The following is a 45,176-nucleotide window of genomic DNA, read 5'->3' on the forward strand; positions in this document are numbered from 1 at the left end:
GTAAACAAGCAGATTCTAAAAAAGATTCCCAACCAGCAACAGAAGAAATCAAAGATCAAGGTCAAGCTAATGTTGCAGTGACTGAAGGTGAAGATCCAAATGCATTGCAGGTTGCCAAATCGCTAGACGATTTTTCTACATTAGTTGTAGCCATAGAAACCGCAGGAGTACAAAACTCTGTGGTAAACGCAGGTCCACTTACCATTTTTGCTCCAATGAATACTGCTTTTGCGAAGTTGCCAGAAGGTACCGTAGAAGAGTTGTTAAAACCTGAAAGTAAACCAACCTTAGCCTACATTTTAACAAATCATGTTGCCCCTGCAAATTATCCGATGAAGCAGTTAAAAAAAGAGGCTAAAAAAGGTAGAAAACTATACATGGCTTCTGGTCAATATTTAGTCGTTGAAGACAAAGAAGATGGAATATATGTAGGAGGAACGAAAGTATTAAAATCTGTAAAAGTAAGTAATGGATGGATTCATGTAATTGATGATGTAATCGTTCCAGAAAAATAAATAGCAAACACATGAAAATTAAATTAGCAATAGTAGCCATTTTAGCACTTGTTGTAACAAGTTGCGGTGGAGATAAGAAGAAGGTAGAATACCCTGTTAAGAGTAAAACTAAAACTGAAGCTGCGGCTCCTGCCAAAAAGGTAGACCCAATGACCGATAAAGGAATCGGGCCTGTTACAAGTATAACACTTGGAGAATTGGATCAAGCCATGGTTACTGAAGGAGAACAAATTTTTAAAGCTAAATGTTCTGCTTGTCATAAAATCAGCAAACGATTTATTGGTCCTGGAATGAAAGGGGTTACAGAAAGAAGAACTCCAGAGTGGATCATGAACATGATCTTGAATCCAGAAGAAATGGTTCAGAAAAACCAAATCGCAATGGATTTATTAAAAGAATACAATGCTCCAATGGCAAACCAAAGTTTAACTGAAGATGAAGCAAGAAAAATTTTAGAATACTTCAGAACAAAAAATTAAACCATAACAAAAATTAAACATAGAACTTATGAAAACACTATTTAAATCGGTTTTAGCATTGCTAACAATATCCTTAATGGTTGTTAGTTGTGTTCAGAACTCAAATGATTCTAGCGGAGCACTTAGCAGTAGCAAAGCAGAAAAAGTATATGTGGCTCCAGGTGAGCACGATGATTTTTACGCCTTTGTTTCGGGTGGATTTAGCGGACAATTAGCCGTTTACGGATTGCCGTCAGGTAGATTGTTCAAAGTTATTCCTGTTTTCTCTGTAGATGCAGAAAAAGCTTACGGATTTAACGAAGAAACAAAGCCAATGTTAAATACATCTCATGGATTTATTCCTTGGGATGACGCCCATCACCCAGATATCTCTCAAACAAATGGAGTTGTTGATGGTCGTTATGTGTATATCAATGGTAACAATACCCCTCGTATTGCAAAGATTGATTTAACAACTTTTGAAACTACAGAAATTATTGAAATTCCAAATTCTGCAGGTAACCACAGTTCATCGTATGTTACTGAAAATACAGAATACGTTGTAGCCGGTACACGATTTGGTGTTCCAGTTCCGCAAAGAGACATGCCAATTGCTGAATATAAAGGAAATTTTAAAGGAGCATTATCTTTCTTAAAAGTAGATCCAGAAGATGGAGGAATGGACATTAAATTTCAAATCTTAATGCCAGGATTCGATTATGATAAAGCACACCCAGGTAGAGGTGATTCACATGGATGGTTCTTCTTTACAACATATAATTCTGAAGAAGCACATTCATTATTAGAGGTGAATGCATCTCAAAACGATAAAGACTTTATTGCAGCAGTTAACTGGAAAAAAATTGAAGAGTATGTCAACAATGGTGGAGGTAAAAAAATGCCTGCGAACTATGCGCATAACGTATATGATGAGCATACACATACTGCAACTTCGACTATGAAAAAAGAAGTATTGACAGTTGACCCAACAGAGGTGCCTGGCGCTATTTATTTCTTGCCAACACCAAAATCTCCACATGGTTGTGATGTAAGTCCAACAGGAGAGTATATTGTAGGTTCTGGTAAATTATCTGCTGATGTAACGGTGCACTCGTTTACTAAAATGATGGATGCAATTAACAATAAAAAGTTTGACGGTGATGCGTATGGTATTCCAATTTTAAACTACGAAGATATTTTAGCAGGATCTGTTAAGAGTGGTGGATTAGGTCCATTACATACAGAGTTTGATGGTAAAGGAAATGCATATACTACGTTCTTTATTTCTTCTGAAGTTGTAAAATGGAAACTTGGGACTTGGGAAGTAATTGATAGAAAACCAACATACTACTCCGTAGGTCACTTAATGATTCCAGGTGGTAACTCTGGTCAACCTTTCGGCAAGTATGTATTAGCAATGAACAAGATTACAAAAGACCGTTATTTACCGACAGGCCCAGAGGTAACGCAGTCGGCGCAGTTATACGATATTACGGGAGAGAAAATGGAATTACTATTAGATTTTCCAACAGTTGGTGAACCTCACTATGCTGCAGGAATCCCAGCAGATATCGTTGCGAAAAATTCTAGAAAAATATTTAGACTAGAAGAAAACCAGCACCCATACGCTGCTAAAACTGAAGCGGAAGCAAAAGTGGTACGTAAAGGAAACGAAGTGCATATTAACATGACCATGATTCGTTCACACTTTGCACCAGATAATATTGAAGGAATACAGGTTGGAGACAAAGTTTATTTCCACGTTACCAACTTAGAACAAGATTATGATGTGCCTCATGGTATCTCAATGATTGGAGCAAATACATCTGAATTGTTAATTATGCCAGGGCAAACCGAAACATTTGTTTGGGAACCTAAGCAAGTAGGCGTATGGCCATTCTACTGTACAGATTTCTGTTCGGCTTTACACCAAGAAATGCAAGGATATGTAAGAGTGTCTCCAAAAGGATCTAGTGTACCAATTAGTTTTACGCTAGATGATGATGCAGTAGACGCCGAATAATAATAGTGTTAGTTAGGATTTTTGAAAACGGGTAGGTTTTAAAGGAGTCTATCCGTTTTCTAAATTAAAACCAGAACAATTATGAAAAAGTCCAAGATTTTAATGATAGTAGGATCCTTGTTGTTGCTAGGACTATTCGCTTTTCCGTTATGGAATATAACACTTGAAGCACCTCAATATCCAACACCATTGGGTATGGAGATTTACATAAATAAATTCGCAGATACGCATGAGTTCGATATCAAGAACATCAATCTAATGAACCATTATGTGGGTATGCAATACATTCCGGAAACCATTCCAGAATTTAAAATATTCCCAATTGTGATTGCGGCCATGGCACTATTAGGTGTGTTGTTCGGATTCGTTGGTAAATATAAATTATACTTATTCTGGTTTATTTTAATGACGGCACTAGGGATTGCAGGAATGTATGATTTTTACCTATGGGAATATGACTATGGGCACAATTTAGACCCAAAAGCCATTATGAAATTTACAAATGAAGATGGTTCAGCCATGGGCTTTCAACCACCATTATTTGGAACAAAGCATATTCTAAATTTTGTGGCACACTCATACCCTAGAACAGGAGCCTACTTTATGTTTGTAGGAATGATACTAACTTTAATAGCATTTTTTAAAGGAAAGAAAGAAGCAAAAAGATAACCAAAGATTCATTTACAATTAGTTCGTTTGAGTGTGAGCATTTGACAAGCACACTCAAACTGAACTAAACTTAAACCATAAACAAATGAAACGAATAAATTTAATACTTCTCGCAGTGTCCATATTGATTTTAGGTGCATGTTCAAAAGCACCAGAAAAGATCAACTTTGGATCAGATATGTGTCACTTTTGTAAAATGACCATAGTAGATACACAGCACGCAGCCCAATACGTAACCAAAAAAGGAAAGCAATTTAAATACGATGCCATAGAATGTGTATTGAATGAATTGTCGGAAACAGGGATCGATAAAGTGGGAACAATTTTGGTGTCAGATTATTCCAATCCAGGAGTTATGACTGATGCAACCTTAGCAACGTATTTAATCAGTAAAAATATTCAAAGCCCAATGGGAGCCAATCTTTCGGCATTTTCAAAAGATGAATTCGCACAGGGATTTGTTAAAGTTGAAAGCGATCAAGTATTCACCTGGAAAACCATTAATGAAAAGTTTGAGGTGAATTAGGATTGTCATTCTGAACGTATGTGAAGAATCTTTGAGATATTTCGGCTTCGCTCAATATGACAACTAAATAAAAACCATAAATATGAAAAACCTACTACTAACCATATTAGCGTTATTCTTTTGTTCTTCCTTACTAGCAAGTCAGATTGAAGTATGCAATACCTGCGAAGTAAAAACCATTAAGCAAGCCTTAAGTCTTGCCAAAGATGGCGATGAAATTCTAATAAAAGAGGGTGTTTACAAAGAACATGGAATTGCTGTAGATAAATCGGTTAAGATTATTGGTGTTGGCTTACCCACTGTAGATGGTGAACATAAAGAAACCATCTTTACAGTAAAAGCGAATAACTTTTCTATAGAAGGGCTCAGAATCATAAATGTTGGACACAGTTACACCAAAGATTTTGCTGCTATTTTGGTTTCCAAGTCCAAAAACTTTACACTTCAAAACAATGTGTTGGAAAAAGTGTTTTTTGGTTTGCTCATCGAAAAATCTCGTTATGGGATAATCAAAAACAACAAATTAATTAGTGACGCTGTGGATCAGGCGGGTTCCGGAAATGGAATTCATTTGTGGCATAGTGAAGACATGCAAATTGAAAACAATGAATTAACAGGTTTGCGAGATGGTATCTATTTTGAATTTGTAAAAAATAGCATTGTTCGTAATAATAAAAGTTATGGAAACCTACGTTATGGGCTGCATTTTATGTTCTCTAATAATAACGAATACCACGACAATGTGTTTACAAACAATGGTGCCGGAGTTGCAGTAATGTTCTCTAAGTTTGTTAAGATGACGAACAATCAATTTAATCAGAATTGGGGTTCTGCTTCCTACGGATTGCTACTCAAAGAAATCTACGATGCAGAAATTGAAAACAACACTTTTTCTAAAAACACGATCGGAATTAGTGTGGATGGTTCTACAAGAATCAACTATAAAAACAATACCTTTACTAGAAATGGATGGGCCATAAAAGTAGTGGGTGCGTGTTATGAAAACCATTTTAATCAGAATAATTTTTTACACAATGCCATTGATTTATCATACAACAGTAAAATAAATTCGAACACTTTTGATAGCAATTATTGGAGTGAATACACAGGTTACGATTTAGATAAAAACGGTGTAGGCGATGTGCCTTATAGACCCGTAAAGCTGTTTTCATATATCGCTCATAGAACTCCGGAGTCTATCGTGCTATTGAGAAGTTTATTTGTTGATATTATCAACTTTTCAGAAAAAGTGTCCCCGGTTTTTACACCAGATAATTTATTAGACAACTCACCTTTAATGCAAAAAATATAATGATACAAATTAGTCAATTACATAAAAAGTTTGGCAAATTGGTCGTTTTAGACGGCTTGGACTTAGACATTGAGGCAGGTGGAATATTTGCAGTATTAGGTCCAAATGGTTCTGGAAAAACCACTTTGATTAAAAGTATTTTAGGAATGGTAATTCCGAATAGTGGTGCTATTCAAATTGATGGAAAATCGGTTTTGAAAAAATGGGAGTATCGCAATCAGATTAATTACTTACCACAAATTGCCAACTTTCCAGCAAACCTTTCTGTAAAGGAGTTGATTGCCATGGTTAAGAACTTACGACCAAAGGAATCTAATGAAAAAGACCTAATAGAATTATTTGGATTAACACCTTTTATAGATAAAAAACTGGGGAATCTATCTGGTGGCACCAAGCAAAAAGTAAACATCGTTTTAACCTTTATGTTCGACAGTGATATCATCATTTTAGATGAGCCAACAACAGGCTTAGATCCGATTGCTTTAATTCATTTAAAGAAAATTATTCAGCAGGAAAAAGCGAAAGGAAAGACCATTTTAATTACGACTCATATCATGAGTTTTGTTGATGAAATAGCCGATGAGATTGTCTTTTTGTTAGACGGGAACATCTACTTTAAAGGTAGTATCGAAAATCTAAAAACAAAGACGGAGCAAACAGATTTAGAACATGCCATTGCGCACTTAATTTCGAAGCAATATGTTTAAAATATTAAAATATAGTTTTTACGATTTAATGCGTAGCCGTTGGAGTTACGTGTATTTTGCCTTTTATTTAGCCTTGGGATTTGTCCTGTTGTTTTTAAATAATGATGTGGATAAAGCCATTATTACATTACTTAATATCATCATCGTTTTAACACCATTAATCGGAACTATTTTCGGGGTGATGTACTATTACAATTCCAAGGAGTTTACCGAACTCCTTTTGGCACAACCTATGAAACGAAATACTATTTTCTTAGGGCAATACTTGGGAATTTCCATCTCTTTAACGCTTAGTTTAATTCTAGGCTTGGGAATTCCTTTTCTACTATATGGCATCTTTATGTCCTCTGCTATTTTCGATTTTGGATTGCTACTTGTAGTCGGTTCTTTCCTCAACTTTATTTTTGTAGCCTTGGCATACAATATAGCTTTATCTAATACCAATAAAATTAAAGGGTTTGGATATGCAATTTTAATGTGGCTATTCTTGGCAGTCATTTATGACGGGCTATTTTTAATATCATTAATGGTGTTTAACGAATATCCATTGGATAATTTTTCGTTGCTAGCAACCATGTTTAACCCGATTGATTTATCACGTATTTTAATATTATTAAAACTAGATATTTCTGCTTTGTTGGGTTATACGGGTGCTGTATTCAAAAAATTTTTCGGCACTAATTTTGGATTAATCATTTCATTATTTGTAATGAGTTTATGGGTGCTATTTCCTGTATGGCGTATTCAAAGAAAACTGCGGAAGAAAGATTTTTAATTTGAACATAAAAAAAACCGAAGATTTAGTCTTCGGTTTTTTTTATAGGTATTGTATAGAGTGTTTTACTACCCTACAATATTCACAATCTTACCAGGTACAACAATAACTTTCTTAGGTTCGCGACCTTGTAATTGCTCTTTAGTTTTTTCATGTGCTAGTACGGTTTTTTCTATATCGTCTTTGCTCATATCCAATGGTAATTCTAGCGTAAAACGCATTTTACCATTAAATGAAATAGGATAGTTCTTAGAACTCTCTACCAAATGACTTGCTTCAAAAACAGGGAATTCAGCGGTAGCAATAGAATCTTTATGACCCAGTTTACTCCAAAGTTCTTCTGCAATATGAGGTGCATATGGTGAGATTAAAACAATCAACCCTTCTAAGATTTCACGCTTATTACATTTTAAAGCCGTTAACTCATTTACAGCAATCATAAACGAACTGACAGATGTGTTGAAAGAGAAATTAGCGATATCTTCATCAACCTTTTTAATGGTCTTATGAAGTGTTTTTAATTCGTCTTTACTTGCTTTTTCATCTGAAACGAAGAACGCACCATCGGTACCACCATGGTACAATTTCCATAATTTCTTTAGGAATGAAAGCACACCAGAAATACCCGAAGTTTTCCAAGGTTTAGATTGCTCTAATGGTCCTAAAAACATTTCAAACAAACGCAAACTGTCCGCTCCGTATTCTTCACAAATAGCATCTGGACTTACTACATTGTATTTTGATTTCGACATTTTTTCAACCTCACGACTTACTTTAAATGTTCCATTTTCTTCCGTGATGAATTCGGCATTTTTATGCTCTTCTCGCCAGTTTTTAAATGCTTCAATATCTAATTCATCTGAGGTGTTTACAAATGAAACATCTGCATGTATAGGAGCTAGTATTTCTTGATGAAATTCAATTTGAATTTCTGAACTGTCTTTCTTTTTTAAACCTTCTATTAGTATTGCTTCTGCTTTTTCAAATAATCCATCAAGGTCATATGCATTTCCTGACTTTTTATTTAGAGTGCCTATTGATATAAAGAAATCGTCTTTTAATACTAAATTGACTTTTCTTCCGTCTTCAGCTTTGTATGAAACACTATAGTCTAAAGAATACCTGTAAGCAAAAGCACTAGTTCCAGTAATCATCCCTTGGTTGATCAGTTTCTTTGCAAACTCATCAACAGGAACGATGCCTTTATCGAACAAGAATTTTTGCCAAAAACGAGCATATAATAAATGTCCGGTAGCATGTTCAGAACCTCCAATATATAAATCAACATCTTGCCAATAGTCCAAGGCTTCTTTACTAGCGAACTCTTCTGAATTTTGCGAGTCCATATACCTGTTAAAATACCAAGAACTTCCTGCCCAACCTGGCATGGTGTTTAGTTCTAAGGCAAAAACAGACTTGTTATCAATTTTATCATTGCTAACAACTTTATTCGCTTTCGTATCCCAAGCCCAGTCTGTTGCATTTCCTAGAGGCGGTTTTCCATCTTCTGTAGGCAAGTATTTTTCAACTTCTGGTAAAGCAATAGGTAAATGCTTAGTATCTATCATTTGTGGCATTCCATCTTTGTAAAACACTGGGAAAGGTTCACCCCAATAACGTTGACGGCTAAATACAGCATCGCGCAATCGGTAGTTTATTTTACCATAACCAATTTTCTTTTTCTCTAGTTCATAGATAATAGTTTTCATGGCTTTCTTATATGGCAAGCCATTTAAGAAATCTGAATTTGCAATCTTCGTTCCGTTCTTATCTTCATGAGCTGCTTCAGAAATATCAACACCCTCAAAAATGTTCGGAATATCAATATCAAAGTGTTTGGCAAAGTCATAATCACGCTGATCGCCACAAGGAACTGCCATAACAGCACCTGTTCCATAACTAGCCAATACATAATCACCAATCCAAATTTGTACTTTTTCTCCTGTAAAAGGATGCTCTGCATAGGCTCCGGTAAATACGCCAGAAATGGTTTTTACATCAGCCATACGATCGCGTTCGCTACGTTTTGCTGTTGCTTCTACATAAGCAGTTACTGCTTTTTGTTGCTTTGCCGTTGTAATTTGAGACACCAACTCGTGCTCTGGTGCCAAAGTCATAAAACTCACGCCAAAAATTGTATCGGGTCTTGTTGTAAAGACATCGATTACTTTTGCTGCTTCTTTTTTGACTTTCTTTTTGGCAACTTTTTTAATTTCTGCAATCTTAGGGAATTGAATTCCGTTGTTGATTTTAGAAAGTACTTTATCTATATTTTCTAGTATTTCTTCTTCAGAAATGTAAACCACACTATAGCCTTCAGTTGCATAGAAATTTGCTCTAGCAACTTCATCCTCTTTACCAGAAAACTCTACAATTGTTTTTTTATTAAAACTCACAAAATCGGTAATAAAATCACCCAATATGTATTGCTGTCTAAATTTTACTGAACCTTTTTTCTTACGCAATACATCCCAAAGCATACTACTAGCTTTAGAGGTGTTTAATCGCAAGGCCTTAATTTCTTCAATTGTTTTAAAAGAAAGGGCTCCTTTTTCGTCAGTTGAATCGTTAGGTAACACTTTAAAAGAAACCATAGCACCTTGTGAGCGCCCAATCCAATTTGTTTGAGAATCTTTTAATGGTTGTGGCCAATCTATATGTTGTAATCCGTCTAATAAACGCTGAGAATATGCAGAAATTCGCATAGACCATTGGGTCATTTTTTTACGAACTACTGGGTGACCTCCACGCTCAGAAACACCGTTCACAATTTCGTCGTTTGCCAAAACGGTGCCTAGTGCCGGACACCAGTTTACTTCGGTATCAGATAAAAATGTCAATCGGTATTGTAATAGAATCTCTTGTTTTTTCTTTTTTGAAAACTTCTTCCAAGCAGCTGCTGTAAATGATGCAATTTCTTCATCGCAAACCGCGTTAACTTTTTTGTTTCCTTCTGCTTCAAAAATGGCTTCTAATGTAGAAATATCTTCTGCCTTGTCCGAATTTTTATTGTACCAAGAATTGAACAATTGAATGAAAATCCATTGTGTCCATTTATAATATTCTGGTGAAGACGTTCTCACCTCACGAGACCAATCAAAAGAAAAACCAATACGATCTAATTGACGACGATATGTTGCAATATTCTCCTCTGTTGTTTTTGCAGGATGCTGCCCAGTTTGAATTGCATATTGCTCCGCAGGTAAGCCAAAAGAATCGTAACCTTGAGGGTGTAAAACATTAAATCCTTTATGACGCTTGTAGCGTGCATAAATATCTGAGGCAATATAACCTAGTGGATGTCCAACATGCAGTCCTGCTCCAGATGGATAAGGGAACATATCCAGCACATAATATTTTGGTTTTTCAGAATTATTAGAGGCTTTAAATGTTTGGTTCTTTGCCCAATATTGTTGCCAGTCTTTTTCTATTCTTTTGTGATCGTAACTCATAACTCAACTTCCTGCTTTAACAGCGTTTCTTAAAGTTGGCAAAGTTACTGCTTCTGTTCGAAAGAATAAAGGATTATTTTATCCCTCTAGCAACTAATTCTTGCGGTAATAAACTGTTGTAAATAAATGCATTCACCGGAGTTTCAATCCCAAATTTTTCTCCTTGTTTTACAATATATCCGTTAAAATTTTCAAGTTCAGATGGGCGACCTTCTAAAATATCTCTTTGTGTAGAAGCGGTTGAATCGTATGGTTGATTGCTAATAAATGTCATCATCGTTTTATCAAAATCCTTCGGCAAATCAATGTTTTGAGCCATAGCAATGGCCAACATTTCTTTTATAGTACTTGCGAACATTTCTCTTGAATCTTTTAACTCATACATTTTACCAATGGAATAACCGGTATATCCGCCCAAGGCACTAACAGTATTTATAAAAATGAATTTTTTCCACAAATCGGATTTAATTGAAGTTGAAACTGTCGATTTAAAAAGTGCTTTTTCAAAAGTTTGTTTTATTTTTTGAACTCTCTCCGAATCAGTATGGTTTAATTCACCAAAAATCAATTCAGGTGGAAAGCCAAAATGATTGATAATTCCGGGTGCTTCAATCTTAGCATACAAACGACAAAACCCACCAAGCACATTTTTGCCACCAAGAATTTCCGTTAAATCATCGATATGCGCAACGCCATTCTGTAAAGGAATAATTGTGGTTTTTGTTTGAACTAAGGGCTTAATCAGTTTTGCAACGTATCTAACTTGCCAAGATTTAACTCCTAGAATTATAACATCAAAGTCAGGTTTTAATTTTTCTGGGTTGTCGGTTGCACAAACTTCATTAAGATGATAATCGCCATCAACGCTTTTTAATTGTAAGCCATGAGATTTAATGGCTTCCAAATGTTTCCCTCTTGCAATAAATGTGACTTCATGACCACATTGAGCCAATCGAATTCCAAAATAACCTCCAACGCCGCCAGTTCCATAAACCAGTATTTTCATCTGTTTGAATTTTTGAACAAGATAAGCAGATTTAAAACTTAATAAAACGCATTCCTAAATAAATTATTTTAGTTATGTTTGTAAAATATTTAAGTATGCTTAAATTTTAAATTAAGTTAACCATGTCAGTTGCTGTAGAAAACTTTGTAAAAACAATTTATCAATTGGATGTCTTACACCATGAAGACACCAAACCAGGTAATATTGCTAAGAAATTAAATATTACAAATGCCGCGGCTACCGATATGGCTCGGAAATTATCGACCAAAGATTTATTGATTTACGAAAAATATAAGCCATTAAAATTAACCGCTCTTGGAGAGAAAATGGCCCTAAATGTAATTCGAAAGCATCGCCTTTGGGAATCGTTACTGTTCAATTTATTTGACATGTCTTTACATGATATTCATAGAGAGGCTGAATTATTAGAGCACCAGACATCAGATTTACTGGCAAACAGAATTAGTGCCTATTTAGGTCATCCTAAATTCGACCCACATGGAGATCCAATTCCAAACGAAGATGGTGTTATTACAACAACAGATACTTCGGTGGTTATGTCTAAGGCTATAGAAGGTAGCACTTATGTTATCTCTAGATTGGTAAGTGATAACAAAGAATTCTTTGATTTTTGTTTGGAAAATGGGCTAATTAATGGTGCCGAAATTGAAATAAATAAACAGTTTAGCACAAGTAATATGACCCAAATTACCGTGGCTAAAAACACCCTATTACTTAACCAAGACTTTACGGATATTATTTATTTAAATGAGTTCAATTAAACCACAATTACTACTAATAGGATTTTTTCTGTTAACGGTAAGTGCATTCTCTCAATCAACTGTTAGGGGGAAAGTACGCTTTCAAGGAGATGTTTTGCCTTATGCAAACGTGTATTTAGAAGGGACCACATATGGAACAACTACTTCAGAAGAAGGAGTGTATGAATTAAAAAACATTCCGAATGGAGCTTACAAAATAACCATATCTTTTACTGGAATGGAACCAACTTCAAAAAAAATTAACCTTAAAGGAAGAGAGATTACGGTTCATTTCGAATTAAACGAAAGTTCATCTTTAGATGAGGTTGTTATTACTGGTACGTTAAAACCAGTATCTAGATCTTCTACTCCTGTACCGGTTGAAGTATACAAACCAACATTTTTTAAGAAAAACCCAACACCAAACATATTTGATGCCTTGCAAAATGTAAATGGCGTTCGGCCACAATTAAATTGTAATGTATGTAATACTGGCGATATTCATATCAATGGATTGGAAGGACCATATACACTTGTAATGATTGATGGAATGCCTATAGTTTCAGGTTTATCTACAGTTTATGGCTTGTCCGGAATTCCAAATGCCTTAATGGAACGCTTGGAAATTGTAAAAGGGCCGGCATCATCATTATATGGTAGTGAGGCCGTTGGAGGATTAATAAATATCATTACCAAAAATCCCGGGTCTGCACCTAAATTTTTTGCCGATGTAAATGTCACGTCTTGGTTAGAAACGAATATTGATGTGGGTATGAAAGCGAACATAAATAATAGTTCTGTACTAACAGGAGTTAACTATTATAATTACAGTAACCCAATAGATAACAACGACGATAATTTTACGGATGTTACTTTACAAGATAGAATATCGGTTTTCCAGAAATGGAACTTCAACAGGAAAAGTAACAAGTTATTTTCCGTAGCTGGGCGCTTTTTTTATGAAGACAGATGGGGAGGAGAAATGCAGTGGAATAAATCATATAGAGGTGGTGAAGAGGTTTATGGCGAATCTATTTATACCAAACGATGGGAAGTTTTGGGCTCTTATCAATTACCTGTTGAACCCAATATGTTATTTAATTTTTCTTATACAGATCATGATCAAAACTCTGTTTACGGAGATACGCCATATTTGGCAAAACAAAAAATAGGATTTGGACAGTTAACATATGATGTAACCAAGAACAAGCACGATTTACTATTTGGTACTGCAGTTCGCTATCAATATTATGATGATAATACGCCTGCAACTGAGACTGAAGACGAAGTTGTAATTCCTAGTTTATTTGTACAAGATGAAATTGATTTGGCAGAAAAACATACCTTATTGCTTGGTGCTAGATATGATTATGACAGTAGACATGGAAATATTTTTACCCCAAGATTGGCATACAAGTGGAGTGTAAGTGACAATAGTATTTTGCGTTTAAATGCGGGAACTGGATTTAGAGTGGTAAACTTATTTACTGAAGAACACGCTGCGTTAACTGGTTCTAGAGATGTGATAATTGCGGAAGAATTAGAACCTGAACAGTCGTATAACGTCAATTTGAATTTTTTAAGTAAAATTTATGCCAACAACGGAACTTTCATCGGGCTAGATGCCTCTGCTTGGTACACCTATTTTAACAATCTCATAATTCCAGATTACGATACCAATCCAAATCAAATCATTTACGATAATTTAGACGGGTACGCGGTTACAGCAGGTATTAGCGGTAATGTAGATATTATTTTTAGCAATGGAATTAAAGCCTTAATAGGTGCTACTTATATGAATGTATCCAATACAGAAGACGGTATTACCAAAGACCAAATATTGACAGAGAAATTCTCGGGTACTTGGGCGGTTTCTTACAAAATACAAGATTGGGATTTAAATATTGATTATACCGGAAATGTATATGGTCCGATGCGATTACCACTGTTAGGAGATTTGGATCCTAGACAAGAATATTCTCCGTATTGGAGTATTCAAAACATTCAATTTACCTATGATGGCTGGAAAGGGTTTGAATTGTACGCAGGTGTAAAAAACTTATTAAATTGGACCCCGAATAAAGGAAACCCATTTATTATAGCCAGAGCGCATGATCCATTCGATAAGGATGTGGTATTCGATAATGATGGTAATGTAGTTCCAACTCCAGAGAATCCATATGCATTAACATTTGATCCGTCTTATGTGTATGCACCAAATCAAGGAATAAGAGGGTTTATAGGCTTGCGATATAATTTGAATTAAAATGAAACAGATAAGTGTTGTTTTACTGTTCTTTTTTTCTTCATTGACTTTTGGTCAATTAAAGACCTATTCTTTTGAAGAAGTAGACGTATTGCAAAAAAGTGATCCAAAACCTGTATTTATTTTTATTCATACCGATTGGTGTAAAGTGTGTCATTTAATGAAGAATACAACACTAAAGAACAAGCGAATTATTAAAAAGTTGAACAACGATTTTTACACCATAATGTTCAATGGAGAATCTAAAGAAGATATTATTTTTCATAACCAAAAATACGTTTATAAACCATCTGGACCTACGACTGGAACCCATGAATTGGCTTATGAAATAGGAATGCTAGATGGGCAGTTGGCATTCCCAACTACTTGCATTTTAGATAAAAATTACGACATTGTATTTCAATTCAATATGTCGCTTAGTAAAAATGAATTAATGATGATATTAAATAAAACTGATTAGTTATGATGGATCAAATAATTAACTATTTTGAAAGCATTGACCCCGTATTAGCGGCCTTTTATGCTACTTTATTTACTTGGGGTTTAACAGCCGCCGGAGCCGGACTTGTTTTTCTTTTCAAAGGGATGAACCGCGCTGTTTTTGATGGAATGCTAGGATTTACCGGAGGAGTAATGGTGGCAGCCAGTTTTTGGAGTTTATTAGCGCCAGGAATTGAAATGAGTCCAGGGGAAGGTTTTGTGAAAGTAATTCCTGCTGTAGTTGGATTTGGCTTGGGGGCTTTGTTTTTATTCGGTTTGGACAAAATAATGCCGCACTTACATGTAAATTTTAAAGAAACAGAAAAGGAAGGAGTAAAAACGCAATTGCATAAAACCACATTGTTGGTGCTTGCAATTACACTTCACAATATACCTGAAGGGTTGGCTATTGGAGTATTATTTGGAGGTGTAGCTGCAGGATTTGATGGTGCTACTATTGGAGGAGCTGTTGCCTTGGCGATAGGAATTGGATTGCAAAATTTCCCGGAAGGATTTGCAGTAGCAATGCCGTTAAGAAGAGAAGGATTTAGTAGGAGAAAAAGTTGGTGGTACGGTCAAATGTCAGCTATTGTAGAGCCAATTGCAGCAGTAATAGGAGCATGGGCTGTAATGACATTTCAACCTATTTTGCCATATGCATTAGCCTTTGCAGCAGGTGCTATGATTTTTGTTGTAGTAGAAGAAGTAATACCCGAAACGCAGCGAGATAAATATACAGATATCGCCACACTTGGTTTTATAGGAGGGTTTATTGTGATGATGACCTTGGATGTTGGATTAGGGTAGAGCAATTTTTAGAAAAATAAATTCATTGGATTTTCTTTGCATCTTTTTGCTTGTCCAAAAAGATACCCAAAAAGGACACCTTTTCCTATGTATTTTTCCAATTGGAAAACCGAAACAAGCATCTTAATTTCGTTCCAGGGTTTCACGAAATCTAAACAGATTCTTATTTCTATACTACGGATAAGGGAGGAAAGAAGTATGATTTATTGAAATTATTTGTCATTGGATTTGTAGTTGAGCGTCGAAAAGTTGAAATGTCCGCCAAAAAGAAATGCTGTTTGAGTTTTATAAAACGAGTTCATTTCTTTTAGGACATAAAACTCATTTCGACCATCGAAAATCCGGGACTTGATTTTTTGATTCGTTTTGCATCAAGGCAAAATGAATGGTGTCTTCTAAAATAACTGGTTTACTTATCTAATATCAAATATTTAATTTCATTAATGGGCTTTATTGTAATGATGACCTTAGATGTCGGGTTGGGATAGGCAGGTATCACTTATCTTTGTCTTCTCAATCAAATATTGATGGCAAAGGTAATTGGTCAAATAGAATCTCTTAAAAATTTGCGTTATGAATTGGATAATAGAAATATCGACTTATTCAATTCTGTAAATGATATCAATAAATTTAAGAGTGAATATCCTAAAAGAAAAAATGAAATAATTGAGTTTTATAAAAATGAGATTAGTTTCGAAATTCAAAACATTAATCTACGAATAAAAGAAAATTCAAATAAAATACCGGAATTAAAGGAACAAGGAATAGAAGAACTTGACCTTAGAATTGAAAATAAGAAGAAGCATAAATCAATCCTAGAAAATAAAAAAGTTCGCGCCAATTTTATTTATAAATGGTTTCTATATTTTAAGATTAGAAATGTTCAATTAAATCTTGATCACCTTATTGAGGATTATGATTTAATCGTTGAAAATTCATTCCGAATCTTATTACAAAAGATTCAGAAAGATTCTAAAAGAGTTGAATATCTTTCCAATAGTAGAGAGTTAGAATTAAAAATTCGATCTAATTCACAAATTCAAAAGTTGAAAAAAGTAAGATTGGCAATTGATGAATTGAAGCCAATTATAGCGGGTGCAATTGGAGAAAGTTTGGTCGAAAAGGAGATTAGAAAACTATCAGATGAATATATTCTCATAAACAATTTCAAAGAAACATTTAATCCTCCGATTTATAACAAAAGAACTAATGACAGAATTTATTCAATTCAAATTGACCATCTGTTAATTTCAAGATCAGGTATTTTTATATTAGAAACAAAGAATTGGAGTCAAAAATCAATAAACTCACTCAGTTTAAGATCTCCGGTTGATCAAATTCAAAGAACAAATTTTGCTATTTTTATTTTAGTTAATAATAGTCATAGTTTAAACTATCATCATTGGGGTGAAAAGCAAATTCCTATTAGAAACGTTATTGTAATGATTAATTCTAAACCCAACCAAGAATTTAAACATGTCAAAATAAAATTATTAAGGGAATTGAATAACTATATTGAATATTTTGACCCAATATTTTCGAATAAAGAAGTTGAAAATATAGCCAGTTCACTTAGTAATCATCAATACTAAGTCGCCCTAATTTCTTTTTGATACTTTTTCTGTTTTGTATCGATGTAAAAGGAAAAATATTTTCTAAAATTCGTACCTTCCAAACTTTAAATTTTCAAAAAATGAAACAGACCAGCTACTTACTTTTATTCTTGTTGACTTTCAATTTTTCAATTGCACAAGAAAAACTTCCTTTTCAATCTTTAGACGTATTTGAGCTAGAATTTGCTTCTGACCCACAAATTTCACCAGATGGAAGTCAGGTTGTTTATAAAAGAAACGGGTTTGACATTATGAAAGATAATTCAAAGGGTAATCTTTGGATACTTAATTCTGATGGTACAAATCATAGAAAATTAACCACTCGTGAAGTTAGCGAATCACAAGCGTCTTGGTCGCCATCTTCAGATAGAATTGCATTTACAAGCAGTACTTCTGAAGGCTCTGAAATTTATATGTATTGGTTGTCATCAGGGCAAATAGCAAAACTAACGCAGTTGACAGCATCACCTGGATCATTAACTTGGAGTCCTGACGGAAAATCACTGGCATTTACTATGAAAGTTAGTGCAAAATCTCCGGTAATTGCTAAAATGCCTAAAGCCCCTAAAGGTGCTAAATGGGCAGATGCAGCCAGAATAACCGATCGATTAAAACACGAAGCAGATGGAGCAGGATATTTAAAGCCTGGCTTTACACATATTTTTACAGTTCCAGCGCAAGGTGGAAGTGCTATGCAATTAACAAGCGGGAATTTTAATCATGGTGGCGGATTGTCATTTTCATCTGACGGAAATGAAATTTATTTCTCGGCAAATAGAAATGAAAACTGGGAATATGACTTTAGAAATAGCGAGGTATATAAGGTAAATACAATTTCTAAGAAAATAATTCAATTAACCACACAGCAAGGTCCAGACCGCAGTCCAATGGTTTCTCCTAAGAATGATTGGGTTGCGTTTTTAAGTTATGAAGATAAGGTACAAGCACATCAAACGACCTATTTAAATTTGATGAAAACGGATGGAAGCGCTAGAAAAGTGATTTCTTCGAAACTAGATAGAAACGTAAGTAATATTACTTGGGATGCTGAAGGTAAAGGATTGTATTTTACATATGATACAGAAGGGAATACGAAAATTGCCTATATAACAACAGGTGGAAAAATCAACAAGTTAGCCGAGAATGTTGGAGGGACTACCTTAGGTCGTCCCTATGCATCAGGTTCGTATTCGGTTTCTAATGCAGGAACCATTGTTTATACGCAATCTACTCCTGATTATCCAGCAGAATTAGCCGTAATTCAATCGAAAGGAGAAGCGAAATTAATCACAGATTTAAATAGTGATATTTTAGACCAACGTGAGTTGGGGCAAGTAGAAGAAGTTTGGTACACTTCATCATACGATCAGAGAAAAGTTCAAGGATGGATTGTAAAACCACCACAATATGATGCTTCTAAAAAATATCCGATTTTGGTAGAAAATCATGGTGGCCCTATCTTAAACTATGGTGATCGTTTCAGTGCCGAAATGCAATTATATGCCGCAGCAGGTTATGTGGTGTTTTATCCAAATCCTAGAGGTAGTACTAGTTACGGTGAAGAGTTTGCCAACTTATTATACAATAACTACCCTGGTCAAGATTATGACGATGTAATGGACGGTGTAGATTATCTAATTGAAAAAGGCATTGCCGATGAGAACGAATTGTATGTTACCGGTGGAAGTGCTGGTGGAATTATGACAGCATGGATTATTGGAAAGAACAACCGATTTAAAGCAGCAGTAGTGGCTAAACCAGTTATGAACTGGATTTCTAAAACATTGGTGGCCGATAATTATTATGGATATGCGAATTCTAGATATCCTGGTCAACCTTGGGAAAATTTTGAAATCTATTGGAAGTTTTCACCAATTTCTTTGGTTGGAAATATAGAAACACCGACCATGGTTATGGTGGGAATGAATGATTTAAGAACACCACCAAGTGAAGCCAAACAACTATATCATGCGCTAAAACTGCGTAAAATTGAAACTGTTTTGGTAGAGATTCCTGGTGCATCGCACGGTATTGCTCGCAGACCAAGTAATTTAATTAGTAAAATAGCGCACACCTTGGCTTGGTTTGAAAAGTATAGAGGGAAATAATTGATTCGATTGTCATTCTGAACAAGGAAACCGACTTCCTGTGTGAAGAATCTTAACGATTAAGAGATCCTTCGACTGCGCTCAGGATGACAGAAAAACATTTAATGACAACCACAAGAATCTTCACCACAAGATTTTGTGGTTTTCTTGCTTTTAAAGAAGTACTTTTTTACTAAAAAACCAACTGCTAAAGCAACGGTAATAAATACTAGTATTTGTTGAAATAATTCCATCTATGCATTCGTCGTTTTAAAATGCGAAAAATATCATGCAAAGATAATCATTATTATGGTGGCGTCCATTTTAATAAGTAATTTTGAGCTATGAACTTTCCGAATAGGATACATAAAAAACTTATACAACGCACTGAATCAAACTCACTGCGAAGTTTGAAAACCCAAAATGATTTGATAGATTTTTCATCTAATGATTATTTGGGATTTGCACAATCAAACGAGTTACATAAAAACGCTATTCAAATTTTAAATGAGAAGCAACATAAAAACGGAACTACAGGTTCTCGTTTGCTTTCAGGCAATAATAGTTTACATGAAGAGGTTGAGCAACAATTAGCAACTTTTTTTAATGCTGAATCTGGACTGCTTTTTAATTCAGGTTATGATGCCAATGTTGGTTTATTCTCATCTGTTTTGCAGAGAGGAGATCTTATTTTTTACGACGAACTCATTCATGCTTCGATTAGAGATGGGATACAAATGAGCAATGCTAAGGCTAGTAAGTTTGGACATAATGATTTAATTGATTTAGAAAAAAAGTTGTCTGTTCGAGCGGAGTCGAGAACTCAAGAAAACGAAATATATATTGTAACCGAATCAGTTTTCTCAATGGATGGAGATTCACCAGATTTGAAGGGTATTTCAGAATTATGTGAAAAATACAATGCACACTTGATTGTAGACGAGGCACATGCTACAGGTGTTTTTGGAAAAAATGGTGAAGGCTTACTTCAACAATACGATTTGGAGCATAATGTTTTTGCAAGAATCCACACCTTTGGTAAAGCAATAGGTTGTCATGGTGCTGTTGTTTTAGGTTCTAATGAGTTAAAAAACTATCTCATCAATTTTGCAAGAAGTTTTATCTATACTACGGCAATTCCATTGCATACCGTGGCGAGTATAAAAGTTGCGATTGAAGAACTTGTCATTTTAGGGAATGCGGAAGAATCTCCCTTGTTAAAACTTAGAACGAACATAAATTATTTCAATCAACAACTGAAGGACACCAATCACAAATTAAATTTTGTAGATAGCACTTCGGCTATTCATTGCTGCGTAATTTCGGGGAATGCTAAAGTAAAAACCATAGCCTCTCAGGTACAAGATAAAGGCTATGATGTAAAGCCAATTTTATCGCCAACAGTACCTTTGGGAGAAGAGCGCCTAAGAATTTGTTTGCATAGTTATAATTCTATCCAAGAAATAGATGAAATCTTAAATCTACTTGGTACTTTTGCAGGCTAAATGTCATGTTGAGCACAGTCGAAACATCACATAAATACATTGAATTAAAAATCAATTTTGAATAAGTAGGAAGGAATTATGTCGAAAAATTATTTCATAACTGGTATCTCTACAGAAGTTGGCAAAACGGTTGCATCAGCAATAGTAACAGAGGCCTTGCAAGCAGATTACTTTAAGCCAGTACAAGCGGGTGAATTGGATAATTGCGATACTAAAAAAGTGTCAGAATTGGTGTCTAATTCAACTTCAACATTTCATCCAAATTCATTTGCTTTAAACACGCCAATGAGTCCACATGCAGCTGCAGAAATTGACGGAATTGAAATTACGTTAGATAAAGTTAGCCGCCCAGAAACAACAAATAATCTAGTTATTGAAGGAGCTGGAGGTTTGTTAGTTCCCATTAATAATAATGACACAATTTTAGATTTAATTGAGTCTTCCGATAAAATAATTGTAGTGTCTAGACATTATTTAGGCAGTATCAATCACTCCTTGCTTACAATTAAATTATTGCAAGAAAAAGGGTTCGATGTTTCAGTGATTTTTAGTGGAGATGAGCATCCAACAACGGAGTCCATCATTCAAAAGATGACAGGAGTTTCAATTATTGGTAGAATAAATGAAGAGGAGTATTTTGATAAGACAGTGGTTAAAAAATACGCTGATTTATTTAGAGATAAATTAATTGAATTATAGTAGATATAACTGCGTAGCATTGATATCGAAACAGAATTGAAGAAGATGAGTTTACAAGAAAGAGATAAAAAACACCTGTGGCACCCGTTAACACAGCATAAAATTCACCCAAACCATTTGCCAATAGTTTCGGCCAAAGGTTGTATTCTTACGGATGATAAAGGAAATGAATATATCGACGCTATTGCATCTTGGTATACATGTATGTATGGGCATTGCAACGAGTTTATCACCTCTAAAGTTAAGGAAGGCCTAGATACCTTAGATCAGGTTGTTTTTAGCGGATATACACACAAACCAGCAATTGAATTGTCAGAAGCTCTGATGGATATTTTACCCAAGAATCAGCAAAAGATTTTCTTTTCTGATAATGGTTCTACGTCTGTAGATGTTGCCATAAAAATGGCATTGCAATATCATTTCAATCAAGGAGAAAAAAGAGGAAAGATTGTTGCATTAGAAGGGGGCTTTCATGGAGATACATTTGGAGCGATGTCCGTTTCTGGGTTGTCGGTTTATAATGGTCCATTTGAAGATTTCTTTATAGATGTAGCACGAATTCCCATTCCAAATAAAGACAATATTCAAGTTGTAATAGATCAATTTGAAACATTGGTTAAAAATGAAAATGTTGCGGCCTTTATTTTTGAGCCCTTGGTACAAGGTGCTTCTGCAATGTATATGTACGATGCACATTTATTAGATGAATTAATTGCTATTGCTCATGAAAACGGGGTGGTTACTATAGCTGATGAAGTAATGACCGGATTCGGAAAAACGGGAAAAAACTTTGCTTCTGAACATTTAAACAACAAACCTGAAATTATTTGTTTATCAAAATCTCTTACTGGAGGAATAGCCCCAATGGCTTTAACCACTTGTTCTCAGAAAATATATGATGCATTTTATGCAGATGAAATTGGCAAAGGCTTCTTTCATGGCCATACGTATTCGGCAAATCCGTTGGCATGTAATGCCGCTTTGGCAAGTATGAAATTATTGCAAACGGAAGAAATGCAAGAAAACATTCAACGTGTGATCCAATCGCATAAAGAATTTAATACAAAAGTTAAAGACCATCCTAAAGTAAAAAGCACACGCCAATTAGGAATTATCTTTGCCTTGGATTTAAATATTGAAATGGAACGTTACGGAAATCTGCGAGATAAATTGTTTCAGCATTTTATGAGAACAGGTGTTTTTCTACGACCGTTAGGCAATACGATTTACATTTTGGCGCCATTTACAATTTCGAAGAGTGAACTGCAAAAAGTGTATAAAAGCATTGAGCAGGCATTGGAAATAGTGTAGTTTTGTCTTAAATTTTTTATTGTCATTTCGAGCGGAGTCGAGAAATCTTTCCATCTAAAAATAAATGCCGAATTAATCAGTGAGACAGATCCATGATCCAACCAATTTCCATTACTGCATTATCATCTATTTCTCCATTAGGAATTTCTTCTAATAATGTTTGGACTAATTATTTAAAAGAGAATCATCATTTTTCTAAAAGAAAATTTAATGGTGTGAATACCTATGTTGCCGATTTATCAGAGGAGGTGGAACAGCAAATAGGAATTTTAAAAAAATCAGATAAACACTATAAAGATTTAGATAAATCTGTTTTGATGGCTATTATAGCTGCAAGAAATACCGTTGCACATTTAAATTGGAAAGAAGGAGATTTTGGAGTCAATATTGGTTCTTCTCGCGGGGCAACAGAATTGTTTGAAAAATACCATCAAGACTATTTGCAGAGAGGGAAAACAGAAACCTTAAGTTCTCCAACAACGACTTTAGGAAATATCTCTTCATGGATTGCTCATGATTTGCAATCTCAAGGACCAACAATCAGCCATTCAATTACCTGCTCAACAGCATTGCATTCCGTTTTAAATGGAGTAGCATGGATCAATTCGGGAATGTCAGAGAAGTTCTTGGTGGGTGGGAGTGAAGCCCCATTGACCGATTTTACAATTGCTCAAATGAAGGCGTTAAAAATTTACGCACCATGTCACACTGAGCTTGTCGAAGTGAAGTCAAGAGTACAGTATCCTTGTAAAACACTTGATTTTTCTAAAAAGAAAAACAGTATGATTTTAGGAGAAGGAGCTTGCGTGTTGGCCTTGGAAAAAGGAAAACAAAAGAATGCACTAGGTATTATAGAAGGGATCGGATATGCAACAGAAATACTAGAACATAATATTTCCATTTCAGACGATGCAATTTGTTTTCAAAAATCTATGAAAATGGCCATGAAAAACATAGATATAAATGAAGTTGACGCCATTGTTATGCATGCGCCAGGAACCTTAAAAGGAGATACTTCAGAGTATAAAGCCATTCAAAAAGTTTTTGGTAATGGCATGCCTGTACTTACTTCTAACAAATGGAAGATTGGGCATACTTTTGGAGCTTCTGGAGCCCTGAGTTTAGAATTGGCTATATTGATGCTCGAACATCAAGAATTTATTGGAATACCATTTTTAGAAAATCAAAAAGAGCCGAAAAAATTAAATAAGATTTTGGTAAACGCAGTCGGATTTGGAGGGAATGCGGTGAGTATTTTAGTTTCGAAGGAATAGTTAATTTAGCATTTATGAAAAAATTAAGTTTAATCATTATTCTAGCCCTTTTGGTTGTGTCGTGTATGGATTCTAAAAATCAGCATGAAAACTTCAATGGGATTTGGAGCGATTGTAATGGTGAAAATTTTGACAATTGTTATGCTGTATTTTCAACTATTGGAGATAGCATTCACATGGGACATTATATAGAATTTAAAGGAGAATCTTTTTTTGAATCCGGATCTGGAATTATTAAAGGAGATTCCATTATTTATCATGTAGATGTTATTAAGCCCATTGAGGCTTGGGGCCCCGATGGAGGGACACATTATTTAAAATTAAGCAAAGATAAAAACACCTTAGAGGGAATTTTTATAACAGATAGCGGTAATAAAGGACCACTGATTTTTAAAAGAAGATAATCATTTTCCTTATTTTTGACCCATCAAATCAAACGATATGAGTGTACAAAGACACGACTGGACGAAAGAAGAAATATTAGCCATTTATAACAAACCAATGATGGAGTTGTTATATGACGCGGCAACCGTACATAGAAAAAACCACGATCCAAATGTGGTACAAGTTTCAACGTTATTATCGATTAAAACAGGTGGTTGTTCGGAAGACTGTGGCTATTGCCCACAGGCTGCACGTTATCACACAGGTGTAAAAGGTAATGACTTAATGAGTGTTGAAGAGGTTAAGCAAAAAGCATTACAGGCAAAGGCTGGAGGAAGTTCTAGAGTTTGTATGGGTGCAGCTTGGAGAAATGTAAAAGACGGACCAGAATTTGACGAAGTTTTGGAAATGGTTCGTGGAATTAACAAACTAGACATGGAGGTTTGTTGTACCTTAGGTATGATAACTGAAAATCAAGCAAAACGTTTGGCCGAAGCCGGGTTGTATGCTTATAATCACAATTTAGATTCTTCTGAAGAATATTATAAGGAGGTAATTTCTACACGAGGATATCAAGACAGATTAGACACTATTGATAATGTGCGTAAAACAAATGTAACTGTTTGTTCTGGTGGAATTATTGGTATGGGAGAAAATATTGAGGATAGAGCGGGGATGCTAGTTGCATTGTCAACTTTAAATCCACAACCGGAATCTACTCCTATCAATGCATTGGTGGCAGTAGAAGGAACGCCTTTAGAAGAGGAAAAGCCAGTAGAGATTTGGGAAATGATTCGAATGGTAGCAACTACTAGAATTGTTATGCCAGAGACTCAAGTAAGATTATCGGCAGGTAGAACTCAGATGAGTAAAGAAGGGCAAGCGATGTGTTTCTTTGCAGGAGCAAATTCAATTTTCGCAGGAAATAAATTATTAACGACTCCTAATCCGGATGTAGATGAGGATATGAAATTATTTAATTTGTTAGGAATGAATCCTCAAAAGCCATTTACTAAAAAAGTGCAACCGCAATCGGTTGAGGCAAAGGATTCTGAATATCAATCTTTAGGTGAAAAGCCAAAATGGACAAGACCTGAGCATAAGATTGAAAGAAATGAAGCAGCAAAAGAAAAAGGGAAAGAACTAAGAAATGCTTAGTGCTTTACTATTATAAAACAAAAAACCCGAAGCAATGCTTCGGGTTTTTTGTTTGTTATTTTATTTTCTAACTCCCTGTAAAGAGTTTGTAGATATCGTTTCCGTTAGCTAAAATTAAAAGCCCCATTAAAAGAACGAACCCAGTAATTTGCGCATATTCTAAAAATTTATCACTTGGCTTCTTACCAGTAACCATTTCCCAAAGCGTAAACATTACATGGCCTCCATCTAAAGCAGGAATCGGTAATAAGTTCATAAAACCTAACATGATAGATAAGAATGCTGTAATGCCCCAAAAAGCTTTCCAACTCCAAGTAGAAGGGAAAATATTTCCAATAGCAATAAATCCACCTACGCTAGTTGCACCTTTTTTAGTGAAGACATATTTAAATTGAGTCATATAATCTTTTAAAGTCCAAAAAGCTTTAGAAGTTCCTAAACTTAAACTCTCACCAAAAGAAAAATCTCTTTGTGTTATTATTAAAACATCATCAACTTCTGCAAATGGGCCAACACCTAATTTGTTTTCTTCATTTGGAGTAGCAGCAATAGTTTTTTCTGTTCCATTTCTAGAAACGGTTACACTTAAATCTTCACCTTTATCTACAACTGAAGAAAATTCATCCCAATATTTTATTGGAGCCCCGTTAACAGCAACAATAACATCCCCTTTAAGTAATCCGACTTCAGCAGCAGGTTTTTCCGGAATAATAGTATCTATAATCGCAGCAAATCTTGGAGAAAAAGGAGTCATTACACCATTTTCCCACATAATTTGACCAATATCATTCGGAATACCAACGGTTTCTTTAGAGCCGTCTAAATGCTGAACATCTATAGTAGTAACATCGCGTAAAAACAAGTGCTTGTTTACAACCATTACATCTTCTAATGGCTCTCCATTCATTTTTAACAATTGATCTCCATCTTGAAATCCATATTGCTTAAATGTTTCGTGAACCGCAAATCCATTTTTCACATCACCAGGTTTCACTTGTTCTTCACCCCACACAGCAAAAACCATGATGTAGATTAAAAACCCTAAGATGAAGTTAACAACAACACCACCTAACATTATAATTAAACGTTGCCATGCTGGTTTAGAACGAAATTCCCATGGCTGAGCAGGTTGTTTCATTTGCTCAGTATCCATGCTTTCATCTATCATACCAGATATTTTAACATACCCTCCAAGTGGTAACCAACCAATTCCATATTCTGTGCCTCCTTTTTTAAAGGAGAATAATTTTTTACCCCAAGCATCGAAAAACAAGTAAAATTTTTCAACACGGGTTTTAAATAATTTCGCAGGAATAAAGTGTCCTAATTCGTGAAGCACTATCAAAAATGACAAGCTTAAAAGGAACTGCGATGCTTTTATCAATATTTCCATAAAGTCTCTTTCTTAATCTAAAAAACGCACAAATGTACTATTTTATATACAGCTATGAAACACTCTTTTATGCTTCTTAAAGTATTTAACAATTAATTAGTAGGAGTTAGACGAAATACGTTACGATTATTTTAAATTTGCAGTCACGATGAATCTATCTTTTTTTAAAAAATCGCTCCCTACTTTGGTTATCATGGCCGTGTTTTCAGTCTTTATGATTTGGGCTATTTATTCTATTTTAAATCCAGATAAACGTTTACCGGTTTTTAATCCTGCCGATGTAAACCCAAGATTGGTAGATGATGAGGTAAGGCATATAAGAAATGATCATACCATTGCCAATTTTTCATTAATCAATCAAAATGGAGAAAACATAACGCAAGAAGATTATAAGGATAAGATTTATGTCGCTGATTTTTTCTTTACACGGTGTCAGACTATTTGTCCGATTATGACCAATAATATGATAAAAGTGCAAGAGGCATTTAAAAATGATCCTGATATTATGTTACTGTCACATTCAGTTACTCCCGTTATGGATAGCATTCCGGTTTTACGAGACTATGCCGATATGAAAGGTGTTGACGATAAAAAATGGCATGTAACTACTGGAGAAAAAAAGCACATTTATAACTTGGCTCGGAAGAGTTATTTTGCTGTTGTAGATGAAGGAGATGGTGGCGTACAAGATTTTATTCACACAGAGAATTTTGTGCTGATAGATAAAAAAAGGCAGATTCGTGGATATTATGATGGAACAAGTTCTGAAGAAATGGAACTGTTAATTCAGGATATAAGAATACTTCAAGATCAATTTAAAAAGAAGTGATAATTGTCACACTTTAGAATGGTTCTAATTAGTATATTTGTCTCCTAATTTAGAGACGACTGCATGCATACAATTGCAACTTTGCGAAAAGGAGAAAAAGGAATAATTCAAGAATTTGAGATTGAGGCCATTCCTTTAAAATTAGTCGAAATGGGCTGTCTGCCAGGAAGCGTAGTTGAATTGGTACAATTTGCGCCATTTAACGACCCACTATACATTAATATTGATGGAAGTTATGTGTCGATTCGTAAAGAAACCGCAGTTCAAATTTCAATTCAAAAAATAGCCGAATCCAATTTATGAGTACTGAAGTTTTAAAAGTCGCATTAATTGGAAATCCAAATACAGGAAAAACATCGGTTTTTAATCACTTAACTGGTCTTAATCAGCAGGTAGGGAATTATCCTGGAATTACCGTTGAGAAGAAAGTAGGTTATTGTAAACTATCTCGCCATAAAAAGGCAAAAATCATTGATTTACCTGGAACATATAGTCTTAACGCTTCGTCGTTAGATGAAAGTGTGGTGATTGAATTGTTAATGAATAAGAACGATGAAAATTACCCCGACGTTGCAGTTGTTGTTACTGAAGTTGAGAACTTAAAACGTAATTTATTACTCTTTACACAGATAAAAGATTTAGAGATTCCGACAATCTTGGTTATAAACATGTCGGATAGAATGAAACGAAAGGGAATTTCTTTAGATATTCCACTACTTGAAAAAGAACTAAAAACAAAAATTGTTTTAGCAAGTTCTAGAAAGAATGAAGGGATTGAAGAATTAAAGAGCACATTGTTAGAGTATCGATCTTTAAACAATGATATATCTTTAGACACCGCCAATATAGATCCTGCCTATTTTAAAAGGTTGGCAACAACTTTTCCAAATCAATCATTGTACAAATTATGGTTGGTCATAACACAAGATGTCAACTTTGGAAAAATTGATAAGAACCGTATGAGTGGTGAGTTCTCATTTGAAACCAAATCAAATTCGGAACTCAAAAAATTACAACATAGAGAAACCATTTTACGGTATAAATTTATAAACGACATCCTTAAGAAAGGTTATACTGTAGATAAGGAAAAGGCGACAGATTTACGAAGTAGATTGGATAAAGTACTTACACATAAAGTATTTGGTTATGTCATTTTCTTTGCGATTCTATTGTTAATATTTCAAATGCTGTTCGATTGGAGTAGTATTCCAATGGACTTTATTGATGCATCTTTTGCTTCGATGGCCGATTGGGTAAAAGACAATTTACCAGCAGGTATGTTTACAGATTTATTGGCTGATGGGGTGATTTCCGGTTTAGGCGGAATCGTAATATTTGTTCCTCAAATTGCCTTTCTGTTTTTATTTATTTCGTTACTTGAGGAGAGTGGTTATATGAGTCGTGTGGTGTTTTTAATGGATAGAACCATGCGAAGATTTGGATTGAGCGGTAAAAGTGTAGTGCCATTAATTTCTGGTACAGCATGTGCGATTCCTGCAGTTATGGCTACAAGAAATATTGAGAGTTGGAAAGAACGTTTAATTACTATTTTGGTAACACCGTTTACTACATGTTCTGCAAGGTTGCCTGTCTATGCTATTTTAATCGCTTTGGTAATTCCAGATATTCCTGTTCTTGGAATATTTAATGCGCAAGGATTGACATTAATGTTTATGTATTTATTAGGGTTTGCATCTGCAATTACGGCGGCGTTTATTTTAAATAAAACACTTAAAATTAAAAGCAAGTCATATTTCGTAGTTGAAATGCCGAATTATAAGATGCCATTGTTTAAGAATGTTGCCATAAACGTAGTAGAAAAAACAAAAACCTTTTTAGTAGATGCCGGTAAAATAATTCTTTCAATTTCAATTATCCTTTGGTTCTTAGCCTCATTTGGACCTGGCGAAAAATTTAACAATGCTGAAGAAATTATTACTGAGAAAGTTGTAAATCAAAATCTTTCAGAATTAGAGTTAGAAGATAAAATAGCAGCATATAAATTAGAAAATTCTTATATAGGAATTGCAGGGAAGACTATTGAGCCTGTAATTCAACCTTTGGGATATGATTGGAAAATAGGAATTGCTTTGATTACTTCTTTTGCAGCCAGAGAGGTCTTTGTTGGAACACTTGCTACAATTTATAGTGTAGGAAGTGCAGATGAGGAAGATGGAACCATTAAAGAACGAATGGCGGCAGAAACGGACGAAAACGGACTCAAAATATTTAACTTAGCAAGTGGTATCTCTTTATTGTTGTTTTATGCTTTTGCAATGCAATGTATGGCAACCTTGGCAATTGTAAAACGAGAAACAAATAGTTGGAGATGGCCAATTGTACAATTGATTGGAATGAGTTCAATTGCTTATATAGCAGCCTTAATTGCTTTTCAATTATTGAATTAAAAGAGTATTGTAATTATGGAATTTAATATAGAAATAATAGGATTACTAGCCGCTGTTTTAACCACGTCTTCATTTGTGCCACAAGCCTTTAAAATATGGCATACTAAAGAAGTTAAGGATGTTTCTTTAACAATGTATATTGCTATGTTTATTGGTATTTGTTTGTGGTTTTATTATGGTGTGCATATTGATAGTTTATCTATAATTCTTGCAAATTTAGCCTCTGGAATTATTGTATTGAGTATTCTCTTTTTTAAGGTGCGCTACACTAAAAAATAATGAACTGATGTCCGAGATGGCTGCATCTCGACAAGCTCATTGTTTTTTGCAAATTGCTAAATGGCCTTGGTTAATTTTATTATTTTTACCTAAATGTTCGTTACATGTTAAAAAGAAGACTCTCTTTACAAAATCGTGTTTTTCTCGCTATGGTTGCCTTGGTTGTAATGGCGTCGGTTTTAATAGCATTGGTAACAATTTTTCAATATAACGAACAGGCACAAGAGTATAATACGGGTCGTTTTGAAAGGAAAGAAACCGCGATAAGAAAGCACATCAATTTTGAAATGCGCAATTCTTCATTTCCAATAAAAGGAGAATTTTTATTACCGATGTTTCAATCTAGTATAAAAGAAATTTCTGATGTACATAATTTAGAGGTTGAGATTTATGATTTACAAGGAAATTTTATCATTTCATCTAATGATGATATTAAAACAGGTACTATTTCAGAATATGTGTTTAATGAATTATCTACAACTATAGATCATCGCTTTGTTTCAAGAGCAGAGAAAGATGGTATTGAATTTCAATCGTCTTATACATACTTGTTAGATGATTCTTTAAAGAGAATTGGAATTTTGCATTTACCTTATCTAGAAGATAGTTCTGCTTTAAGTAGAGAGTTGAGAGAGTTTCTTTCAAGGTTGGCTGTTGGTTTCTTAATTATGTTTGCATTTGGTTTAGCCTTGGCCTATTTTATATCAAGTTATATAACACGTTCTATTAAAACGGTAAGTGATAAAATAAGTCAGACTGCTATTCACAAGCGGAATGAAAAAATTGTGTTGAATGATGCTAGCAAAGAGATTCATAATTTGGTTGATTCGTACAATAGAATGATTGATGATTTGGAGGAAAGTGCTGTAAAGTTGGCTCAAAATGAAAGAGAGGAAGCATGGCGCGAAATGGCGAAACAAGTGGCCCATGAAATTAAAAACCCTTTAACGCCGATGCGTTTAACAGTGCAGAGTTTTGAACGTAAGTTTGATCCTGCTGATCCTAATATTGATCAAAAATTAAAAGAATACAGCAATTCATTAATTCAGCAAATTGATGTGATGAGTAGTATTGCTTCTGCATTTTCGGATTTCGCAAAAATGCCAACTCAGAAAAGAGAAGAGATTAATCTTGTTGAAGTGATTAAGAATGCCATGGAGATTTTTCCAGAATCGTATATTTCATTTTCATGTGAAGAAAATAAGATTATGGCAAATTTGGATAAAATGCAAATAATTAGAGTTGTAACTAATTTGGTGAAAAATTCCATTCAGGCAACGGAAACCATTGAAAATCCAAAAATTGAAGTCGCGCTTTTAAATGAGGAGGGTGGAATTCAATTAAAGGTAACTGATAATGGAAAAGGAATTTCTACCGAAGTAAGCGAAATGGTATTTGAGCCTAAATTCACGACAAAGTCAAGTGGAATGGGGCTTGGGCTACCAATGATAAAAAATATTATCGAAGCGTATAATGGATCTATTTCATTTACGTCTAAAAAAGAAATTGGAACAGAATTTATAGTAACATTACCTAAAGAATAATGGAATACAAGAATATTATTTTAGAACAGAACGGAAAAGTTTTAACAATTTTAATAGACAGGCCAAAGCAACTAAATGCTTTAAACATACCTACAATTTTAGAATTACATAATGCTTTAGCAGATGCAAACATGGATAAAAATATTCGTGCAATTATAATTTCAGGTGGAGGTACACGTGCCTTTGTTGCTGGAGCGGACATCAAGGAATTTGCTCATTTTGATGGAGAGCAAGGCCAAACTTTAGCTAAAAACGGACATGATTTGTTATTCAATTTTGTGGAGAACTTAAGTACACCAGTAATTGCAGCGATAAATGGTTTTGCTTTGGGAGGTGGTCTAGAATTGGCCATGTCGGCTCATTTCAGAATTGCCAGTGATAACGCTAAAATGGGATTGCCAGAAGTATCTTTAGGTGTAATTCCAGGATATGGAGGAACACAACGTTTACCACAATTAATTGGTAAGGGTAGAGCCATGGAATTAATACTAACAGCGAACATGCTAACGGCCCAAGAAGCAAAAGAATGTGGCTTAGTAAATCATGTAGTACCTCAAGAAGAACTCTTGCCCTTAGCACAAAAATTGGCGTCTAAAATCGCATCTAATTCAGGTCAGGCCGTTGCTACTGCCATTGAAACAGTGAATGCACAGTCAGATAAAAAAACGAATGGATATAAAAAGGAGATTAAGAATTTTGGTAAGTGTTTTGATACCAAAGAATTTACCGAAGGTACTTCTGCGTTTCTAGAAAAACGAAAGCCGAATTTTTAATTATTTTAAACCATCCCACTCGGCATAAAACTGCTCCAGATACTGCTCCATAAAAACATGTCTCTCAGCGGCGATTCGCGACCCTGTTGAGGTGTTCATTTTATCTTTAAGTAACAGCAATTTTTCATAAAAATGGTTAATTGTTGGGGCATCGGATTTTTTGTATTCTTCCTTGCTCATGTTTAAATTAGGAGGAATACTTGGATCGTACATGCCTCTGTTTTTAAACCCGCCAAAATTAAAACAGCGAGCAATACCTACAGCACCAATGGCATCTAGTCTATCTGCGTCTTGAACAACCGCCAATTCAGAATTCATTTGCACCTTAAATGAAAGGTTCAATGAATTTTTATAGGAGATATTTTCAATGATAAAAACAACTTGGTCAATTACAGATGAAGCTACATTTTGAGTTTGTAAAAATTCAGTTGCAACGCTAGGGCCAACTGTTTCGTCCCCATCATAAAATTTAGCATCAGCAATATCATGAAGTAAAGCACCAAGTGCTACAATAAAACTATTGACATCTTCAGATTCAGAAATAAGTTTAGCATTATTGTATACCCTAAGAATATGAAACCAATCATGTCCGCCTTCCGCATTTTTCAAGGTTTTTTTTACGAAAGTAATGGTGTTTTCTATGATAGAATTTTGTTCTGAAGTCATCGTATAAAAATAAAAAATCCATTCAGAAATTGAATGGATTTTAAAAGTTTTTTGAAGTGTTGCTTAGCAGAATTCGTCAAAGGCTCCTACTAAATTTGCAGCAATCATTTGTGCAGAACGGCCTTCAATATGATGGCGCTCTAACATATGAACTAACGCACCATCTTTAAACAAGGCAATTGCCGGAGAAGATGGAGGAAAAGGAATCATATATTCTCTTGCTTTATTCGTTGCTTCACCATCTACACCTGCAAAAACAGTTGTTAAATGTTGAGGAAATTTATCGTTTCCTAAAGAAGCAATTGCTCCTGGACGGGCAGAACCTGCTGCACAGCCACAAACAGAATTAACCATAACTAAGGTTGTTCCTTCTTTTGCTATTGCCGCATCTACTTCTTCAGTGGTATGTAATGATGTAAAACCAGCATTTTCTAATTCTAACGCCATAGGTCTTACTAATTCTTCTGGATACATAAATTTAAATTTTAAATTGGTTACAAAGATACATTATTTTTCAGTTTCAATAGGGTCGTTAATTATCGGAATAACTTACCATTTTGTTAAATATATTTTAAATGAATTCTGTAAGTATTTACTTTATTTACGGTTGTGTATCTTTGCCGCTTATAATTTTAGAAATGGGAAATTTTACAAAATGGTTTGGTGCCACTTTAGGGTGGTCTTTTGGCGGACCAATTGGAGGGATTATTGGATTTGTTGTAGGTAGTTTTATAGATGGCTTTTCTAAAGAAGATGTAGAAAATGCAAAGCGTTTTAGTCAAACTAGTAGTTCTACGCAATCAGGAGATTTTGAAATGAGTTTACTGATTTTGTCTGCGGTTGTTATAAAAGCAGATGGAAAAGTAGATAAGCGAGAATTGAAATATGTACGCGATCATTTTATTCAAATGTATGGGAGAGAACGTGCAGACCATGCCTTTAAATTGTTTAATGGAATTATAAAGAACAATAATATTTCTACACGTCAAGTATGTATGCAAATTAGGCAGCATATGACACATGCTACGCGTTTACAATTGGTGCACTTTTTATTCGGAATTGCAAAGGCCGACGGGCATGTAAACGAGTCGGAAGTTGAAATGATTCATAAAATTGCCAATTATTTATATATCAATCATCACGATTTTGAATCTATTAAGGCGATGTTCTATTCGGGTGTTTCAAACGCGTATAAAGTGTTAGAAATTGAAAAGTCAGCGACCGATCAAGAGGTTAAAAAAGCCTATAGAAAATTGGTTAAAAAGCACCACCCAGACAAATTACAACACTTAGGAGAAGAGCATTTAAAAGGCGCACAGGAAAAGTTTCAGCAAATTCAAAAGGCGTACGAAACTATTCAAAATGAGCGTGGTATTTAGTCCTATATTAAGTTTAGATTAATTAATTGTTTGCTAAGCCTCTTACTTTAAGGGATATTTTTAATTTTTCATTATATTTGTTTTTGCGCTAATTACTTATTTAACTCTTTGGGTTAAATATACATGAAGAAGATTTGTCTATGTCGAAAAACTACTTTAAAAATATTCCTTTCCGTTTCATCTCCACATTTTTAAATAGTTGGAGAATATTGTTCATTTTTTTATTCTTTACTGGTTTACAAACCGTTCAGTCTCAAGAAATTATTGCTTCACAATATTTTAATGAAGATTTAGGGGTTATTTCTGTTAGTTATGATACCATTCCAGTAAGTTCTGGTTTTGTTGGGGTTAAGTCCGTTAATGATAATTGGGCATTTACTGGTGTGGCGGTAGATGGAGAAATTTCTACCTCTAACGAAAAGGTTGCTTCAGATCCTTATAGTCTTAAAATACAAAATTTTGGAAACAACGGGACGGATAATCATTTAGTTTATTTTAGAACTGTAGATATAAGTGAGTATGATAATGTTAGATTTTCTATTGGATTTGCATCTGATGGTGAGCAAAGGCAGCATGATGATTTAAGAATACTATACAATTATTATATTGATGCTGATGGAGAAGGAGTTGAAGACGGGGTTTTTGAGTGGGTGAGTTTTACCACTAGATTAGTTATTGGAACTAATAATACCCCCATAGATTTCGGACAAGAAGTCCCTACGGTAACGGAACCTAACCCTTACATAACGCCAATTGGAGCAATTCCAAATGGTGCAACTAAATTTAATGTTGCTTTAATATCCATTAATAGTTCTACCTCAGGAGGTAGTGGGAAACCAAAAGCGTATTATATTGATGATGTTGAATTAACAGGGAGTGCTCCTGAAATATCAGTTTTTGGAAATAACAACTTAATTGAAAACGGTCAAACAGAAACGAGCACTATAAATAATACAGATTTTGGAAACGCTATTGCGAATGAGGCAACCAAACTCTTTGAATATAGCATAAACAATTCTGGAGACTTGGATTTAGAATTAACAGGAGCTCCATTACCTGTTTCTATTACAGGAGATACTGATGATTTTCTCTTAACGGTTAATCCTGTTACTCCGGTATTACCAGATGATTCATCGACCTTTACAATTGCTTTTCAACCAAAATCTTTGGGAGAAAAATCGATAACTGTTACTATTGCAAATAGTGATTTAGACGAAAACCCCTATACATTTGTTGTAATTGGAACTGGAACAGATGCTGAATTTCAATATTGTGACCCAACAACACCTCCAATTCCAAATGACAATTCTAGTTTCTATTTGTCTAATGTTGCTGTTGGAGATATTGATAATACCTCTACATTTGAAGACCCCGATCGCTACTCATATTTCACACAGTTTACTACGAACCTAAATAGAGAGCAGTCTTACTTTACTAGTATTAAGAACTCTACATTGGACAATAGTGATTCTGGAGTTGGAATTTGGATTGATTACAATAGAGATGGTGATTTTGAAGATGCAAATGAAGAAGTTTATACGAATTTGTATAGTGCAGGTTCTGGAGAAACAGAGGTTGAGCGTACTTTAAGTATTTTAATACCAAAGTTTGCAAGCCCTGGTTTAACTAGAATGAGAATTACCGTTCAAGAGGGAGAAATACCAACTCCTTGTGGGCCATTTAATCAAACAGGTGAGGTAGAGGATTATGATGTTACAATTGTTGACCTCACGGATGCATCTCCAAATGCACTGCTTTTAGGTAATGGAATACCAATTGCAGATGGTTCTAATTCCACTGAATTAGAAAATAACACTAATTTTGGAAGAAAGGAAATTTTGGCTGATCCACAGACTAATGGATTTTTAATTGCCAATTTAGGCGGTCTAGATTTAACGTTGGATGACCCAAGCCCACATGTTGAAATTACTGGAGATATAGAAGACTTCATTATTTCTTTAGTTCCCAGTACACCTATTATTCCTGCTTCGGGATCTCGTTTTGAGATAACCTTTAATCCTCAATCAGAAGGAATTAAATCAGCGGTTGTTTCAATTGCCATGAACGATTCAGAAAAGGACCCATACACCTTCGCTATTGAGGGAGTAGGATTTATTCCTAAAGCAAGAATAATAACCTTAGGAGAGGGTATCTTTATTCAGAATGGAGATATAACTCCTAGAGAGGCCGATAATACAGATTTTAGAAATATTGAAGTAAATGGTACCGCACTTGAACATACATTTTCAATAGTTAATGAAGGGGAAATTGATTTATTATTATATGATGACCCAATAATTCAGTTAGCAAATGATGCAAATTTTATATTAACATCACCACCCGCCTCTTCGGTATCGCCTAGTGATGGAACAACTTTTAGTGTAGTTTTTGATCCTATTGAACCGGGCCAACATACTACTACGGTTTCAATAGCCAATAATGATGAAGATCAGCATCCGTATATATTTGATATTACCGGATTTGGAATAATAGACACTTATTGTGGAGTTTTAGATACTATAAATATTCCTCCTAGTTTGAGTTATTATATTTCAAATGTAACTACTGATGTAATTGACAACACAACTTTATTTGAACCAGGGAGGTACTCATATTATCCTGGAACTATTCCTGATTATACTCTAGGAAATACATATAACATGAGTTTAACTATTGAAACGGAGACAGATGAAGAAATTGGAACAGCAGTTTGGATAGATTATAATAATGATGGAGATTTTCTAGATTTTAATGAAAAAATATATACCGATTTAACCACTGGAAGTACGAACACTACTATAGAAAGAAGTTTTGATTTTACAATTCCTGAAGATGCTGTAGAGGTAATTACAAGAATGAGGATTGCGGTTGAAAAAGGAGAAATTCCACTTGCTTGTGGGCCATTTATAAGTTCTGGAGAAATAGAAGATTATTTAGTAAATATAGTTCCAATTACCGAGCCAAAAACTGAAATTGAACTTGTAGGAAATGGTGAAATTATTTTTAATGGAGATGCAACACCAAACACAAATGATGATACCTATTTTGGTAGTATTGATATAGACTTAGGAATAGAGTCTCACACATTTACGATTAATAATAAAGGAGATTTAGATTTATTGTTAAATGGAAATCCAATTGTTAGTTTAATTGGAGATACGGATAGTTTTTCACTTTCTTCTTTACCAGAAGAAGTTATATCTGGAGGTGGAAATACAACTTTTTCCATTGATTTTGATCCTTTTGAGGCACGTGAAAAGACAGTAATTGTAGAAATTTCAAATAATGATTTAAATGAAAACCCCTACCGTTTTGCAATTCAAGGTAATGGTAAAATATCGAATGATAATGACGGCGATTTGGTGCTAGATCAAATTGATTTGGATAATGATAATGATGGGATTCCTAATGTTGAAGAGAATTCAGATTGTTCCAACTTAGTGTTTAAGAACACTATAACCTTGTTAGAAGATTTTGGGACCCAAAGTTTAGATGTAGGAACTCCAAGTGTTTCGTCTCCCTATTTAGGTTCTTATGAATACTTACCGCTTGCTGTTGGGTCGGTTCCAGAAGATTCGGAAAACAGCCTCATTGGAGGTAAATATAGTGTGTTCAATAGTATTCAAGAAGCTTCAAGTTGGGCAGATAGAAGTTGGCATTCACTTGGTGATCATACCAATGGAGGAACTGCGCCTACGGGAGGAAGAATGTTGTTAATAAACACCAATCAAGTTCTAAATTCTGAGTATTATAGACGTGATATAGCCGCAGTTGAAATAGGAACTCCTGTTGATGTATCTTTCTGGGTGTTGAATTTGGATTTAGATATTCCTGATAATGAAGGTAGAATTTTACCTAATATGGAAGTTATTATTGAACAGGGAAATACTTCTTATACCATAATCAGTACAGGCGATGTTCCAAGAGAAAGTTTAGGTGATACCGCTGCATGGAAAAATTTTTCAGGATCGTTTATTCCTGAATCTTCAGAGCCCATAACAATTGTAATTGTGGATAGGGCAGCCTTGGGTAATGGAAATGAATTTGCCATAGATGATATTAGTGTAAGTCAAACACAGGGAATTTGTGATATTGATGGAGATGGGATTCCAAATGAGTTTGATTTAGATAGTGATAATGACGGTATTTACGATGTTATTGAGGCAGGGGGTGTAGATGCAAACAACAATGGATTGGCCGATGATGACGATGATAATTCTGATAACACTGCTACCGGAGGAATTCCTCTTTCGGCTGGAGAAGGTTTAGTTCCAACAACAACAGAAGGGGCGCATGCCGATTATATTGATTTTGATAGTGATGAAGACGGTTGTACAGATGCGAATGAGGCATATAATAGTATTACTACAGATCCTGATAATGATGGAATGTTTGGAGAAGGAATTCCAACCATTTTAGATAATGGAACTGTTGCTGACGCTTTTTACATTTCACCTGCTGATGGCGATGAAAATACTGTTCCTGATTTTGTACAATTAAGTGAAACAATAGTTGATATTGTAAGGTCACCTTTTGATGCAATTGTCTTAGAAGGGATAAATGTAATTTTTTCGGTAGAGGTTGATTTTCAAGGTGAAGGAGCAGGGGTTCGATATCAGTGGCAAGAAGATAAAGGAGATGGATTTGAAGATTTGGCAAATGATGGCAAGTACGAAGGGGTAAACTCACCTTTAATTCGTATTCTAAATGTAGATTATTCTATGTCGGGTTATAAATATAGGGTGTTAGTTGAATCCCCATCTTATGTTTGTGATGATGATTTAATTTCGGCTGAGGCAGAATTAATAATTAAATCTTCGAATCTTGTAACTGAAAAGATGGTAGACAATATCAACCCTTATGCTAACGAAGATCTTAATTATACCATAACGGTTTCCAATTTTGGTCCTCAAGATGCAACAAGTGTTTCCGTTGTAGATATTTTACCACCTGAAGTTACATTTATTTCAGATAACTCTAACGGGTCTTATAATCCAGTTGATGGTGTATGGAATATCGGAAATTTATCGGTAGGTAGCTCTACATCATTAATTATAACTGTAAATGTAAATACAAACGCAGTTGGAACTGTTCGAAATGAAATTGTACAGGTAAATTTGGCCGAATTGGATTTAATAACTGAAGGAGATGTGTTGTATGCAGATTTCATAGTTAATACTGTTCCAATGGCCTTTGATGATACTGCTACAGTTGCAGAAGATAGTGGTACTACTAGTATAGATGTAACGGCCAATGATAATTTTGGCGACGATGGTGCAAGCATTGGAACCATAGCAGTGGTAAGTGGATCTTCAGATGAAGGAGGGACTGTAATTGTAAATGACAACAAAACACCAACTGACCCAACAGATGATTTAATAGATTATACACCTGCCACTGATTTTAATGGAGAGGACCGTTTTGAATATAGGATAACTGATTCGAATGGTGATATTTCAAATGCAATAGTAAATGTGACGGTGACTTCAGTTGATGATTTTCCTGAAGCGACGGATGACACACTAGTAGAGATATTGGAAGATGCTATTGATGCCCAAATTACTGTATTAGTGAATGATGATTTTGGTGGTGATGGGCCGGGAACAATGATTTTAGAAACACCTCCTGCAAATGGTATAGCGGTAATTGATGATCAGGGTAATACCAATGTTTTAGATGATTTATTTTTATATACCCCATCTCCAGATTATAATGGTTCAGATAGTTTTACTTATACAATTACTGACAGTGATGGAGATGCATCCACTGCAACTGTAACCATAAAGGTAACTCCAGTAAATGACGAACCCGTGGCAACAGATGATACTGTTGAGGCTGATGAGGATACACCATTGAATATTGATGTTTTAGCAAATGATGATTTTGGAGGTGATGGCCCAAGTAGTGGTCCTATTGAGGTTTCGAGTCCTTCAACTTCAAGAGGTGGAACAGTTGTTGTAAATACCAATGGTACGGATACTGACCCAACAGATGATACCATAGATTATACGCCAGCTAAAGATTTTAATGGAACAGATAGTTTTGACTATAATATATTAGATGTTGATGGAAATATTTCACCAGCAACAGTTACTATTGTAGTGAATCCAATCAATGATTTACCTGTAGCTGAAGACGATGAAATAAAAATTTTAGAGGATGATCCTGCAACACTCATTCTTGTTGCATATAATGATGATTTTGGCGGTGATGGTCCAAGTGATACTCCAATTGTAATTTTTGAAGCACCAACCAACGGAACGGCTATAATATATCCAGGGACAACTCCAAATGATCCAACTGATGATAGTATTTTGTATACACCAGATGCTAACTATTTTGGCACAGATATGGTTGTATATACTATTGAAGATAGTAATGGTGATTCAAGTAACGCTACTTTAACAATTACTATTGAAAGTGTTGATGACGAACCAATGGCAGTAGATGATGAAACGACTGTTGCTGAAGATAGCGGAGTTACGAACATTGATGTAACGGACAATGACGACTTTGGAGGAGATGGTCCAAGTACTGGGACGATATCAGTAATAGAGGGCTCAACGCAAGAGGGAGGTACGGTAAGTGTAAATGATAATGGTTCTTCAGATGACCCAACAGATGATTTAATAAATTATGAACCTGCATTAGATTTTTATGGTACGGACACTTTTGATTATAAAATATTAGATTCAGATGGAGATGATTCTGTGGCAACTGTTACTGTTACAGTGACCTCTGTAAATGATGTTCCACGAGCAATGGACGATGTAAACGTTCTTATTGTGGAGGATAGAATAGAAGCAGAACTATTTATTTTAAATAACGATGAGTTTGGTGGAGACGGTCCTGGTACCTTTACGTTGACTAGTTTGCCAGCAAACGGTACAGCCACAATAGACGACAGAGGAACACCAGATGTTTTAGATGATGTTGCGGTGTATTCGCCAACACCTGATTATAATGGTCCGGATAGTTTTACCTATGCAATTACTGATAGTGATGGAGATCCATCTACAGCTTCTGTAAGCATTGAGGTTACACCTGTTGATGATTTTCCGTTAGCAGAAGATGATACTGTTGAGACCGATGAAGATACACCATTGAATATAGATGTTTTAGCAAATGACGATTTTGGAGGAGATGGACCAAGTATCGTCCCTATTGAGGTTTCTAGTCCTTCAACTTCAAAAGGAGGCACCGTTGTGGTAAATACTAATGGTACGGATGCTGACCCGACAGATGATACAATTGATTATGTTCCAGCATTAGATTTTAACGGTACAGATACGTTCGATTATAATATTTTGGATGATGATGGCGATGTTTCTCCAGCTACAGTTACGATAACAGTAAACTCAGTTAATGATTTACCAATTGCGAAGGATATTCCTTTTAGTATTTTGGAAGATGCAATTGAAACGACAATCCCTGTAACGTATAATGATGATTTCGGTGGAGACGGGCCAAGTAGCACACCTATTGTAATTGCTACAGCACCAACAAATGGGGTTGCTTCGGTCGATGATAATTTAACACCAACTGATCCAACTGATGACAATATAGTATATATGCCAAATGCAAATTATAATGGTATAGATACAGTTGTTTATACCATTGAAGATAGCAATGGAGACAAAAGTAATGCTACACTAACGATTACCATAGAGAGTGTAGATGATCTGCCAATTGCAAGTGACGATGCAGTAACAGTTGCAGAGGACAGTGGTGTTACAAGCATTGATGTAACGGCAAATGATGATTTTGGAGGTGATGGCCCTAGTGTTGGAACGATATCAGTTGTTAGTGGATCTACAGGAGAAGGAGGAGCGGTAGTTGTGAACGACAACGGTACACCGAATGATCCAACGGATGACTTGGTAGATTATGAGCCAAAATTAGATTTTTTTGGTACAGATACTTTTGACTATAAGATATTAGATGCAGATGGAGATGATTCAGTAGCCACTGTAACGGTAACGGTAACATCAGTAAACGATGTTCCAATGGCAGTTGACGATCCAAATGTGGTTATTGTAGAGGATAGAATAAATGCTGTATTGTATTTATTACCAAATGATGATTTCGGCGGTGATGGACCAGGTACGTTTACATTGACTAGTTTACCACCAAATGGAACAGCAACTATCGATGATCAAGGAAATACAAATGTATTAGATGATGTTGTTGTGTATTCACCTACTCCTGATTATAATGGTTCAGATAGTTTTACTTATACTATTACTGATAGTGATGGAGATGCATCCACGGCAACGGTAACCATAGAGTTAACCCCAGTAAATGACGAGCCATTAGCAGAGGATGATGCTACTACAACTGATGAGGATACAGCATTAAATATAGATGTATTACCAAACGATGATTTTGGTGGAGACGGTCCAAGTCTAGGACCAATTGAGGTAACCAGTGCATCTACAGCCATGGGAGGCACCGTAGTTGTAAATGAGAACGGAACCACAACTGATCCAACCGATGATACGATTGATTATGTTCCGGCATTAGATTTTAACGGTACAGATACATTTGATTACAATATTTTAGATGTTGATGGTGATATTTCATCAGCAAGAGTTACAATAACAGTAAATTCAGTTAACGATGTCCCAATTGCACAAGATGTTCCCTCAAGTATTTTAGAAGATGCATCAGCAACCACAATCCCTGTTACTTACAATGATGATTTCGGTGGGGACGGCCCAAGTAGCACGCCTATTGTAATTGCTACGGTACCAACAAATGGAGTTGCTACGGTAGATGATAATTTGACACCAACTGATCCAACCGATGACAGTATAGTGTATACACCAAATGCGAATTATAATGGTACAGATACAGTTGTTTATACCATTGAAGATAGCAATGGAGACACAAGTAATGCTACAGTAACTATTACCATAGAGAGTGTAAATGATTTACCGACCGCAAATGCTGATACAGTAACAGTTACAGAGGACAGTGGTGTAACAAGCATTGATGTAACGGCAAATGATGATTTTGGAGGTGATGGCCCAAGTGTTGGAACGATATCAGTTGTTAGTGGATCTACGGTAGAGGGCGGAACGGTAGTTGTAAATGACAATGGTACTCCGAATGATCCAACAGATGATTTGGTAGCTTATCAGCCAAAATTAGATTTTTATGGTTCAGACACATTTGACTATAAGATATTAGATGCAGATGGAGATGATTCAGTTGCCACGGTAACAGTAACGGTAACATCAGTAAACGATGTTCCAACGGCTGTTGGAGATATCGCAAGTGTAGCGGAGAATAGTTCAGGGACTCTAATCACCGTTCTTTCAAATGATGATTTTGGAGGAGATGGACCAAGTGCAAGTGCCATAACAATTGCGGCACCACCTGTAAATGGAGTTGCTGTTGTAAACGATAATGGTACTCCGAATGACCCAACCGATGACACATTATTTTATGCTCCTAATTCAAGTTATGATGGTGTAGATGTGATTCAATATACCATTGCAGATGCAGAAGGAGATACAGCTACCGCATCGGTAATAATAAGAATATTTCCAGTTGATGTGGACCCAGTTGCTTCAGATGACTTTGCCCAAGTCAATGAGGACAATTCGAATAATACAATTGATGTGTTACAAAATGATAGTTTTGGAGGGAATGGACCTGGTATTGGCCCGATAGAAATTACTTCTTCGGCACCAACCGCAATGGGGGCAACTATTTCAGTAAATGAAAACGGAACCCCAGATGACCCAACGGATGATTCTATTATTTATACACCTTCTCCAGATTTTAATGGAATAGATAGTTTTTCATATTCTATAAAAGATTCTGACAACGATACCGCCTCAGCAATTGTAACTGTAAATGTTTTACAAGTCAATGATTTACCAACAGCAAATGATGACAGTGCTACAGTTGCAGAGGATAGCGGAATGACTACAATTGATGTAACTACGAATGATGATTTTGGAGGCGATGGACCAAGTGCTGGGACAATTACTTTAGGAGTTGGAAAATCATTCAATGGTAATTTGGTAAGTGTCAATGACAACGGAACACCAGATGATCCAACGGACGATAAGATAGATTATACACCATCGGCAGACTTTAATGGAGT

Annotated in this window: 34 protein-coding genes (1 of these 34 cut by a window edge); 28 read left to right on the forward strand and 6 right to left on the reverse strand. The window is 35.1% G+C overall.

The features are described from left to right. The 8 genes from RM519_RS13325 to RM519_RS13360 form a co-directional block, all read left to right on the forward strand. Nucleotides 1–515, forward strand: the 3' portion of a protein-coding gene (locus RM519_RS13325) for a fasciclin domain-containing protein (protein ID WP_311594317.1). The gene continues 58 nt to the left of window position 1, outside the view; only the last 515 of its 573 coding nucleotides appear in the window; its start codon lies beyond the left edge, outside the window; its stop codon occupies nucleotides 513–515. A gap of 11 nt (nucleotides 516–526) precedes the next feature. Then, nucleotides 527–994, forward strand: a complete 468-nt coding sequence (locus RM519_RS13330) for a c-type cytochrome (RefSeq protein WP_311594318.1) — start codon at nucleotides 527–529, stop codon at nucleotides 992–994. Nucleotides 995–1,022: 28 nt separating this feature from the next. Next, complete coding sequence (gene nosZ, locus RM519_RS13335; protein WP_311594319.1) at nucleotides 1,023–2,996, forward strand: Sec-dependent nitrous-oxide reductase; 1,974 nt, start codon at nucleotides 1,023–1,025, stop codon at nucleotides 2,994–2,996. Between the two features lie 81 nt (nucleotides 2,997–3,077). Continuing rightward, on the forward strand, nucleotides 3,078–3,665 hold the full coding sequence (locus RM519_RS13340; protein ID WP_311594320.1) for a hypothetical protein: 588 nt from the start codon (nucleotides 3,078–3,080) through the stop codon (nucleotides 3,663–3,665). A gap of 85 nt (nucleotides 3,666–3,750) precedes the next feature. Beyond that, nucleotides 3,751–4,191: a nitrous oxide reductase accessory protein NosL gene (locus RM519_RS13345; RefSeq protein WP_311594321.1), complete on the forward strand. Its 441-nt coding sequence runs from the start codon at nucleotides 3,751–3,753 to the stop codon at nucleotides 4,189–4,191. 82 nt (nucleotides 4,192–4,273) lie between these two features. Next, nucleotides 4,274–5,503, forward strand: coding sequence for a nitrous oxide reductase family maturation protein NosD (locus RM519_RS13350; protein ID WP_311594322.1), 1,230 nt, complete (start codon nucleotides 4,274–4,276; stop codon nucleotides 5,501–5,503). Next, a complete protein-coding gene (locus tag RM519_RS13355) occupies nucleotides 5,503–6,210 on the forward strand; it encodes an ABC transporter ATP-binding protein (protein ID WP_311594323.1) in 708 nt (235 codons plus the stop codon). The genes RM519_RS13350 and RM519_RS13355 overlap by 1 nt, the downstream gene beginning before the upstream one ends. Next, nucleotides 6,203–6,985 (forward strand): ABC transporter permease, encoded by a 783-nt coding sequence (locus RM519_RS13360; protein WP_311594324.1) that lies wholly within the window; start codon nucleotides 6,203–6,205, stop codon nucleotides 6,983–6,985. The genes RM519_RS13355 and RM519_RS13360 overlap by 8 nt, the downstream gene beginning before the upstream one ends. 68 nt (nucleotides 6,986–7,053) lie before the next feature. Here the strand turns inward: RM519_RS13360 and RM519_RS13365 are convergent, their stop codons facing one another. Together RM519_RS13365 and RM519_RS13370 are read right to left on the reverse strand one after the other, a co-directional pair. Continuing rightward, nucleotides 7,054–10,437: a class I tRNA ligase family protein gene (locus RM519_RS13365; protein WP_311594325.1), complete on the reverse strand. Its 3,384-nt coding sequence runs from the start codon at nucleotides 10,435–10,437 to the stop codon at nucleotides 7,054–7,056. 73 nt (nucleotides 10,438–10,510) lie between these two features. Continuing rightward, nucleotides 10,511–11,443, reverse strand: coding sequence for a ketopantoate reductase family protein (locus tag RM519_RS13370; RefSeq protein WP_311594326.1), 933 nt, complete (start codon nucleotides 11,441–11,443; stop codon nucleotides 10,511–10,513). A gap of 122 nt (nucleotides 11,444–11,565) precedes the next feature. Here RM519_RS13370 and RM519_RS13375 point away from each other — a divergent pair, with 122 nt between their 5' ends. From RM519_RS13375 to RM519_RS13400, 6 genes are all read left to right on the forward strand, one after another. Beyond that, entirely contained in the window at nucleotides 11,566–12,225 is a 660-nt protein-coding gene (locus RM519_RS13375) for a metal-dependent transcriptional regulator (RefSeq protein WP_311594327.1), read from the forward strand. After that, nucleotides 12,212–14,470: a TonB-dependent receptor gene (locus tag RM519_RS13380; protein ID WP_311594328.1), complete on the forward strand. Its 2,259-nt coding sequence runs from the start codon at nucleotides 12,212–12,214 to the stop codon at nucleotides 14,468–14,470. The genes RM519_RS13375 and RM519_RS13380 overlap by 14 nt, the downstream gene beginning before the upstream one ends. 1 nt (nucleotide 14,471) lies before the next feature. Beyond that, a complete protein-coding gene (locus RM519_RS13385; protein ID WP_311594329.1) occupies nucleotides 14,472–14,930 on the forward strand; it encodes a thioredoxin family protein in 459 nt (152 codons plus the stop codon). 5 nt (nucleotides 14,931–14,935) lie between these two features. After that, nucleotides 14,936–15,757, forward strand: coding sequence for a ZIP family metal transporter (locus tag RM519_RS13390; RefSeq protein ID WP_311594353.1), 822 nt, complete (start codon nucleotides 14,936–14,938; stop codon nucleotides 15,755–15,757). Between the two features lie 527 nt (nucleotides 15,758–16,284). Then, the gene (locus RM519_RS13395; protein WP_311594330.1) at nucleotides 16,285–17,349 is read left to right on the forward strand and encodes a nuclease-related domain-containing protein; all 1,065 of its coding nucleotides are present in this window, start codon (nucleotides 16,285–16,287) and stop codon (nucleotides 17,347–17,349) included. Between the two features lie 101 nt (nucleotides 17,350–17,450). Further along, nucleotides 17,451–19,478, forward strand: coding sequence for a S9 family peptidase (locus RM519_RS13400; protein ID WP_311594331.1), 2,028 nt, complete (start codon nucleotides 17,451–17,453; stop codon nucleotides 19,476–19,478). 101 nt (nucleotides 19,479–19,579) lie between these two features. On the opposite strand, the gene RM519_RS13405 is transcribed toward RM519_RS13400, so the two are convergent. Continuing rightward, complete coding sequence (locus RM519_RS13405) at nucleotides 19,580–19,711, reverse strand: FeoB-associated Cys-rich membrane protein (RefSeq protein WP_311594332.1); 132 nt, start codon at nucleotides 19,709–19,711, stop codon at nucleotides 19,580–19,582. 156 nt (nucleotides 19,712–19,867) lie between these two features. Between RM519_RS13405 and RM519_RS13410 the strand changes: the two genes are divergently transcribed. The 6 genes from RM519_RS13410 to bioB all read left to right on the forward strand — a co-directional run bounded on the left by RM519_RS13410 (nucleotide 19,868) and on the right by bioB (nucleotide 25,788). After that, the gene (locus tag RM519_RS13410; protein WP_311594333.1) at nucleotides 19,868–20,962 is read left to right on the forward strand and encodes an aminotransferase class I/II-fold pyridoxal phosphate-dependent enzyme; all 1,095 of its coding nucleotides are present in this window, start codon (nucleotides 19,868–19,870) and stop codon (nucleotides 20,960–20,962) included. 78 nt (nucleotides 20,963–21,040) lie between these two features. Continuing rightward, nucleotides 21,041–21,661 (forward strand): dethiobiotin synthase, encoded by a 621-nt coding sequence (gene bioD, locus RM519_RS13415; RefSeq protein ID WP_311594334.1) that lies wholly within the window; start codon nucleotides 21,041–21,043, stop codon nucleotides 21,659–21,661. 45 nt (nucleotides 21,662–21,706) lie between these two features. Next, nucleotides 21,707–22,972, forward strand: coding sequence for an adenosylmethionine--8-amino-7-oxononanoate transaminase (bioA, locus tag RM519_RS13420; protein ID WP_311594335.1), 1,266 nt, complete (start codon nucleotides 21,707–21,709; stop codon nucleotides 22,970–22,972). 92 nt (nucleotides 22,973–23,064) lie between these two features. Next, nucleotides 23,065–24,246: a beta-ketoacyl synthase N-terminal-like domain-containing protein gene (locus tag RM519_RS13425; RefSeq protein ID WP_311594336.1), complete on the forward strand. Its 1,182-nt coding sequence runs from the start codon at nucleotides 23,065–23,067 to the stop codon at nucleotides 24,244–24,246. A 14-nt stretch (nucleotides 24,247–24,260) separates the two neighbouring features. After that, entirely contained in the window at nucleotides 24,261–24,650 is a 390-nt protein-coding gene (locus RM519_RS13430) for a hypothetical protein (RefSeq protein ID WP_311594337.1), read from the forward strand. 37 nt (nucleotides 24,651–24,687) lie between these two features. Then, a complete protein-coding gene (gene bioB, locus RM519_RS13435; RefSeq protein WP_311594338.1) occupies nucleotides 24,688–25,788 on the forward strand; it encodes a biotin synthase BioB in 1,101 nt (366 codons plus the stop codon). A 67-nt stretch (nucleotides 25,789–25,855) separates the two neighbouring features. On the opposite strand, the gene rseP is transcribed toward bioB, so the two are convergent. Continuing rightward, on the reverse strand, nucleotides 25,856–27,181 hold the full coding sequence (gene rseP, locus RM519_RS13440; RefSeq protein ID WP_311594339.1) for an RIP metalloprotease RseP: 1,326 nt from the start codon (nucleotides 27,179–27,181) through the stop codon (nucleotides 25,856–25,858). 148 nt (nucleotides 27,182–27,329) lie between these two features. On the opposite strand from rseP, the gene RM519_RS13445 reads away from it, so the two are divergent. The 6 genes from RM519_RS13445 (at nucleotide 27,330) to RM519_RS13470 (ending at nucleotide 33,014) form a co-directional block, all read left to right on the forward strand. Next, nucleotides 27,330–28,010 (forward strand): SCO family protein, encoded by a 681-nt coding sequence (locus RM519_RS13445; RefSeq protein WP_311594340.1) that lies wholly within the window; start codon nucleotides 27,330–27,332, stop codon nucleotides 28,008–28,010. A 63-nt stretch (nucleotides 28,011–28,073) separates the two neighbouring features. After that, nucleotides 28,074–28,313 (forward strand): FeoA family protein, encoded by a 240-nt coding sequence (locus tag RM519_RS13450; protein ID WP_311594341.1) that lies wholly within the window; start codon nucleotides 28,074–28,076, stop codon nucleotides 28,311–28,313. After that, nucleotides 28,310–30,418, forward strand: coding sequence for a ferrous iron transport protein B (feoB, locus tag RM519_RS13455; RefSeq protein ID WP_311594342.1), 2,109 nt, complete (start codon nucleotides 28,310–28,312; stop codon nucleotides 30,416–30,418). Before RM519_RS13450 ends, feoB begins: the two co-directional genes overlap by 4 nt. Before the next feature lie 15 nt (nucleotides 30,419–30,433). Then, nucleotides 30,434–30,697 carry a SemiSWEET family sugar transporter gene (locus RM519_RS13460; RefSeq protein WP_311594343.1) on the forward strand — a complete coding sequence of 88 codons (264 nt, stop codon included), beginning with the start codon at nucleotides 30,434–30,436 and terminating at the stop codon, nucleotides 30,695–30,697. Between the two features lie 104 nt (nucleotides 30,698–30,801). Continuing rightward, nucleotides 30,802–32,241 (forward strand): sensor histidine kinase, encoded by a 1,440-nt coding sequence (locus tag RM519_RS13465; RefSeq protein ID WP_311594344.1) that lies wholly within the window; start codon nucleotides 30,802–30,804, stop codon nucleotides 32,239–32,241. Further along, nucleotides 32,241–33,014 carry an enoyl-CoA hydratase/isomerase family protein gene (locus tag RM519_RS13470; RefSeq protein WP_311594345.1) on the forward strand — a complete coding sequence of 258 codons (774 nt, stop codon included), beginning with the start codon at nucleotides 32,241–32,243 and terminating at the stop codon, nucleotides 33,012–33,014. Before RM519_RS13465 ends, RM519_RS13470 begins: the two co-directional genes overlap by 1 nt. On the opposite strand, the gene RM519_RS13475 is transcribed toward RM519_RS13470, so the two are convergent. Further along, complete coding sequence (locus tag RM519_RS13475) at nucleotides 33,015–33,680, reverse strand: HD domain-containing protein (protein WP_311594346.1); 666 nt, start codon at nucleotides 33,678–33,680, stop codon at nucleotides 33,015–33,017. A gap of 63 nt (nucleotides 33,681–33,743) precedes the next feature. Further along, nucleotides 33,744–34,154, reverse strand: coding sequence for a BrxA/BrxB family bacilliredoxin (locus RM519_RS13480; protein ID WP_311594347.1), 411 nt, complete (start codon nucleotides 34,152–34,154; stop codon nucleotides 33,744–33,746). Between the two features lie 164 nt (nucleotides 34,155–34,318). On the opposite strand from RM519_RS13480, the gene RM519_RS13485 reads away from it, so the two are divergent. Both RM519_RS13485 and RM519_RS13490 read left to right on the forward strand, forming a co-directional pair. Next, nucleotides 34,319–35,059 (forward strand): TerB family tellurite resistance protein, encoded by a 741-nt coding sequence (locus tag RM519_RS13485; RefSeq protein WP_311594354.1) that lies wholly within the window; start codon nucleotides 34,319–34,321, stop codon nucleotides 35,057–35,059. Nucleotides 35,060–35,199: 140 nt separating this feature from the next. Then, on the forward strand, nucleotides 35,200–45,176 hold a 9,977-nt coding region (locus RM519_RS13490; protein WP_311594348.1), incomplete at its 3' end, for an Ig-like domain-containing protein.

It is taken from the genome of Urechidicola vernalis (assembly GCF_031846385.1).
In the GTDB taxonomy this organism is placed as follows: Bacteria; Bacteroidota; Bacteroidia; order Flavobacteriales; family Flavobacteriaceae; genus Urechidicola; species Urechidicola vernalis.

What these genes read in the sequence shown, in the direction of transcription:
- RM519_RS13450 (WP_311594341.1), top strand. Translation starts at nt 28,074, where the DNA reads ATGCATACAATTGCAACTTTGCGAAAAGGAGAAAAAGGAATAATTCAA.
- RM519_RS13475 (WP_311594346.1), bottom strand. Translation starts at nt 33,680, where the DNA reads ATGACTTCAGAACAAAATTCTATCATAGAAAACACCATTACTTTCGTA.
- rseP (WP_311594339.1), bottom strand. Translation starts at nt 27,181, where the DNA reads ATGGAAATATTGATAAAAGCATCGCAGTTCCTTTTAAGCTTGTCATTT.
- nosZ (WP_311594319.1), top strand. Translation starts at nt 1,023, where the DNA reads ATGAAAACACTATTTAAATCGGTTTTAGCATTGCTAACAATATCCTTA.
- RM519_RS13465 (WP_311594344.1), top strand. Translation starts at nt 30,802, where the DNA reads ATGTTAAAAAGAAGACTCTCTTTACAAAATCGTGTTTTTCTCGCTATG.
- RM519_RS13400 (WP_311594331.1), top strand. Translation starts at nt 17,451, where the DNA reads ATGAAACAGACCAGCTACTTACTTTTATTCTTGTTGACTTTCAATTTT.
- RM519_RS13480 (WP_311594347.1), bottom strand. Translation starts at nt 34,154, where the DNA reads ATGTATCCAGAAGAATTAGTAAGACCTATGGCGTTAGAATTAGAAAAT.
- RM519_RS13375 (WP_311594327.1), top strand. Translation starts at nt 11,566, where the DNA reads ATGTCAGTTGCTGTAGAAAACTTTGTAAAAACAATTTATCAATTGGAT.
- RM519_RS13425 (WP_311594336.1), top strand. Translation starts at nt 23,065, where the DNA reads ATGATCCAACCAATTTCCATTACTGCATTATCATCTATTTCTCCATTA.
- RM519_RS13385 (WP_311594329.1), top strand. Translation starts at nt 14,472, where the DNA reads ATGAAACAGATAAGTGTTGTTTTACTGTTCTTTTTTTCTTCATTGACT.
- RM519_RS13430 (WP_311594337.1), top strand. Translation starts at nt 24,261, where the DNA reads ATGAAAAAATTAAGTTTAATCATTATTCTAGCCCTTTTGGTTGTGTCG.
- RM519_RS13390 (WP_311594353.1), top strand. Translation starts at nt 14,936, where the DNA reads ATGGATCAAATAATTAACTATTTTGAAAGCATTGACCCCGTATTAGCG.
- RM519_RS13445 (WP_311594340.1), top strand. Translation starts at nt 27,330, where the DNA reads ATGAATCTATCTTTTTTTAAAAAATCGCTCCCTACTTTGGTTATCATG.
- RM519_RS13360 (WP_311594324.1), top strand. Translation starts at nt 6,203, where the DNA reads ATGTTTAAAATATTAAAATATAGTTTTTACGATTTAATGCGTAGCCGT.
- feoB (WP_311594342.1), top strand. Translation starts at nt 28,310, where the DNA reads ATGAGTACTGAAGTTTTAAAAGTCGCATTAATTGGAAATCCAAATACA.
- RM519_RS13330 (WP_311594318.1), top strand. Translation starts at nt 527, where the DNA reads ATGAAAATTAAATTAGCAATAGTAGCCATTTTAGCACTTGTTGTAACA.
- RM519_RS13350 (WP_311594322.1), top strand. Translation starts at nt 4,274, where the DNA reads ATGAAAAACCTACTACTAACCATATTAGCGTTATTCTTTTGTTCTTCC.
- bioD (WP_311594334.1), top strand. Translation starts at nt 21,041, where the DNA reads ATGTCGAAAAATTATTTCATAACTGGTATCTCTACAGAAGTTGGCAAA.
- RM519_RS13470 (WP_311594345.1), top strand. Translation starts at nt 32,241, where the DNA reads ATGGAATACAAGAATATTATTTTAGAACAGAACGGAAAAGTTTTAACA.
- RM519_RS13380 (WP_311594328.1), top strand. Translation starts at nt 12,212, where the DNA reads ATGAGTTCAATTAAACCACAATTACTACTAATAGGATTTTTTCTGTTA.
- RM519_RS13345 (WP_311594321.1), top strand. Translation starts at nt 3,751, where the DNA reads ATGAAACGAATAAATTTAATACTTCTCGCAGTGTCCATATTGATTTTA.
- RM519_RS13460 (WP_311594343.1), top strand. Translation starts at nt 30,434, where the DNA reads ATGGAATTTAATATAGAAATAATAGGATTACTAGCCGCTGTTTTAACC.
- RM519_RS13365 (WP_311594325.1), bottom strand. Translation starts at nt 10,437, where the DNA reads ATGAGTTACGATCACAAAAGAATAGAAAAAGACTGGCAACAATATTGG.
- RM519_RS13355 (WP_311594323.1), top strand. Translation starts at nt 5,503, where the DNA reads ATGATACAAATTAGTCAATTACATAAAAAGTTTGGCAAATTGGTCGTT.
- RM519_RS13485 (WP_311594354.1), top strand. Translation starts at nt 34,319, where the DNA reads ATGGGAAATTTTACAAAATGGTTTGGTGCCACTTTAGGGTGGTCTTTT.
- RM519_RS13370 (WP_311594326.1), bottom strand. Translation starts at nt 11,443, where the DNA reads ATGAAAATACTGGTTTATGGAACTGGCGGCGTTGGAGGTTATTTTGGA.
- RM519_RS13405 (WP_311594332.1), bottom strand. Translation starts at nt 19,711, where the DNA reads ATGGAATTATTTCAACAAATACTAGTATTTATTACCGTTGCTTTAGCA.
- RM519_RS13395 (WP_311594330.1), top strand. Translation starts at nt 16,285, where the DNA reads ATGGCAAAGGTAATTGGTCAAATAGAATCTCTTAAAAATTTGCGTTAT.
- RM519_RS13340 (WP_311594320.1), top strand. Translation starts at nt 3,078, where the DNA reads ATGAAAAAGTCCAAGATTTTAATGATAGTAGGATCCTTGTTGTTGCTA.
- bioA (WP_311594335.1), top strand. Translation starts at nt 21,707, where the DNA reads ATGAGTTTACAAGAAAGAGATAAAAAACACCTGTGGCACCCGTTAACA.
- bioB (WP_311594338.1), top strand. Translation starts at nt 24,688, where the DNA reads ATGAGTGTACAAAGACACGACTGGACGAAAGAAGAAATATTAGCCATT.